The sequence below is a fragment of the Flavobacterium ammoniigenes genome (assembly GCF_020886055.1).
GTDB lineage: Bacteria > Bacteroidota > Bacteroidia > Flavobacteriales > Flavobacteriaceae > Flavobacterium > Flavobacterium ammoniigenes.
The window spans coordinates 1787812-1845482 of the sequence record NZ_AP025184.1; the positions used below are offsets into that span (position 1 = coordinate 1787812).

General features: G+C 33.8%; 48 protein-coding genes and 1 other RNA gene (2 of these 49 only partly in view). 18 read left to right on the forward strand and 31 right to left on the reverse strand.

The features are described 5' to 3' along the window. The 7 genes from LPC21_RS08250 to LPC21_RS08280 all read right to left on the reverse strand — a co-directional run. Nucleotides 1-3188 carry the 5' portion of a CusA/CzcA family heavy metal efflux RND transporter gene (locus LPC21_RS08250; RefSeq protein WP_229316692.1) on the reverse strand. It extends 1147 nt beyond the left edge of the window, so 3188 of the gene's 4335 nt are visible here — the first part of the coding sequence; its start codon is at nucleotides 3186-3188; its stop codon lies off the left edge, out of view. Between the two features lie 82 nt (nucleotides 3189-3270). Continuing rightward, nucleotides 3271-4659, reverse strand: a complete 1389-nt coding sequence (locus tag LPC21_RS08255) for a sensor histidine kinase (RefSeq protein ID WP_229316693.1) — start codon at nucleotides 4657-4659, stop codon at nucleotides 3271-3273. Nucleotides 4660-4662: 3 nt separating this feature from the next. Then, complete coding sequence (locus LPC21_RS08260) at nucleotides 4663-5325, reverse strand: response regulator transcription factor (protein WP_229316694.1); 663 nt, start codon at nucleotides 5323-5325, stop codon at nucleotides 4663-4665. A 20-nt stretch (nucleotides 5326-5345) separates the two neighbouring features. Further along, on the reverse strand, nucleotides 5346-6821 hold the full coding sequence (locus LPC21_RS08265) for a DUF3570 domain-containing protein (protein WP_229316695.1): 1476 nt from the start codon (nucleotides 6819-6821) through the stop codon (nucleotides 5346-5348). A gap of 14 nt (nucleotides 6822-6835) precedes the next feature. Further along, nucleotides 6836-7048, reverse strand: a complete 213-nt coding sequence (locus LPC21_RS08270) for a DUF4266 domain-containing protein (protein WP_229316696.1) — start codon at nucleotides 7046-7048, stop codon at nucleotides 6836-6838. A gap of 5 nt (nucleotides 7049-7053) precedes the next feature. Beyond that, on the reverse strand, nucleotides 7054-8037 hold the full coding sequence (locus tag LPC21_RS08275; protein WP_229316697.1) for an FAD:protein FMN transferase: 984 nt from the start codon (nucleotides 8035-8037) through the stop codon (nucleotides 7054-7056). Beyond that, on the reverse strand, nucleotides 8037-8471 hold the full coding sequence (locus LPC21_RS08280) for a thioredoxin family protein (protein ID WP_229316698.1): 435 nt from the start codon (nucleotides 8469-8471) through the stop codon (nucleotides 8037-8039). Before LPC21_RS08280 ends, LPC21_RS08275 begins: the two co-directional genes overlap by 1 nt. Before the next feature lie 196 nt (nucleotides 8472-8667). Here LPC21_RS08280 and LPC21_RS08285 point away from each other — a divergent pair, with 196 nt between their 5' ends. Beyond that, nucleotides 8668-10764 (forward strand): LTA synthase family protein, encoded by a 2097-nt coding sequence (locus LPC21_RS08285; RefSeq protein ID WP_229316699.1) that lies wholly within the window; start codon nucleotides 8668-8670, stop codon nucleotides 10762-10764. 47 nt (nucleotides 10765-10811) lie between these two features. Here LPC21_RS08285 and acs read toward each other — a convergent pair whose 3' ends face one another. From acs to LPC21_RS08320, 7 genes are all read right to left on the reverse strand, one after another. Beyond that, nucleotides 10812-12719: an acetate--CoA ligase gene (gene acs / locus LPC21_RS08290; protein ID WP_229316700.1), complete on the reverse strand. Its 1908-nt coding sequence runs from the start codon at nucleotides 12717-12719 to the stop codon at nucleotides 10812-10814. A 385-nt stretch (nucleotides 12720-13104) separates the two neighbouring features. Beyond that, nucleotides 13105-14577, reverse strand: a complete 1473-nt coding sequence (gene ilvC, locus LPC21_RS08295; RefSeq protein WP_229316701.1) for a ketol-acid reductoisomerase — start codon at nucleotides 14575-14577, stop codon at nucleotides 13105-13107. Nucleotides 14578-14591: 14 nt separating this feature from the next. Then, complete coding sequence (ilvN, locus tag LPC21_RS08300; protein ID WP_229316702.1) at nucleotides 14592-15116, reverse strand: acetolactate synthase small subunit; 525 nt, start codon at nucleotides 15114-15116, stop codon at nucleotides 14592-14594. A 4-nt stretch (nucleotides 15117-15120) separates the two neighbouring features. Next, nucleotides 15121-16806, reverse strand: a complete 1686-nt coding sequence (gene ilvB, locus LPC21_RS08305; protein ID WP_229316703.1) for a biosynthetic-type acetolactate synthase large subunit — start codon at nucleotides 16804-16806, stop codon at nucleotides 15121-15123. Between the two features lie 40 nt (nucleotides 16807-16846). Continuing rightward, on the reverse strand, nucleotides 16847-18520 hold the full coding sequence (gene ilvD, locus LPC21_RS08310) for a dihydroxy-acid dehydratase (RefSeq protein ID WP_229316704.1): 1674 nt from the start codon (nucleotides 18518-18520) through the stop codon (nucleotides 16847-16849). A 55-nt stretch (nucleotides 18521-18575) separates the two neighbouring features. Further along, nucleotides 18576-19691, reverse strand: a complete 1116-nt coding sequence (leuB, locus tag LPC21_RS08315; RefSeq protein ID WP_229316705.1) for a 3-isopropylmalate dehydrogenase — start codon at nucleotides 19689-19691, stop codon at nucleotides 18576-18578. An 18-nt stretch (nucleotides 19692-19709) separates the two neighbouring features. Then, entirely contained in the window at nucleotides 19710-20873 is a 1164-nt protein-coding gene (locus tag LPC21_RS08320; protein ID WP_229316706.1) for a 2-isopropylmalate synthase, read from the reverse strand. A 153-nt stretch (nucleotides 20874-21026) separates the two neighbouring features. Between LPC21_RS08320 and LPC21_RS08325 the strand changes: the two genes are divergently transcribed. From LPC21_RS08325 to LPC21_RS08350, 6 genes are all read left to right on the forward strand, one after another. Beyond that, nucleotides 21027-22571 (forward strand): hypothetical protein, encoded by a 1545-nt coding sequence (locus LPC21_RS08325; RefSeq protein ID WP_229316707.1) that lies wholly within the window; start codon nucleotides 21027-21029, stop codon nucleotides 22569-22571. An 82-nt stretch (nucleotides 22572-22653) separates the two neighbouring features. Beyond that, a complete protein-coding gene (locus LPC21_RS08330) occupies nucleotides 22654-23607 on the forward strand; it encodes an isopenicillin N synthase family dioxygenase (protein ID WP_229316708.1) in 954 nt (317 codons plus the stop codon). An 8-nt stretch (nucleotides 23608-23615) separates the two neighbouring features. Then, nucleotides 23616-23948, forward strand: a complete 333-nt coding sequence (locus tag LPC21_RS08335) for a translation initiation factor (protein ID WP_229316709.1) — start codon at nucleotides 23616-23618, stop codon at nucleotides 23946-23948. A 46-nt stretch (nucleotides 23949-23994) separates the two neighbouring features. Then, the gene (locus LPC21_RS08340) at nucleotides 23995-24861 is read left to right on the forward strand and encodes a nucleoside phosphorylase (protein WP_229316710.1); all 867 of its coding nucleotides are present in this window, start codon (nucleotides 23995-23997) and stop codon (nucleotides 24859-24861) included. Nucleotides 24862-24874: 13 nt separating this feature from the next. Continuing rightward, complete coding sequence (locus LPC21_RS08345; RefSeq protein WP_229316711.1) at nucleotides 24875-25408, forward strand: GNAT family N-acetyltransferase; 534 nt, start codon at nucleotides 24875-24877, stop codon at nucleotides 25406-25408. 45 nt (nucleotides 25409-25453) lie between these two features. Continuing rightward, entirely contained in the window at nucleotides 25454-26302 is an 849-nt protein-coding gene (locus tag LPC21_RS08350; RefSeq protein WP_229316712.1) for a substrate-binding domain-containing protein, read from the forward strand. Here the strand turns inward: LPC21_RS08350 and LPC21_RS08355 are convergent. From LPC21_RS08355 to LPC21_RS08375, 5 genes are all read right to left on the reverse strand, one after another. Next, nucleotides 26283-27425 (reverse strand): serine hydrolase, encoded by a 1143-nt coding sequence (locus LPC21_RS08355; RefSeq protein WP_229316713.1) that lies wholly within the window; start codon nucleotides 27423-27425, stop codon nucleotides 26283-26285. The genes LPC21_RS08350 and LPC21_RS08355 overlap by 20 nt on opposite strands. 184 nt (nucleotides 27426-27609) lie before the next feature. Further along, nucleotides 27610-29043 (reverse strand): TolC family protein, encoded by a 1434-nt coding sequence (locus tag LPC21_RS08360; protein WP_229316714.1) that lies wholly within the window; start codon nucleotides 29041-29043, stop codon nucleotides 27610-27612. Continuing rightward, the gene (locus LPC21_RS08365) at nucleotides 29036-32200 is read right to left on the reverse strand and encodes an efflux RND transporter permease subunit (RefSeq protein WP_229316715.1); all 3165 of its coding nucleotides are present in this window, start codon (nucleotides 32198-32200) and stop codon (nucleotides 29036-29038) included. Before LPC21_RS08365 ends, LPC21_RS08360 begins: the two co-directional genes overlap by 8 nt. A gap of 25 nt (nucleotides 32201-32225) precedes the next feature. Beyond that, complete coding sequence (locus tag LPC21_RS08370) at nucleotides 32226-33305, reverse strand: efflux RND transporter periplasmic adaptor subunit (RefSeq protein ID WP_229316716.1); 1080 nt, start codon at nucleotides 33303-33305, stop codon at nucleotides 32226-32228. A gap of 157 nt (nucleotides 33306-33462) precedes the next feature. Continuing rightward, nucleotides 33463-33849 carry a hypothetical protein gene (locus tag LPC21_RS08375; RefSeq protein ID WP_229316717.1) on the reverse strand — a complete coding sequence of 129 codons (387 nt, stop codon included), beginning with the start codon at nucleotides 33847-33849 and terminating at the stop codon, nucleotides 33463-33465. Between the two features lie 137 nt (nucleotides 33850-33986). Here LPC21_RS08375 and LPC21_RS08380 point away from each other — a divergent pair, with 137 nt between their 5' ends. Continuing rightward, nucleotides 33987-35774 (forward strand): ABC transporter ATP-binding protein, encoded by a 1788-nt coding sequence (locus LPC21_RS08380; protein ID WP_229316718.1) that lies wholly within the window; start codon nucleotides 33987-33989, stop codon nucleotides 35772-35774. 35 nt (nucleotides 35775-35809) lie between these two features. Here LPC21_RS08380 and LPC21_RS08385 read toward each other — a convergent pair whose 3' ends face one another. After that, a complete protein-coding gene (locus LPC21_RS08385; RefSeq protein ID WP_229316719.1) occupies nucleotides 35810-36979 on the reverse strand; it encodes a proline dehydrogenase family protein in 1170 nt (389 codons plus the stop codon). Between the two features lie 92 nt (nucleotides 36980-37071). On the opposite strand from LPC21_RS08385, the gene aroB reads away from it, so the two are divergent. The 4 genes from aroB (at nucleotide 37072) to LPC21_RS08405 (ending at nucleotide 41292) form a co-directional block, all read left to right on the forward strand. Continuing rightward, a complete protein-coding gene (gene aroB / locus LPC21_RS08390; RefSeq protein ID WP_229316720.1) occupies nucleotides 37072-38139 on the forward strand; it encodes a 3-dehydroquinate synthase in 1068 nt (355 codons plus the stop codon). Between the two features lie 293 nt (nucleotides 38140-38432). After that, nucleotides 38433-39830, forward strand: coding sequence for a type III PLP-dependent enzyme domain-containing protein (locus LPC21_RS08395; RefSeq protein ID WP_229316721.1), 1398 nt, complete (start codon nucleotides 38433-38435; stop codon nucleotides 39828-39830). Nucleotides 39831-39915: 85 nt separating this feature from the next. After that, complete coding sequence (locus LPC21_RS08400; protein WP_229316722.1) at nucleotides 39916-40887, forward strand: deoxyhypusine synthase family protein; 972 nt, start codon at nucleotides 39916-39918, stop codon at nucleotides 40885-40887. A 12-nt stretch (nucleotides 40888-40899) separates the two neighbouring features. Next, nucleotides 40900-41292, forward strand: a complete 393-nt coding sequence (locus tag LPC21_RS08405) for a DNA primase (RefSeq protein WP_229316723.1) — start codon at nucleotides 40900-40902, stop codon at nucleotides 41290-41292. Nucleotides 41293-41371: 79 nt separating this feature from the next. On the opposite strand, the gene LPC21_RS08410 is transcribed toward LPC21_RS08405, so the two are convergent. From LPC21_RS08410 to LPC21_RS08430, 5 genes are all read right to left on the reverse strand, one after another. Next, entirely contained in the window at nucleotides 41372-41887 is a 516-nt protein-coding gene (locus LPC21_RS08410) for a DinB family protein (protein ID WP_229316724.1), read from the reverse strand. A gap of 9 nt (nucleotides 41888-41896) precedes the next feature. Next, on the reverse strand, nucleotides 41897-44482 hold the full coding sequence (locus LPC21_RS08415; RefSeq protein ID WP_229316725.1) for a phosphoenolpyruvate carboxylase: 2586 nt from the start codon (nucleotides 44480-44482) through the stop codon (nucleotides 41897-41899). Nucleotides 44483-44582: 100 nt separating this feature from the next. After that, nucleotides 44583-45062, reverse strand: coding sequence for an Lrp/AsnC family transcriptional regulator (locus LPC21_RS08420; protein WP_072943262.1), 480 nt, complete (start codon nucleotides 45060-45062; stop codon nucleotides 44583-44585). An 80-nt stretch (nucleotides 45063-45142) separates the two neighbouring features. After that, nucleotides 45143-46297 carry a M14 family metallopeptidase gene (locus tag LPC21_RS08425; RefSeq protein WP_229316726.1) on the reverse strand — a complete coding sequence of 385 codons (1155 nt, stop codon included), beginning with the start codon at nucleotides 46295-46297 and terminating at the stop codon, nucleotides 45143-45145. 90 nt (nucleotides 46298-46387) lie between these two features. Further along, a complete protein-coding gene (locus LPC21_RS08430; protein ID WP_229316727.1) occupies nucleotides 46388-46948 on the reverse strand; it encodes a 1-acyl-sn-glycerol-3-phosphate acyltransferase in 561 nt (186 codons plus the stop codon). 64 nt (nucleotides 46949-47012) lie between these two features. Here LPC21_RS08430 and LPC21_RS08435 point away from each other — a divergent pair, with 64 nt between their 5' ends. After that, nucleotides 47013-47678: a spermidine synthase gene (locus LPC21_RS08435; RefSeq protein ID WP_229316728.1), complete on the forward strand. Its 666-nt coding sequence runs from the start codon at nucleotides 47013-47015 to the stop codon at nucleotides 47676-47678. 40 nt (nucleotides 47679-47718) lie between these two features. Continuing rightward, nucleotides 47719-48429, forward strand: coding sequence for a potassium channel family protein (locus LPC21_RS08440; RefSeq protein ID WP_229316729.1), 711 nt, complete (start codon nucleotides 47719-47721; stop codon nucleotides 48427-48429). Here the strand turns inward: LPC21_RS08440 and kdsB are convergent, their stop codons facing one another. Continuing rightward, the gene (gene kdsB / locus LPC21_RS08445; RefSeq protein WP_229316730.1) at nucleotides 48430-49155 is read right to left on the reverse strand and encodes a 3-deoxy-manno-octulosonate cytidylyltransferase; all 726 of its coding nucleotides are present in this window, start codon (nucleotides 49153-49155) and stop codon (nucleotides 48430-48432) included. It abuts the gene before it with no gap. Between the two features lie 73 nt (nucleotides 49156-49228). Continuing rightward, nucleotides 49229-50650: an ATP-dependent DNA helicase gene (locus LPC21_RS08450; RefSeq protein ID WP_229316731.1), complete on the reverse strand. Its 1422-nt coding sequence runs from the start codon at nucleotides 50648-50650 to the stop codon at nucleotides 49229-49231. Between the two features lie 142 nt (nucleotides 50651-50792). On the opposite strand from LPC21_RS08450, the gene LPC21_RS08455 reads away from it, so the two are divergent. Further along, nucleotides 50793-51605 carry a DUF3822 family protein gene (locus LPC21_RS08455; RefSeq protein WP_229316732.1) on the forward strand — a complete coding sequence of 271 codons (813 nt, stop codon included), beginning with the start codon at nucleotides 50793-50795 and terminating at the stop codon, nucleotides 51603-51605. Next, nucleotides 51602-52159, forward strand: a complete 558-nt coding sequence (locus LPC21_RS08460; protein WP_229316733.1) for an RsmD family RNA methyltransferase — start codon at nucleotides 51602-51604, stop codon at nucleotides 52157-52159. Before LPC21_RS08455 ends, LPC21_RS08460 begins: the two co-directional genes overlap by 4 nt. Before the next feature lie 14 nt (nucleotides 52160-52173). On the opposite strand, the gene rnpB is transcribed toward LPC21_RS08460, so the two are convergent. After that, nucleotides 52174-52489: RNase P RNA component class A (gene rnpB, locus LPC21_RS08465), an RNA gene on the reverse strand. Between the two features lie 175 nt (nucleotides 52490-52664). On the opposite strand from rnpB, the gene dnaX reads away from it, so the two are divergent. Both dnaX and LPC21_RS08475 read left to right on the forward strand, forming a co-directional pair. After that, entirely contained in the window at nucleotides 52665-53750 is a 1086-nt protein-coding gene (dnaX, locus tag LPC21_RS08470; protein WP_229316734.1) for a DNA polymerase III subunit gamma/tau, read from the forward strand. A gap of 74 nt (nucleotides 53751-53824) precedes the next feature. Beyond that, the gene (locus LPC21_RS08475) at nucleotides 53825-54430 is read left to right on the forward strand and encodes a DNA polymerase III subunit gamma/tau (RefSeq protein WP_229316735.1); all 606 of its coding nucleotides are present in this window, start codon (nucleotides 53825-53827) and stop codon (nucleotides 54428-54430) included. A gap of 8 nt (nucleotides 54431-54438) precedes the next feature. Here the strand turns inward: LPC21_RS08475 and LPC21_RS08480 are convergent, their stop codons facing one another. The 3 genes in view from LPC21_RS08480 to LPC21_RS08490 are tightly spaced (at most 39 nt apart) and all read right to left on the reverse strand, a layout consistent with a single transcriptional unit that may run on beyond the window. Further along, complete coding sequence (locus LPC21_RS08480; protein ID WP_229316736.1) at nucleotides 54439-55329, reverse strand: Ppx/GppA phosphatase family protein; 891 nt, start codon at nucleotides 55327-55329, stop codon at nucleotides 54439-54441. A 39-nt stretch (nucleotides 55330-55368) separates the two neighbouring features. Then, the gene (gene ppk1, locus LPC21_RS08485) at nucleotides 55369-57516 is read right to left on the reverse strand and encodes a polyphosphate kinase 1 (RefSeq protein WP_229316737.1); all 2148 of its coding nucleotides are present in this window, start codon (nucleotides 57514-57516) and stop codon (nucleotides 55369-55371) included. 5 nt (nucleotides 57517-57521) lie between these two features. Beyond that, nucleotides 57522-57671, reverse strand: partial view of a SixA phosphatase family protein gene (locus LPC21_RS08490; RefSeq protein ID WP_229316738.1) — the 3' portion only. 336 nt of this gene lie beyond the right edge of the window; only the last 150 of its 486 coding nucleotides appear in the window; its start codon lies beyond the right edge, outside the window; its stop codon occupies nucleotides 57522-57524.

Genomic DNA, 57671 nt, shown 5'->3' on the forward strand with positions numbered 1-57671 from the left:
GAACAACTCAACAAAAAGAAAAGCAGGTAAATCGATTTATTATGCATTTTAAAATGGGGTTTTTTTAATTCCTTTTTATCCAAAACTTTGAATAAAATTGGTAATACTATCATGGTTAGCACGGTCGCTGTAAACAACCCCCCAATAACTACCGTGGCTAAAGGACGTTGTACTTCGGCTCCAGCAGAAGAAGAAATAGCCATGGGTAAAAATCCTAGAGCTGCAGCGGCAGCAGTTAATAAAACCGGTCGCAAACGATCCGTGGTACCTTTTAGAATTAATTCATCGATGCTTTTTATGCCACTATGTTTGAGTTCTTTAAAATGTTCAATTAATACAATGCCGTTTAAAACAGCAATGCCAAAAAGTGCAATAAACCCAACTCCTGCCGAAATACTAAATGGCAATCCTCGCATCCATAAAAATAAGATTCCTCCAACTGCTGAAAGAGGTATCGCTGAATACACCATCAAAGCCTCTTTAACTGATCCGAAAGCAAAATACAATAAAATAAAGATTAAAAATAAGGCAATTGGTACTGCAATTAACAATCGGGCTTTGGCTGATTGTAAGTTTTCAAACTGACCTCCATATTTCACATAATAACCTGCTGGCAATTTAATTTTAGTAGCGACTATCTTCTGAATATCAGTTACAACACTTTGTAAATCTCGATTTCTTACATTTATACCAACAACAATTCTTCGATTCGTATTGTCTCTTGAAATTTTTGCAGGCCCTTGGGTGTAATCGATCGATGCTAATTCACTTAATGGGATTTGTTGCCCATTAGGTGTTGAAACGTACAGATTTTTCAGGTCATCAATATCTTTACGATTCATTTTATCCAAACGCACTACCATATCAAAACGTTTCTCACCTTCAAATACATTTCCTACCGTTTTACCGGCAAAACTCAAGGCAATCATATCGTTTAAGTCGGCAATATTTAATCCGTAGCGAGCAATTTTGGAACGATCATATTGTACAAACATCTGAGGCAAACCCTCGGTTTTTTCAATAATTATATCCGATGCACCAGCTACATTTTTAATTGCATTTTCAATTTCGTGAGCTTTTTGTGCCAAAATATTTAAGTCTTCACCAAATAACTTAATTGCCACATCCGAACGTGTTCCTGAAATTAATTCATTAAAACGCATTTCGATAGGTTGTGTAAATTCAATTTCCATATTAGGAATTTGCATTTCTATGGCTGATTTAATTTTATCGGCTAATTCATCTTTAGATTCGGCTGAAACCCAATCTGACTTTGGTTTGAGTTTAACAATAATATCGCTTTCCTCCATAGACATAGGATCGGTTGGTACCTCTGCGGCACCTATCCTACTCACTACTTGTGTAACTTCCGGAAAATTCTTCAAGATTATTTTTTCAATCTTGGTGGTGGTGGTAATTGTTTTTGTTAATGATGTTCCCGTTTTAAGTACAGGTTGAATTACAAAATCACCTTCATCTAAAGTAGGAATAAACTCGCCACCCATAGTAGTAAACAATACGATGGCAAAAACCAAAAGTCCAAAAGCACCATAAAATACTTTTTTGGTGTTAGCTAAAGACCAAGTAATTATAGGCAAATAAACCGAATTTAATTTTTGAATTAGTTTATGCGAAAAAGAATCCGAATTGTCTGCAGTGGGTTTTAAAAATAATGAAGACACCACGGGCACATAAGTAAAACAAAATAACATCGCGCCAAGCAAAGCAAAGCTAAAAGTCATTGCCATGGGTTTGAACATTTTTCCTTCTATGCCAGATAAAGACAATATTGGGATAAAAACGATCAATATAATCAATTGGCCAAAAACAGCCGAATTCATCATTTTAGAAGCACTTTTAAAAGTGATTTGGTCAATTTCTAGTTGTTGGTCCTCTTTGGGAAGTAAAGCTAAATGTGCCGATTTATGCGCAATTTGAAAGGCAATAAACTCAACTATAATTACGGCTCCGTCAATAATAATCCCAAAATCAATTGCACCTAAACTCATTAAATTGGCATCGATTCCAAAAATATTCATAAATGAAATCGCAAATAACAAACAAAGTGGGATAACTGAGGCTACTACTAGACCTGAACGCCAATTTCCTAATAATAATACCACTACAAAAATTACAATTAAACAACCAAGAATTAAGTTCTCTGCTACTGTAAATGTGGTTTTACCCACTAATTCACTTCGTTCTAGAAATCCATTAATATAGACTCCTTCAGGTAAGGTTTTTTGAATTTCGGCTACACGGTTTTTAACATCTGTAATCACTTGTTTTGAATTCCCTCCTTTAAGCATCATGACTTGTCCCAACACTTTCTCGCCTTCACCATTTCCTGTGATTGCTCCAAAACGGTTCGCATGTCCGAAACTAACTTGAGCAATATTTTTAATGTAAACGGGCATACCGTTGGTATTCTTTACAACAATATTTTCAATGTCTTCCAAGGACTTCACTTTTCCTTCGCCACGAATAAAATAACTTTGATTTACTTTTTCAATATAAGCGCCTCCAGCAATACTATTGTTTTTTTCTAAAGCCGTAAAAACATCCGTCATGCTGATATTAATCGCTTTTAAACTTGCTGGACTTATTGCAATTTCATATTGCTTCAAAAAGCCTCCCCAAGTATTGATTTCAACAACACCTTTGATTCCTGACAATTGACGTTTTACAACCCAATCTTGAATCGTTCGTAAATCGGTAACAGAATAATTGTTTTTGAATTCGGGTTGTACCTCTAAAGTATATTGATAAATTTCGCCTAAACCTGTAGTTATTGGTCCCATTTCTGGAGTGCCAAAACCTGCAGGAATTTTTTCAGAAGCTGATTTAATTTTTTCGGCTATTAATTGTCTTGGCAAATAGGTTCCTAAATCATCTTCAAATACAATAGTAACTACAGATAATCCAAATTTAGAAATCGAACGAATCTCTTTTACACTTGGCAAATTGGCCATTTCAATTTCTACAGGATAGGTAATAAATTGTTCAATATCCTGAGTAGAAAGATTTCGCGAGGTAGTAATGACTTGGACTTGATTGTTGGTAACATCAGGAACTGCTCCAATTGAAATTTGAAAAAGGGAATAGATGCCAAAACTAAATATACCTAGTGTTAACAGTATAATAATTAGTTTATTTTTTAAACTAAAAGCTATAATTTTTTCAAGCATAATCGACTTATATTGATAGAATTCAAAAGTAAGTTATAAATATAAGTCAAATCTTAAGAATTACTTAAGGCTTTATTAAGTATTACTTAGGTGACTGGGGGAAAAATAATTCAACTTTGGTACCTAATTGCTCAGAACTAGAGATATTGATACCAATATTCAGCAGTAAACAAAGACGTTGAACAATGGACAAGCCAACACCTATTCCTTTAATATCAGGGTGATTTAAAGCTTTAGAACGAAAAAAGGGTTGGAACACTTTTTCTAAATCTACTTTAGAAATACCAATTCCATTATCAACAATGGAACATATGATTTGTTGTTCTTTACTATACAAATGAACATTTATGGTACCGTTTGAATTAGAATACTTTAACGCATTTGAAATTAAATTGGTGAGAATTATTGACACAAAATGATGATCTGAAATACAATAAAATTCATCTTCAAATTCAGTCGAAATTATAATACCATTGGCTTCTATAAAAGTGGATTGTCTAGCTAAAGTGTCGAGAATTAGACCATTTAAGAAAACGGATTCTTTTTTTATAGTTTGCTTCTCATTCTCATATCTTGCCAATAATAATAATTGATCCACTAAATGATTCAACCGATCGACTTCTGACACACAAAAATTGATTTTATCTTCATATTCTTGGGTTCCCCTTGGTTTTCTAATTAATACTTCTAAAGTGCCTTTAATTACTGTTAGTGGAGTACGTAGTTCATGAGAAGCATCCGAAGTAAATTGTTTTTCGCGCTCAATAGCAGTCTCTAATCGATCTAATAAATTATTAATAGTTTTGGACAAAACATACAATTCATCTTTCGTTTTAGGTAACGGAATTCGGGACTTCAAATTGTCTTTAGTGATTATATTTGAAGTAGTAATTATCTCACTGATAGGTTGAATGCTACGACCGGTAATGAGTCGTGCGATCCCAAACAAAATAAGCAAAATTGTAGGATAAGCAATTAATAAAACCTCTAATAAGTCATTCAAAACCATAAAAGAATTTTCTAATGACATCGCAACCATAAGGTAACCAACAATTGTTTTATCTTGATATATTGGCAGCTGAATTTGACGCAAAGATTTTCCTTCTAATTGGTAATCAAACAAATGGCCGGAAGGAATTTTGGATTGAAATTGCAGATTCATTTTAAGATTAGGTGATTTTTCAACAACTCGTTTATTTTCGTCAACAAACTGAACAAAAACTGGATTTACATCAACCGTATTATGTTCTCTTTCCATCCATTCTTCTGCGTGAATAAGACGAAAATTATAATTACTTATAGAAATTTCAGTTAAGTGCTTCTGAGATTCTGATATAATATCATCATTAATATGGCTGTAAACATTATAACTTACACTGAAATAGATAACACAAAATACCACTGAAATTAATAAAGCAGTGGTAAATATGTACAATGAAGCTATTCTATTTTTAAATGAAAGTTGTTGCATACATTAATCATTTGCGATATAGCCCACACCTCGAATTGTTTTAATGTAGTCTTCTTCTTTTTTAAAATTTAATTTTTTTCGAATAGCATTCATAAATACATCAATAACTCCAGTATCATAATCAAAATGAATATCCCATACCTCTTCAATGATTTGTGATCGTGTACACACTTTGCCTTTATTTTTTATCAAATAGCGCAACAACTCAAATTCGCGATGCGTTAAAGTAACTGCCTCATGATTAATAGTAACTTGATGTTTAGATACATCCATTACTATTGGTCCTAAAGTTAACAGCTGTGCTTCTTGACTATTTCGAAAATGTATTTTGATGCGTTCTAATAATTCATCAAAGCTAAATGGTTTTTTGATATAATCATTTGCGCCTGCTCTCAATCCTTCAATAGTCTCAGTAACGGTATCTTTGGCAGTTAAAAAGAGTATTGGACAAGTTGTATTGTATAATCGGAAGGATTTACAAACTTCTAAACCAGTCAGTTTAGGTAACATCCAATCAAGCAAAATTAAGTCGAAACTTTCTTTTGAAAGTAATTGAATTGCTTGTTCGCCATCTGTTGCTGTTAGGATATCATATCCTTCTTCTTCTAATCCTTGTTGTAAGAATTGAAGTATCCCAGCTTCGTCTTCTACTATTAATATGCGCATTGATTCAATTCTAATTTTATTTATTGCATGATAAATTTGAAGGCTACTGTGGCAATACTGGCTTTAAGTCGGTCAGTACGATCGTATTGATGGAATCTAAAATCAATGTTTTTTAGCCCAAATTGCCATATTTTGGCTGATGCAAAAATATCAGTGTAATTGACTCCAAAACCTATTTGTTTGGTTTCAAAGGTAGCTAAATCTGGATCAGAAGTATAAAATTGTTCCGTTGAAAGATGCTTTTCGTAAGGAGCGTAATATTGAGACGCATTTTGGGTATAATACCTAAAGCTTGGGAATACTGTAAATTTATCTGAAAGCTTTACTGGTAATTCTATACTTGCAGTTTGTGCTCGAATATTCCAATCATCTGAATAATACCTGTAATACGTTCGTAAAACAAATCGTTCGTTGATATAATAATTCAATCGAACCCCAATTGGCAATTTAAATCGAGTATCAGGCAAACGCTCTATATCATCGGCTAATTTAAAAACACCGGTATTAGTGCTACTTTCATAATTGGCAATATATTGAGATTGGCCAATAAAAAAATTGGTTTTATCGGCAAAATAAATTCGGTGATAGGGTGTTGATAATAAACCTTGTTGTTGTAATACATCAAAGAAAACTGAAAGTTGAAGTCGTTGGGATAGAATTTGTGAAAACCCAAAAGAAGCCGAATACGAATTTCTGTTGGTCAAGCTTAAATCTGTGAATTTAGTTGGTAAATACTTTTCAGTTGCCATAATCCCATTTTCATTATAAACCGTAACTCCACTAAAATAACCTTGATTTAATAAATTAGTACCATATTTGGAATATTCATGGAGTTCCGTTGGATAAATCGGGCGCCATTGGTCTAAGTAGACATTAGCTTTTAGGTTGATTTCGGTATTTTTTTCATTGAATAAAGCAGCAATTCCTCCTCCAAAACCAAAAGAGGTATAATCGTACTCGTTTGAAAAAGAGACATCGGAATTCCATATAAAATTTCTAGAATCACTACTGTGACTATAATTAGCCATAACCGAAACCAATTGATCACTTTTAGAAGCGCCTGATGAAGCTTGCCATGGCGAACCGTAAGGTCCTGTTCCTGTTGATGATGAAGCTGCTTTTGTATTTACTCTTTTGTCATCATCTCCTCCTGAGGCACCAGAATAATTTGTGGTTCCTGAAGCACCAGACGAATTAAAAGGGTTTATATTACTAGAAGATGCTGATGAATAGGCTGATATACCAATATCTACGGTTAAAACATCGTCATCGTTCAACGGCATAGCTACAGTTATATTCGAAGCGGCGTCTACGAGTTTTTCAGATCCAATTCCACCAGAAACAGATGATTTTGAACCGTCTTGAACATAATAACTAGCTAAAAAATCTACTTCAGCACTCTCTAATACCCTCTTTTTGAAGGTAGGTTGTTTTGTACCTTGTGAATAAACACAAGATAAAAGAAACAAAAATAGAATGGTATTGTATTTTTTCATTGATAAAGTAATCATTAATTGCATCCACAGCCTCCACCCGACTTTCCTCCATTGGCACCAGCCGCGGCTTCTCTATACACTTGAAAAGTTGTTTCATATTTTTCAGCCGTTCGGGCAGCCAATTTCATATCAATATCATTGATTTTTTCTTTTTCATACTCTTTAACAACCGTACATGATTGAAATACAAACAAAATAAACAGAGACAAACAAGATTTCTTAATCATAATTTTTAGTTGTATTTTTTAACATCTATTCCTTTTGAAGAATGAATTTTTCCTTTATCATCAACAATGATACATTCAATTCCTTTTAATTGGTTTACTAAATCCAATCCTACTTCGACACCTAAAACAAAAATTCCAGTAGCCAAAGCATCCGCAATTTCAGTTTGCTTAGCAAATACCGAAACACTAACGACTCCTTGAGCTGGATAACCCGTTCTTGGATCAATAATATGTGAATACCGGATACCATTAAAGATAACGTATTTTTCGTAGCTACCTGAAGTTTCTACTGAACTATTTTCTAATGGAAACGTTGCAAATACTTTGTTTTTATTCATTGGATTTACAATACCAACCGTCCATGGTTTTTGATTGTTTTGTTTACCCCAAGCATTAATATCTCCAGATACATTTACAATTCCGGATACACAACCATTAGCAACTAATTTGTCTTTTACTTTGTCAGCAATATAGCCTTGTCCAATACCGCCAAGACCTAATTTCATTCCTTCTAGTTTTAAAAAAATAGATTGGTCTTTGGGGTTTAAAATGATATTTTTATACCCAATTTTAGCTACCGATTTTTTGATCGCTTCTTCGGTTGGCATCGTTTTCATACTCCCATCAAATTTCCAAATCTTATCCATAGAGGCATATGAAATATCAAAAGCACCTTCCGTAATTTCTGAAATCTTAATTGCTCGCGCTACCAATTCATATACTTCTGAATCTACTTTTACAGCTTGTATTCCGGCATTTTTATTTACCATTGAAATTGGGGTGGTTGGAATCCAATCCGAAATTTGATTTTCAATACGTTTGACTTCTGCTATTGCTAAATCAATAAAGAAATTGCCTTGGATAGAATCCTTAGCAACAACCGTAATTTCAAATGGACTGCCCAATAGGGAAACTTTCTTCTTGTATTCTGCTTGTGCGAAAGAAGAAAAGCTAACTACAATAAATATAAAGGATAGAAAATTTTTCATTATTTTTCGAATGAATGTATCAATTGAATGTATGCTGCTGCTGAAATATTTTTATAACCATCAACACCTAAAACAGTTCCTGTTTTATCTAATAAAAGCACTAATGGAAAATAACCTTCAGCATTGTATTGCGCCGCTAATTTTTTATTACTTTCAGTCAGAGCTGAATCCAATTGATTGACTTTCTTCTTTGGAAAGTCGGCTCTATAAATGACCCATTTGCTTTCAGATTCTTTTTTGAACTCTTCAGATTGCCAAACAGTTTTATCTAGTTTTATACAAGGTGCACACCAATCTGATCCTGAAAAAACCAATAGTATATTTTTATTTTCATTCATTGCTTGTGTTTTAGCTTCTTCAAAATTAGTTTTCCAATTTTGAGAATAACCCAAAAAGCTTGTAAATACCATTAAAAATGCTACTATATTTTTCATATTGAATGAGTTTCTATGTTTAAACTTATACAAAAATAACTGAAAATCAATCGTTTTATTTCAATTGAAATTGATTTTAAGGGAACCTTAAGATTAAATTTATTAAATATCATTTTTGAATATAGAATGTGTGATAGTTTTTATAGCAGTTCGTATTACTTTCAAATTGTTTATTTTTGCAAAAAATAAATTCAAAATGTCTTTACTAAAAAAACTATCTCCTTTCTATACACTTACTTTATTTTATTTAATTGTAAGCTTTTTTTTAAGAACCATATTATTATTTCATCCCATTACACAAGCGAGTTTTTCAGGGCTTGATCTATTCAAAATAGTTGTTTTTGGAGTCGTATCTGATAGTTTGGTATTTATCGTATTGAGTAGTTTTTTGTGGTTGTACTTAGTATTTATTTCCAATTCAAAATACCTACAACCAACGGGATATTTACTGTTTGGAACATTGGTAAGTTTGTTTTTGTATGTGGCATTTGGGAATACAATTTTAAATGAATATGGAGGCGCTTTACCTGAAATAGGAATGGCATTCATTGGATTAAAAACACTACTATTTGGTTTATTATTATTTCTTCCAAAATACCGTCAAACTATTCGTTTTTGGTTATTTTCATTTGTGATTTTTCTATACGTAACTTTAATACTTCAAAATGCAATTAGTGAATTTTTCTTTTGGAATGAATTTGGTGTAAAATACAATTTTATCGCTGTGAACTATTTGGTGTATACCAATGAAGTAATTGGTAATATAATGCAGTCCTATCCTGTAATACCCATTTTCACTGCCCTTTTTATTTTATCAGGCACTATTACCTATTTCATTGTAAAACACTCTAAAAATTACTTAGAATCGATCCCAACTTTTGTAGAAAAAATTAAAATTTCAGGATTGTATTTAGTTCTTTTAGGCTTTTCATTAGTGACCGTTCCATTTTTAGCTGCCAAAGAAAATTCTCAAAACATCTTTACTAATGAATTGCAATCCAATGGAATTTATAAATTCTATTTGGCTTTCATACATAGTGAATTGGATTACTTTAAATTTTACAAAACGATTCCAAGTAATGAAGCCTATGCTATTTTGAAAGAGCAAATACCAGGTATATCAAGTGAATCAACTTCGCGATTTATTAATGGAAAAGGACAAGAAACTCATAAAAATGTTGTACTGATTACAATTGAAAGCTACAGCGCTGATTTTATGAAAGCCTATGGTAACGAAAACAATATTACCCCGTTTTTGGATGAATTGGCCACCCAAAGTTTACAATTCACCAATTTGTACGCCGTGGGCAATCGAACCGTTCGTGGTCTCGAAGCTGTAACGCTTTGCTTTCCTCCAACAGCCGGAGAAAGTGTCGTAAAACGAAAAGACAATAAAAACAAATTTTCTACTGGAAATGTTTTCAAACAAAAAGGATATAATGTAAACTACTTGTATGGTGGTGATGCCTTTTTTGATAATATGGAAGATTTTTTCTCTGGAAATGGTTATGGTATAATTGATAAGAAATCATTGAATCCGAGTGAAATTACTTTTTCCAATGTTTGGGGGGTATGTGATGAAGATATGGCAAATAAAGCAATCCAAGTTATGAATGCCGAAGCAAAAACAGGAAAGCCATTCTTTAATCATTGGATGACTGTAAGTAACCATCGACCATTTACGTATCCGAACAATAAAATTGACATTCCGGGTGATGCGAAATCAAGAGATGGCGGAGTAAAATATACCGACTATGCATTGAAGCAATTCTTTGATATGGCAAAAAAACAAGCTTGGTTCAACAACACTGTTTTTGTGATTATTGCGGATCATTGTGCTTCTAGTGCAGGTAAAACAGAATTACCTTTGGACAAATATAGAATTCCGGCTATGGTATATAGTCCAGGATTTATTGCACCTCAAAAGTACAACCAATTAATGTCCCAAATTGATGTAATGCCCACACTAATGGGCTTATTGAATTTTAGCTATGAAAGTAAGTTTTACGGACAAGATGTATTGGAATCTGATTACAAGCCAAGAGCATTGATTGCTACCTATCAGGATTTAGGTTTGATAAAAGACAATGTTTTGACGATTATATCGCCAAAACAACAGGTCAAACAATTCCAATTGAGCTTGAAACCAAACCAAAAAATGGCTCCTGAATTTCAACTTTATTATGACCAGGTATTATTGAAAAAAGAAAGAACCGACTTAGTCAATGAAACAGTTTCGTATTATCAAACGGCCTCCGACTTATTGAAGAAAAAGAAGTACCAAAACAAATAAAAAAAGGAGCCATAATGGCTCCTTTTATATTGTAAGTTGATTTGAAATTATAGCTTACCAACTTTAATTTCTTCAATAACTTCAGGATTTAATAAAGTAGTTGTATCTCCAAAATTAGAGAAGTCGCCTTCTGCAATTTTACGCAAGATTCTACGCATGATTTTTCCGGAACGAGTTTTAGGTAAACCGGATACGAATTGAATTTTATCTAATTTCGCGATAGGCCCAATATGGTCTGAAATATGTTGGTTGATTTCTTTGCTCAAATTATCTCTATCTCGGTACTCCCCTGTTTCTTTTAAAATTACATAACCGTACAATGCATTCCCTTTGATATCATGAGGAAAACCAACAATCGCCGATTCAGCTACGGCTGGATGCTCGTTGATGGCGTCTTCAATTGGCGCAGTTCCTAAATTATGTCCAGATACAATAACCACATCATCAACACGACCCGTAATTCTATAATAACCTACTTCGTCACGTAAAGCTCCATCACCGGTAAAATATTTACCTGGGAAAGCACTAAAATAAGTGTCTTTATAACGTTGGTGGTCTCCCCAAATAGTTCTGGCTATTCCAGGCCAAGGAAATTTGATACACAAACTACCTACCACTTGATTACCTTCAATTTCGTTGCGTTTATCATCCATTAGTACGGGTTGTATTCCCGGTAATGGTAGCGTAGCATAAGTCGGTTTAGTTGGGGTTACAAAAGCAATTGGAGAAATTAAAATACCTCCTGTTTCGGTTTGCCACCAAGTATCAACGACGGGACATTTTTTGCCACCTACGTGGTCATTGTACCAATGCCATGCTTCTTCATTAATAGGTTCTCCTACAGATCCAATTACTTTTAACGATTTGAATGGGAATTTTTGTACATAGTCTAAACTCTCTTTAGCCAATGCACGAATGGCTGTTGGCGCAGTATAAAATTGTGTGACTTTGTGTTTTTCGATCACTTCCCAAAAACGACTGAAGTCGGGATAAGAAGGAATTCCTTCAAAAATAACTGTTGTGGCTCCGTTTAATAAAGGTCCGTACAGAATATAAGAATGACCCGTAATCCAACCTATATCAGCAGTACACCAAAAAATATCATTCTCTTCGTAGTTAAAAACATTTTTAAAAGTATAGGCGGTATATACCATATAACCTGCTGTAGTGTGCACCATTCCTTTTGGTTTTCCTGTAGAACCTGAAGTATACAAAATAAACAAAGGATCTTCTGCATCCATTATTTCAGCAACATTATTGGTCAACGCTGCATCCAAAAGAGGTTGCAACCATTGGTCGCGTCCTTCTTTCATATTGATAGTAGTATTTGTTCTTTTGGCCACTAATACTGAGTTAACAGTAGGACAATTGACCAATGCATCGTCAATAATACCTTTTAAATCAATGGTTTTATTGCCACGGAATCCACCATCCGATGTGATCACCATTTTGCATTCAGAATCATTAATTCTCGAAGCAACTGCTGAGGCAGAAAATCCTGCAAAAACAACGGAATGAATGGCACCAATTCTGGCACACGCTAAAACTGAAACTGCTAATTCAGGTATCATTGGAAGATAAATACAAACTCGATCGCCTTTTTTAATGCCTTGTTCTCTCAACACATTGGCCATTTTTCCAACACGTTCATAGAGTTCATTGTAAGTGATATGCAGTGCAGATTCGTCTGGATTATTCGGTTCAAAAATAATCGCTGTTTTTTCTCCCCTTTTAGCCAAATGACGATCGATACAATTCTTAACAATATTAACTTTGGCTTCAGTAAACCATTTAATATCGGCATTCTCCATATCAAAGTCAACCACTTTATCCCATTGTTGGTACCAAGTAAAGTTTTCTTCTGCTATTTTTCCCCAAAATTTTCTTGGTTCGCGAATGGATTTATTATAATGTTTAAAGTATTGTTCGAAATTGTCAATTTTGTAGTAACTCATAACTCCTTTATTTTTTATAAAAGTATTAAATCTATTGGAATGAATAAAATATTTAAATTGATTAATTGGGCATACTATTTTAACATTATGCAATATTTATTAGATTATTTAACAATATGGTTAATTATTGATTTATTTATAAATTTGATACAAAACTAAAAAAGCGAGATAGAATAAACTATCTCGCTTTTTACGAACAAAATTTAACAACAATTAATTGTTTGTATTTTATAGGAATTACATCACTTCACTTTCTATTGAGAGTGAAGTGATTGTAATTGGCATAACTTTATATCTATTAGTCTCAAAAATGTAACTAATTCAAAATTTGGGATTTATGATGACATAATGCTAATTACTTTAATTAGTGTAATTCCTTGTCTTACTATACAATTTTCTTCATAGCCGTCATCGATTCTCTCAACCAAGCTCCCACTTCTTCTACTGGATGGTTACGAATGATGCTGTTCACTTCGATTAATTCTTTATTATCAACTCCATTGCTTCCGTTGTTAAATGGACGACCCACTAAATTAGAAGGCGCATTTTTAACATAGTCTGCAATTAACGGTTTACATGCGTGATCAAATAAGTAACAACCATACTCTGCTGTATCAGAAATTACTCGGTTCATTTCAAATAATTTCTTTCTTGCAATGGTATTGGCAATAAGTGGTGTTTCGTGTAATGATTCGTAATATGCTGATTCTTCAATGATTCCAGAGTCAGTCATCGCTTCAAAAGCTAATTCCACACCCGCTTTAACCATGGCCACCATTAATACTCCATTGTCATAATACTCTTGTTCCGAGATTTCGACATCACCAGCTGGTGTTTTTTCAAAATTTGTTTCTCCAGTTGCTGCTCTCCAAGCCAATAAATTTTTATCATCATTTGCCCAGTCTTCCATCATGGTTTTAGAGAAGTGCCCTGAAATAATATCATCCATATGTTTTTGGAACAACGGACGCATAATCTCTTTCAATTCTTCAGCTACATTGAAAGCGGCAATTTTAGCAGGATTTGATAAACGGTCCATCATATTAGTGATACCACCATGTTTCAATCCTTCAGTAATGGTTTCCCATCCGTATTGAATTAATTTAGAAGCATATCCAGCATCTACTCCTTCAGCTACCATTTTGTCAAAACACAAGATAGAACCTGTTTGCAATAAACCACAAAGGATAGTTTGTTCTCCCATTAAATCAGATTTTACTTCAGCAACGAATGAAGAACGCAATACACCTGCTCTATGTCCACCTGTTGCTACTGCATAGGCTTTGGCTTGAGCCAAACCTACTCCATTTGGATCATTTTCTGGGTGAACTGCGATTAAGGTTGGAACACCAAATCCTCTTTTGTATTCTTCACGAACTTCAGAACCCGGACATTTTGGAGCACACATAATAACGGTTAAGTCTTTACGAATTTGCATTCCTTCTTCTACGATATTAAAACCGTGAGAATACGCTAAAGTAGCGCCTTTTTTCATCAAAGGCATGATCGCATTCACTACTGCAGTATGTTGCTTATCTGGAGTAAGGTTACATACTAAATCAGCTGTTGGGATTAATTCTTCATAGGTTCCCACTTTGAAACCATTATCAGCAGCATTTTTATAAGAAGCTCTTTTTTCTGCAATAGCTTCAGCACGTAAAGCATAAGAAATATCTAAACCTGAATCTCTCATGTTTAAACCTTGGTTCAAACCTTGAGCTCCACATCCTACGATTACTACTTTTTTACCAGCTAATGCTTGAGTTCCTTCTGCGAATTCAGATTGATCCATGAATTCACAAACTCCTAATTGTTCTAATTGTAATCTTAGTGGTAATGAATTGAAATAATTTGCCATTTTTTCTATTTAATTTATGATTGTAATTCTTCTAATAAACTGGTAATTTCCATTTTTTCTTTGGAAACCGAAATTCTTCCTGAACGCACAAATTGCATAATTCCGAAAGGTTTTAATTTTGCATGTAACTCATCAATTTCCGAACGACGTCCTGTTTTTGAGATTACAAAAAAGTCTCTGGAAACAGTTACTATTTCAGAGTGACTTTCTTTGATGATATTTTGAATTTGTCTTTCGTCAAACAACAAACTCGAATTGATTTTGAAAATAGCACTTTCCAAGAAAATGGTTTCTTCATCAATATGATAAAATGCTTTGATTACCTCGATTTGTTTTTCGATTTGACCAACAATATTTTTAACCCATTTTTCAGTAGTATCCACAACAATTACAAAACGAGAAACATTTTCGATTTCTGATTCGGATACATTTAAACTTAAAATATTGATATGGCGTTTCAAGAATATCACAGATATTCTATTCAGTAAGCCTACGTTGTTTTCTGAATATACAGAAATGGTGAATGTTTTATTTTCCATAGTATTAACTTAATCGGATATCAGAAACTGAAGCTCCTGTTGGAATCATTGGGAATACATTATTCTCTTTTTCTACTAAAACTTCTAGGAAATACGATTCCTTTGAAGCCATCATTTCAGCAACTGCTGCATCCAAATCTTCTCGTTTTGTTACTTTCTTTGCTTTGATGTAATACCCTTCGGCAATAGCAATAAAATTCGGATTGATCATTTCGGTAGAAGCATAACGTTTGTCAAAAAACAGTTGTTGCCATTGGCGCACCATTCCTAAAAACTCGTTATTCAATACTACAATCTTCACAGGAACTTGCGTTTGAAAAATAGTACCTAATTCTTGGATAGTCATTTGAAAACCACCATCACCAATTATAGCAACTACTTCACGATCAGGACGACCCATTTTGGCTCCAATAGCTGCAGGCAATGCAAATCCCATAGTTCCTAATCCTCCAGAAGTAATATTACTTTTAGTCGAATTGAATTTGGAATAACGACAGGTAAACATTTGGTGTTGCCCCACGTCCGAAACCATAATTGCATCTCCTTTCGAGTGCTTGTTAATCATTTCAATGGTTTCTCCCATTGAGATGCCTTCTTTCTTCGGTTGTAATTCGTCATTAATAACCGCTTCTAATTCGATATTGTATTTTTCTTTAAATTCGTTGTGCCAAGATTCGTGCGTCTTAGAATCTACCATAGAAAGTATAGCAGCTAAAGTTTCTTTTACATCTCCTAAAACAGCTACATCCGCTTTCACGTTTTTATCTACTTCGGCAGGATCAATTTCAAAATGAATGACTTTGGCTTGTTTCGCATAAGTAGCTAAATTACCCGTAACACGGTCGTCAAAACGCATTCCTAAAGCAATTAAAACATCACATTCATTAGTCAATACATTAGGACCATAATTTCCATGCATACCTACCATACCCACATTTAAGGGATGAACTGTTGGCATTGCCGAAAGACCTAAAACAGTCCATGCAGCAGGAATTCCAGTTTTTTCTACAAATGCTTTTAATTCGGCTTCCGCTTCGCCAAGAATAATTCCTTGACCAAAAACAATCATCGGTTTTTTGGCTCTATTAATGATTTCAGCAGCCGCTTTAACTTGATCCATTTTCATGGTTGGCTTTGGAACATAACTACGAATGCTAGTACATTTTTTATAACTAAAATCCAATTCGTCAAACTGTGCATTCTTAGTAATATCAATTAAAACGGGACCTGGACGACCTGATTTAGCGATGTAAAAAGCCTTCGCCATGATTTCTGGAATCTCGTGTGCTTCTGTAATTTGGTAATTCCATTTGGTTACAGGAGTCGAAATACTAATAATGTCTGTTTCTTGAAAGGCATCCGATCCTAACAAATGTTTTCCTACTTGGCCTGTAATACAAACCATTGGTGTCGAATCTATTTGCGCATCGGCAATTCCAGTTACTAAATTGGTAGCTCCTGGGCCTGAAGTAGCGATGGCTACTCCAACTTTTCCAGTTGCTCTGGCAAAACCTTGAGCAGCATGCGTTGCACCTTGCTCATGACGAACTAAAACATGATGTAATTCGTCTTTGAATTTATATAATTCGTCATAAACTGGCATAATCGCTCCCCCTGGGTAACCATAAACCAAGTTTACTCCTTCTTCTAATAAGCATCTAATAACAGCTTCTGCACCTGATATTCTCATTTTTTTACTCTATTTGATTATTTAAATAGCTCAGAATAATTTATTTATCTGTAACACAACCTGTTGCCGCACTTGAAACTGCTCTTGCATATTTTAGTAAAACTCCTTGTGTCACTTTCAATGGTGGTTGTACCCAATTGGCTCTTCGTATAGCCATTTCTTCATCAGAAATTTTGACGTTGATGGTGTTTTTAACTGCATCTATTGTAATGACATCTCCATTTTCAATTAAAGCAATAGCACCTCCTTCGTAAGCTTCTGGCGTTACATGCCCTACAACAAAACCGTGCGAACCTCCTGAGAAACGTCCGTCTGTAATCAAAGCAACTGTACTACCTAAACCAGCTCCCATAATTGCCGATGTTGGTTTCAACATTTCTGACATTCCTGGGCCTCCTTTAGGACCACAGTACCGAATAACTACAACATTTCCGGGTTTCACTTCTCCAGCTCTAACTCCAGTTATGGCTAGTTGCTCATTTTCGTAAACAATTGCTGTACCTTCAAAAAACTCTCCTTCTTTACCACTAATTTTGGCAACACATCCCTCAGTCGCGATGTTACCATAGAGAATTTGAATGTTTCCTGTAGCTTTCAATGCATTAGTAACCTCGTGAATAACATCTTGTCCGTCTTTCAAACTTGGAACTGAAGCTAAATTTTCAGCTATTGTTTTTCCGGTTACTGTTAAACAATCACCGTGTAAAAATCCTTCTTGTAATAAATACTTCATAACTGCAGGCACACCTCCTACTTCGTGTAAGTCTTCCATTAAGTATTTACCACTTGGTTTCAAATCAGCCAATAATGGAGTTCTATCACTAATGTCTTGGAAATCTTTTAAAGTCAATTCAATTCCTACCGAATGTGCAATAGCAATTATATGCATCACTGCATTGGTAGAGCCACCTAAAACAGCAACCATCGTTATGGCATTTTCAAATGCCTTACGGGTCATAATATCTCTTGGCTTGATGTCTTTCTCTAATAAAAGTTTAATTGCTTTACCCGCATCCACACACTCTTGTTTCTTTTCTGGACTTAATGCTGGATTTGAAGAACTATATGGTAAACTCATCCCTAAGGCTTCAATTGCCGATGACATCGTATTAGCAGTATACATTCCACCACAAGCACCTGCTCCTGGACATGCATTTTGAATTACACCTTTGAAATCTTCCGGTGTAATGGTGTTGTTGAATTTTTTTCCTAAAGCTTCAAAAGCTGAAACGATATTCAACGATTCACCTTTCCATTTTCCAGAATGAATAGAACCGCCATAGACCATAATTGAAGGGCGATTTAGTCTACCCATAGCCATTACTGATCCTGGCATGTTTTTATCACAACCGGGAACTGCAATCATGGCATCATACCATTGAGCTCCCATTACTGCTTCAATTGAATCTGCAATAATATCTCTAGATACCAAAGAATAACGCATTCCATCATTACCATTTGAAATACCATCACTTACACCAATAGTATTAAAAATTAAACCTACTAAATCCGCTTTCCAAACACCCGCTTTGATATCCTTTGCTAAATCATTTAAGTGCATGTTACAAGTATTTCCATCATAACCCATACTCACAATTCCTACCTGCGCTTTTTTAAGATCTTCTTCAGTTAATCCAATTCCGTACAACATGGCTTGAGAAGCAGGTTGTGTTTCGTCTTGCGTGATTGTCTTACTGTATTTATTTAATTCCATTGTTGTTATTCTTATTATTTTGAAGTTCAATAATTAACTTCTGTTTTATTTATTTTTATACTATTGTTGATTGACCGAGTTGAACGAAGTCTTTTTTGAAATACAGATCTCCTTCGTTTAAAATGTAGTTCACCACAAAGTCTCCTACTTCGTTGGTTCCAAATTGCGAGTCTACTTTCAAATCCACAGTGACGACATTACTAACAATTGCTTTTTCAACCGCTGCAATCACTTTTTTGGATTCTGTATCCAAACCAAAATGATCTAATAACAAGGCTACAGAAAGTATGGAAGCAATCGGATTGGCTATATTTTTTCCTTTGGCTTCGGTATAACAGCCGTGTATTGGTTCAAATAACGAATGCTTTTCTCCTATAGAAGCGGATGACATTAACCCAATAGAACCTGAAATCACACTAGCTTCATCGGATAAAATATCACCAAATAAATTATCAGTTAACAGCACATCAAATTGTCTTGGATTGACAATAATTTGCATTGAAGCATTGTCAACATACATGCATTCTAAAGTAACATCTGGGTATTCGGTAGCGATTTTAGTTACTACTTTACGCCATAATCTTGAAGTTTCTAATACATTGGCTTTATCTACCAAAGTCACTTTTTTACGGCGATTTTGTGCTTCTTTAAAAGCCAAATGGGTAATTTTTATAATTTCTTCTTCATTGTATTCACACAAATCAGAAGCATAAGTTCCCGCTTCATTAGTATTCTTTTCTCCAAAATACAGTCCGCCATTGAGTTCTCGATACACCACAAAATCAGTACCCTGAAGCACTTCTTTTTTAATTGGCGATGAATTCATCAACTTAGGATAGGCTTTGATCGGTCTGATATTGGCAAACAAACCCAATTCTTTACGAAGTTGAAGCAAACCTTGTTCCGGGCGTACTTTGGCCTCTGGATTGTTATCGTATTTCGGATCACCAATAGCACCAAACAAAATAGAATCGGTATTTCTACATAAATTCAAGGTCTGTTCAGGAAGTGGTTTTCCCGTTTTTTCGATGGCAATAGCACCAATATAAGCATCTTCAAAAACAAATTCGTGATTGTACACCACGCCAATAGCATGCAAAGCTTTCTTAGCTTGCAAGGTTACCTCTGGACCAATTCCGTCTCCTGAAAGTACTGCTATTTTTAAATTCATTGTATACGTTTTTAGAAATTAGGCCTGTAAACATTTACTGGCTTCAACTATTTGGTGAATATCTTCATCAAGTACTTCTTTCTTAATATCGGCAAATTTCAAGAACTCAACATATACGATATCCAATTGCACTTTGGTCAATTCATAGCCCACTTTTTTTGCACGGTAAGCCAAGGCAGCTCTACCACTTCTAGCAGTTAGAATAATAGAAGATTCATTCACTCCTACGTCCAAAGGATCAATAATTTCGTAAGTCGCTCTATTTTTAATTACACCGTCTTGGTGAATTCCAGAACTGTGTGCAAAAGCATTAGCACCCACAATTGCTTTATTAGGTTGCACCATCATTCCCATGCTGTCAGAAACCAATCGGCTCATTTCGTTCAATTGTTTTGAATTGACATCTGTATATAAATTCAAATAAGGATGTTGTTTGAACACCATTACCACTTCTTCTAAAGCAGTATTACCAGCTCTTTCACCAATACCATTAATCGTACATTCTATTTGACGAGCACCGTTAATAGCACCAGCGATCGAATTGGCGGTAGCCATTCCTAAATCATTGTGACAGTGACAAGAAATCGTCACATTGTCAATTCCTTTTACGTTTTCTTTTAGGTATTTAATTTTAGCTCCGTACTCATCAGGTAAACAATATCCCGTTGTGTCAGGGATATTAAGAACGGTAGCGCCGGATTTAATTACTTCTTCGCAAACTTGCGCTAAGAACGCATTGTCTGTTCTACCCGCATCTTCTGCATAGAATTCTACATCTTCCACATAGGTTTTAGCATGGGCAACAGCTGCTTTGGCTCGGGCAATAATATCTTCTTTAGTAGTATTTAATTTATGTACAATGTGTGATTCAGAAGTACCAATTCCTGTATGAATACGAGGTCTTTTGGCGTATTGTAATGCTTGTGCGGCTACATCAATGTCATTTTTAACAGCACGAGTTAAACCACAAACTGTGGCATTTTTTACAATTTTACTGATTTCAGAAACAGATAAAAAATCTCCTGGACTTGAAACAGGAAATCCTGCTTCGATAATATCAACACCCATTTCGTCTAAACGACTAGCAATAATAAGCTTTTGAGCAGTATCTAACTTACATCCTGGGACCTGTTCGCCATCTCTTAAAGTGGTGTCAAAAATTTGAACTTTATCTTTATTCATTTTCGTTTATTTAATGTAATTTCACATCTTGAAACAAAATTAGATTTTAATAGTTTGTATCAAAAATCATTTTACTTAAATATACTGCTTATAAAGCCCATAATTACTATATAAGCAATTGATTGTCAATATTTTAAATCTTTATATTTTACAATGGCTAACCATCAAAAAGATTTCTTATTTGTATTAATAAAATCGCTTTCAAAATCAGAGAAACGCCAATTCAAGATTTTCGCAAGCCGTTTGGAGACCAGTTCCAATACAAAATTCATCGAATTGTTCAATATTTTGGACAAATCCGAAGTCTATGATGAGAAACTTATTTTGAAAAGTGGCAGTATCAAAAAAGTACAATTATCCAATTTAAAATCCTATTTATACAAACAAATTTTGGTGAGTATTCGATTGAATATTCCAAGCCAAAATATGCGTTACCAATTGCGTGAACAGATTGATTTTGCTACAATTCTGTACAACAAAGGCTTGTACAAACAGAGTTTAAAAATCTTGGATAAAACCAAACAGCAAGCGCTTGAAAACGACGAAAAACACATGGCGTATGAAATTGTGGAATTCGAAAAACTAATCGAATCACAATACATTACCCGAAGTATTCAAGGTCGTGCGGATGAATTGGCTGTTCAAGCCAAAGAGTTAAACTATCGCAACACTATTTCAAGTAAATTATCCAATTTATCACTGCAATTATATGGCATCATGCTTAAAACAGGTTATGTCAAAAGCGATGATGAGTACCAACATATTGACGATTATTTCAACAAACATATTGCGAAATTTGATGAAGATAAATTCGGTTTCAGAGAGAAATATTGGTACTATAATGCCAACCTTTGGCGTAGTTTCTTAGTGCAAGACTTTTTATCTTGTTACAAATTTGCGCACAAATGGGTGACTCTTTTTTATGATAATCCGAGTATGATATACCTTAATCCCGTGTTTTTCTTGAAGGGTAATCATTATTTATTAGAATCCTTGTTCATGTTGAAATACAAGTCTAATTTCAAAAAGTACTTGGTACAACTTGAAGAAACCATTCACGACCCAAAATTCCCAGTAAATGATAATATCGCGTCATTGTCGTTTTTGTATTTATACAATAACAAATTAAATTATCACATTCTTGAAGGGAGTTTTGCCGAAAGTGAATACTTGATTCCCGAAGTTTTATACAAAATGAATCAGCACAGTGAACATTTAGACGAACATCACGAAATGTTGTTTTATTATAAAATTGCCTGCATTTATTTTGGAAACGAAAAATACACCGATTCGGTATTCTATTTGGAAAAAATCATCAACAATAAAAATCTGACCATGCGCGAAGATTTGATGTGCTTTGCTCGCCTCTTGTATTTGATTTTACATTACGAATTAGGGAATGATTATTACTTAGAGAATCAATTGAAGAGCACCTATAAATTTCTATTGAAAATGAATGACTTAAATGAAGTTCAAAAAGAAATTATTCGCTTCCTGAAAAATCTGAATTCGATCTATCCTGGAGATATTAAAAAAGAGTTTATTACAATGAAAGAACGCTTTATTGAATTAGAAAAAAACACCTACGAAAAACGCGCTTTCTTATATCTTGATATCATTTCTTGGTTGGAAAGTAAAATTGAAAATAGAAAAATTGGAGACATTATTCGTGAAAAAGCCCAATTGAGTAACCGCTAATTAGCACTCTTTATACAATTAAAAATATTACTTACATTTGTTTTTAGCGTTTTCGCTTAAAATGATATTTAATACATACCCTATGCAAAACATTCCTAGTGTTGACTTGCGTGATTTCCTGTCGGAAGACCCGACACGTAAACAAAAATTTGTAAATGAAATCGGAAGAGCCTACGAAGATATTGGCTTTGTAGCATTAAAAGGACATTTTTTAAATGACCAATTAGTTGAAAATTTATACCGTGAAGTGCGCAACTTCTTTTCGTTGCCTTTGGACACTAAAGCTAAATATGAAATTCCTGGAATTGGCGGACAACGTGGCTATGTATCCTTCGGAAAAGAACATGCTAAAGGACGATCTGCTGGCGATTTAAAAGAGTTTTGGCATTTTGGTCAGTTTGTGAGTAAAGACTCCAAATATGCTGCCGAATATCCTAAAAACGTAACTGTTAACGAATTAGCTGAATTTAATTTGACTGGTAAAGAAGCCTATCAAATGCTGGAGAAAACAGGTGTTTATGTTTTAAGAGCTTTGGCTATTCACATTGGTTTAGACGAATTCTATTTTGATAATTTTATCAAAGAGGGGAACAGTATTTTACGTCCAATCCACTACCCTCCTATTACTGACGAACCTAAAGATGGCGCCGTTCGTGCAGCCGCTCATGGGGACATCAACTTAATTACTCTTTTGATGGGTGCTCAAGGAAAAGGCTTGCAAGTCCAAAATCACAATGGCGATTGGATTGACGCAATGGCGCAGCCAGATGAATTAATGATTAATGTAGGCGATATGTTATCCCGACATACCAACAATAAACTAAAATCAACCATTCATCAAGTAGTAAATCCGCCCAGAGAATTATGGGGAACTTCACGATATTCTATTCCTTTTTTCATGCATCCGGTGAGTGATATGCCACTGAATTGTTTGGAAGAATGTATCGATGATGAACATCCAAAACAGTTTGAAGACATTACTGCTGGCGACTACTTGAACGAACGATTAGTCGAGTTGGGATTAGTTAAAAAATAATTGAAACAATGGATTTACAAGATCAGTTAAAAAACCTATTTCCTGACCACCAAATTTCAAATGAACCCGAAGTGGTTACTGAAAACGATCACGAATTATATGTACAAGTGGAACCTATGATTTGCAAATTCGAAAAGCGCAAAGGAAAACCAACTACTATTATTGCTGGATATGAAGGTGCTGACGAAGATTTTAAGATTTTAGCTAAAGAAATCAAAAGTAAACTTGCAGTTGGTGGAACATTCAAGGATGGTGAGATTATCATTCAAGGGGATTATCGCGATCGCATTATGAAAATGCTTCAAGACAAAGGTTTTAAAACCAAACGTGTAGGCGGATAAGAAAGTATACAGTGAACAGTTAGTAGTGTTCAGTTAAAAAACAATCATGATACAATCATCAGAATTGATATTAAATCCAGATGGAAGTGTGTATCACTTGAATCTGAAACCTGAAAATATTGCCACCGATATTATTTTTGTTGGCGATCCAGATCGTGTGGAAAAAATCACACAATTCTTTGACAGCATTGAATTTTCAATTCAGAAAAGAGAGTTTAAAACCCAAACCGGAATCTATAAAGGCAAACGGTTGACGGTGCTTTCTACAGGAATTGGTCCCGATAATATTGACATTGTCCTGAACGAATTAGACGCCCTAGTCAATATTGATTTAACAACGCGACAACCGAAAGAGAATTTGACCTCCTTAAATATAATTCGCATTGGAACTTCAGGAGCAATTCAAGCCGATATTCCAATTGATAGTTTTGTGATGTCTCAATACGGAATTGGACTGGACAATATGTTGCGCTCGTACATCGTAGATGAAGTTACACATCCTGGAATTGAGGATGCATTTATAACACAAACCCAATGGGAAATTCGCAAAGGCAGACCTTATGCTATTGCTTGCTCTGAAACTTTAGCTATAAGAATGGTAAGCGACCGAATGTACAAAGGAATTACCTGTACTATCGGAGGTTTTTACGGACCCCAAGGTCGTGTATTACGTTTGCCTATTCAAGATGTTCAGCTGAATTCAAAAATGGATCATTTCCAATTTAACGGTAACCGAATTACCAATCTCGAAATGGAAACGACAGCTATTTATGGTCTTTCGGCCTTATTAGGTCATAATGCCTTATCCTTGAATGCGATTATTGCCAATAGAGCGACGGGGACTTTTAGCGAAGATCCTACCAAAGCAGTGGATGAATTGATTGCTTATACTTTAGAAAAATTGGTTGAGTAAATCAATAAATGATATGAATTTAATTATAGAAACAGAACGCCTATTACTCCGTCCTTTTGAAATTTCAGATGCTGAATCACTATTTGAAATGGACAAAAACCCAAACACACATCATTATTTATCGAAAAAACCTGTAGAAAATATTGACGAAGTATATGCCTATATCGAAATGGTTCAAAAACAATATACTGAAAATGGAATTGGTCGATTTTCCACCATTTTAAAAGAAACAGGCGAGTTAATCGGTTGGTCAGGTATAAAATTCGTAAATGATCATGTAGAAAACGGAAATACAAATTTTTACGATTATGGTTACCGTTTAAATGAAAAGTTTTGGAACAAAGGGTATGCATCCGAAGCAACGAAAGCTTGGTTTGAATATGGATTCAATGTAATGAAAATTAAAGAAATGAATGCATATACTCATGCAGAAAATGGTGCTTCTAATCATATTTTAGAAAAAAACGGAATGCAGCTTAAGGAAGTATACATAGCTGAAGATGATATTAATTGGAAATGGTGGCAAATGATTAATCCAACTATTTAAAAAAATGTGATAGTACTTTAGGGTATTTATATCAATATATAAAAAATGATACAAATAAAAATTGTTGGTGTTCCTGAACATTTCAATTTGCCTTGGCACCTGTGTATTGAAAATGGCGAATTTGAAAAAGAAAACATCGATTTGCAATGGACTGATGTACCAGAAGGAACAGGTAAAATGTGCCAAATGCTTCGCGATGGAACTGCTGATATTGCGGTGATTTTAACCGAAGGCATCATCAAAGATATTGTAAACGGAAATCCATCTAAGATAGTACAAGTGTATGTAGAATCGCCATTAATATGGGGAATTCACGTAGCTGCGCATTCAACATTCCAGAACCTTGCTGATTTAGAAAATACCAAAGCAGCCATTTCACGACTGGGATCAGGCTCCCAATTAATGGCCTTTGTCAATGCTAAAAACCAAGGTTGGGAAACTAGCAAATTACAATTTGAAATAGTCAACACGCTCGATGGTGGTGTGACCGCCTTAACCGAAGGAAGAGCTGATTATTTTATGTGGGAGCGTTTTATGACAAAACCACTTGTCGACAAAGGTATTTTTAGACGTCTAGCTGACTGCCCTACTCCTTGGCCCTGTTTTGTCATTGCGGTGCGCGAAGACGTATTGGCTACACAACCCGAGACCATTAAAAGAGTTCTTGAAATTATTAATGCCAAAACCCAAAACTTCAAAGGCATTCCAAACATTGTAAATCTGTTAGCTACTATCTATAATCAAAAAACAGAAGATATAGAAGAATGGTTATCCCTAACCGAATGGTCTCAAGAAAAAATAGATTTAGATTTACTTGAAAGCATTCAAAAGCAATTGTTAGAATTAAATATCATTGATTCCAATTGCGATTCGATTATTTGGACTTCGAAATAGTATACAATTGTCTTCCAAGTTCTGCCAAAAATGGAATTCCAATTTCATCGTATTCATAAATGCCATCATTGAATATTTTATTCTTGTTGACTAACAAGGTAGCCGTTACCATAAATTCAACTCCATTTTTCTCATCATTGATGTAAGCACAATCAGTTAGCGTTCCATAGGCTTGACCTATTTTATTATATATTTTAATAGAGGAATTAATGGTATCGGTTGTGTCGCCAAAAATGAAAAATTTGCAATAACTATCATAAAATTCTTTAGCATCAAAACCTTGTTCTCTTGGAAGTTGATACATAGAAGATAATATAAACTGACGGTCAGTTTCATTTAAATTAAATCGCTCGTTCAATTTAAACTCTTGAGGGAACAAAAGGCGTTTGAGTGTAGAATGTAATGTTTCTAATGGGTAATAATTTTTGGCAGAAAAATCAAAAGCTCCCTTTACTATACTATCATTTTCTAAATAACCAATCCCTTTTTTGGTGGAATTGAGATGTAATGCTTTTACATTTTTACCCTTCAAAGAAGGAAGTTCTGCAATTAAATTATCATTTTTATATAATAAAATTGAGGAAGTTATTTTATTACTTGAATTCGTTGAGGATAAACGGTGATTTAAAGAAAATGGAACCAGTCCTTTTTCTTTCATTTTAGAATTTATATAATCAAATCCAGTAAATTCGATCAAATTATTAGCTGCATCATTATCACTTAATGCAAAAAGTTTTGAAATTTCTTTTTGAAAATGCAATGAACTCCTTTTTTCATCGAACCTAAAATGAATACTATCTGTAGTTAGATTCATTGAATTTAATTTTTCAACAGCCAGAAGTGCAATTGGCAATTTGACTGTACTTGCCGGATAAAAATAATTCTTAGAATTGACATTATACTGATAGTCTTGAAAAGAAATTTTTCCATCCTTGTCTCTATTGATTTGCGTGTAGATAATTTGTAGCTCATGTTCACGAGCATTATCCATGACAACTTGAATTTTTGGATTTTGGGATTCTAGGACTAAATTCAGAGGATTGCTTTTCAATGCGTTGTTAGATATCACACAACTAGAACATAAAAATGGAATGGAAAAAAAGATATATTTAATGTTTAACATCTAATACTATTTGCAAATTAAATTATACAAGTTTGATTTAGTCTTTTTAGTTTAACAAACTTAATGAATTATATGTATAATAATATATACATCAAGCATACATAAATAATGAATTCATACTAATTTCATTTAATTAAAAAACTCCATCATCACTGATGGAGTTTTAAATTTTGAAACAATTTTCTTATTTCCAACCACCGCCTAAGTTTCTGTAAACAAATACCGAGGCGTTAATTAGCTCTTTTTGGGTTTCCACCAATTCTAATTTGGATTCCAAAGCATCACGTTGTGTCATCAATACTTCAAAATAATCAACTCTTGCTGATTTGAACAAATCATTGGAAACCAAAATTGATCGGTTTAAAGCATCCACTTGTTGGGTTTTTAAATTGAAACTCTGTTGTAAGTTTTCAATTTTTGACAATTGAGTTGCTACTTCTAAGTAGGCATTTAAAACAGTTCTTTCATAATTGTACAAGGCTTGCAACTGACGAGCATTGGCACTTTTGAATTCGGCTTTAATTGCATTTCTATTGATCAAAGGAGCAGCCACATCTCCAACAAGAGAATACAATAATGATTCGGGAGTTTTGAATAAATAGGACGATTTGAATGCATTGAATCCAACAGAAGCCGAAATATCCAATGAAGGATAAAACTCAGCTCTTGCTACTTTTACATCTAATTTAGCCGCTTCTAATTGCAACTCGGCTTGTTTTATATCAGAACGATTCGCTAACAATTGCGACGGGATTCCCGCTTTTAATTGCGAAGGTAAGGCACTAACTAAACTCGTTTTATCTCTCTTGATTTCCTGTGGATAACGTGCCAATAAAAAATTGATTTTATTTTCCGTTTCTTTAATTTTTTGGAGAATATCAAATTCCATACTTCTAGAAGTCAATACTTCAGCTTCAAATTTCTTAACTGCTAATTCGGTAGCTCGAGCTGCTTCTTTCTGGATTTTTACAATTTCCAAAGCATTTTGTTGAATGGCTATACTTTGCTTAACTATCTCCAATTGGTTGTCGTAAGCCAACAACTCATAATAGGAAGTTGCTATTTCAGCAACCAAATTAGTAATCACAAAGTTCTTTCCTTCAACAGTAGCCAAATATCGGCTAATGGCGGCTTTCTTACTATTGCGCAATTTCTTCCAGATATCCACTTCCCAATGGGCATAAGCGGCTAATTTGTAATCTTGCAAGGCTTCAGGAAATTCATGACCAGGAGTAATTTCGGTAGAGGCATCACCAGCTCCTTGACTGGTATAACGACCTACTTTATCTACACCTGTACCAGCTCCGATCCCTATTGAAGGTAGCAAAGCTCCTTTGCGCACTCGAATATCATTTTTAGCAATTTCTATTTCTTGTAAAGTGATAGCCAACTCTTGATTGTTCTGTAAGGCCACATCAATTAAATCCGTGAGATTTTTGTCCTTAAAAAAATTATGCCATTGTACAGTAGCTATAGTTGCTGTATCCTTACTAGAAGTAAATACTTCTGGAAGTACAGCAGATGATGCTGCTAACTTAAGATCTGGTGCTTTACAGCCAATCATCGCTAGGCATAAACCTAGCGAGATAAAATACTTATTTACTTTATTATTAAACATTATGATTCATTTCTTCGGTTAATGGATTTTCTTCTTCATTTTTAACAAATTTGGTTTTCTCTGAAATGGTACCAAAAATGTAATACAAACCAGGAATAATTACTACCCCACAGATTGTCCCTATGAGCATTCCTCCTGCGGCTGCAGATCCTAAGGTTCTATTTCCGATTTTACCTGGATCAGAAGCTAATACTAATGGAATTAATCCCGCAATGAAAGCAAATGAAGTCATCAAAATTGGTCGGAAACGAACTTTTGCACCTTCTATTGCAGCATTTAGAATCGATGCTCCTTGACTGTGTTTATGAGCCGCAAATTCAACAATTAAAACCGCATTTTTACCTAAAAGACCTATAAGCATCACAAATGCTACTTGAGCATATATATTGTTTGCCAAACCAAATAATTTTAGAAATAGGAAAGCACCAAAAATACCTGCAGGCAATGATAAAATTATTACAAATGGTAAAATAAAGCTCTCATATTGCGCGGCTAAAACTAAATAGACAAAACCAAGACAAATTAAGAATATATACAAGGCTTCATTACCACGGGCCACTTCATCTGCAGATATACCAGCCCAATCAATTCCGAAACCTCGAGGTAAGGTTTCTTCAGCCACTTGTTTAACTATTTCAATGGCAGTTCCACTACTATACCCAATAGCTGGAGCTCCACTAATTTCAGCAGCATTATACATATTATGTCTTGTGATTTCTGATAAGCCATACACTTTTTTCATCGTCATAAATGCAGAAAAAGGCACCATTTCATCACGGTCATTTTTTACGTATAATTTTAATATATCTTCTGGTAACGCTCTGTATTCCGGAGCTGCCTGAACGATAACTTTATATTGTCTATCGTATTTAATGAAATTTGTCTCATAGTTACTTCCCACAAGAGTTGAAAGTGTATTCATGGCATTCTCAATAGTTACGCCTTTTTGCTGTGCAAGATCATTATCGATATCCAAAATATATTGTGGAAAACTGGCACTATAAAAGGTAAATACAGAAGTAAGTTCTGGACGTTTCTTTAAAGCCGCTACAAATTCTTTACTTACAGTTTCCATTTTTTTATAATCACCAGAACCGGACTTATCCAATAATCGCAATTCAAATCCACCTGCTGCCCCATAACCCGGAACTGCTGGAGGTTGGAAAAATTCAATTGTTGCCCCAGGAATATTTTTAGTTTCTTCTTCAAGTTCTTTAATAATTTCCTCCACATTTAATTCGCGCTCGTGCCAATCTTTCAAATTAATCAAACAAGTTCCGGTATTGGCTCCAGTTCCCTCAGTTAATATTTCATATCCTGCAAGTGCCGAAACGGATTGCACACCCTCTATTTTCTCTGCTACTTTTTGCAGTTTTTCAGCAACCTCGTTAGTTCTTTCTAATGATGATCCTGGAGGAGTTTGAATAATAGCATAGAACATACCTTGATCTTCTCCTGGAATGAATCCAGATGGCAAACTATTATTTATAAAAAATATTCCTGTACAAAACACCAATAATACCCCTAATGATATAGTTCTTCTATTGATAAATAAGGTTAATATTTTGATATAACCAGAAGTTAAAGTATTGAATCGATGATTAAATCCATCTAAAAATCGGTTCACTATATTTTTTGGTCGGGTTCGTCCGTGATTATTTTTCAACATTATAGCACATAAGGCAGGCGTTAAAGTCAATGCAACAATTCCCGAAAGAATAATGGCTGTTGCCATTGTGATTGAAAATTGACGATAAAAAATACCAACTGGTCCAGACATAAATGCTACCGGAATAAAAACCGCAGCCATCAAGAAGGTAATCGCAATAATAGCACCGCCTATTTCAGACATTGCTTTTTTGGTAGCCTTTCTTGCAGAAAGATGTTCTTCTTCCATCTTGGCATGTACCGCCTCAATTACCACAATAGCATCATCAACAACAACTCCAATAGCTAATACTAATGCAAATAGCGTTATTAAGTTAATCGTGATACCAAATAATTGCATAAACGCAAATGTTCCGATTAAAGACACGGGAACTGCAATAGCAGGAATCAAGGTAGAACGCCAGTCCCCTAAAAATAAAAATACTACTAAACCTACTAAAATGAATGCTTCAATTAAGGTATGAATTACTTTATCAATAGAAGCATCTAAAAATTTGGATACATCATAACTGATTTCATAATCCATTCCTTTAGGAAAAGATTTTTTTAATTCCTCTAATTTAGCTTTGACATCTTTGATAACTTGACTCGCATTACTTCCGTAGGACTGTTTTATTGAAATCGCTGCGGAAGGCTTTCCGTCTATACTCGAATAGATATCATACATTGAACTTCCAAACTCAACATCAGCTACATCTTTTAGTCGAAGTAACTCCCCATTAGGATTGGATCTAACCACTATATTGCCATAACCTTCCTTGGTAGTGTATCTTCCTTTGTATTTCAATACATATTCAAAAGCTTGAGATCTTTTTCCTGAACTTTCTCCAGTTTTACCTGGCGATGCTTCTAAACTCTGATTACTCAATGCTTCCATAATTTCATCTGACGATATTTTATAAGCTAACATTCGGTCTGGTTTTAACCAAATACGCATAGCATAATCTCGATTTCCAATGATATCTGCAAATCCAACACCGTTAACACGTTTTAAATCAGAAAGGATATTGATATCGGCATAATTGTACAAGAATTTTTGATCAGTACCTTTGTCTTTACTGAATAAATTAATATACAACAACATGTTAGGCTCTTCACGGGTAATTTTTAAACCTTCACGTACTACTAAAGGAGGAAGTTTATTAATCACCGAAGCCACCCTATTTTGAATGTTAATAGCTGCTTGATTGGGATCTGTTCCCAAATTAAATACCACTTGTATGGAAGCTTCTCCGTCATTTCCTGCATCAGAAGTAATGTATTTCATCCCTGGTACTCCATTAATCGCTCTTTCAAGAGGAATAACAACTGCTTTAACCATTAACTCGCCATTGGCGCCAGGATAAGCTGCAGTTATATTTACTTTAGGAGGCGATATGGAGGGAAATTGTGTTACTGGCAAACCAGTAATTGCCAATACTCCCAAAAAGATAATAACAAGAGATATTACTATTGACAGTACTGGCCTTTGTATAAATTTATTAAACATTGATTTATGATTTATAGGATTAAATTTATTCTGCTTTTAATCTCAAATGTGAAATGACATCGAGGGGTTTTTTGTAGATAAAGCTAATTTTATCATCGTCATTTACTTTCTGGACACCTTCAAGCAAAATTTTGTCAGTTTCATTAATACCGCTTTTTATAACATATAGATCGGGTAATTCTCCTGTAATTTTGATTTCTTTTGAAGAGACAATATTGTTTTTATTGACAACAAAAACATATTTTTTATCTTGAATTTCATACACCGCCTTTTGAGGTATAATCAAAGTATTATTGACAGGTACTGTCATTAATACTTTTCCTGTTTGACCATTTTTCAATAATTTGCTATCATTTGGAAAACTCGCTCTAAATGCGATGTTACCTGTTTCATTATCAAATTCACTTTCAATAACTTCTACTTTTCCTTTGTATTGAAAAATTTCATTATTGGCTAAACGCAAACGAATAGTTTTACTACCACGTCCACTTTTATTGGTTTGATAATCTAAATACTCCGGTTCAGAAACATTAAAATAAGCAAACATTTTACTGTTGTCTGAAAGACTAGTTAATAATTCTCCTTCCTCAATCAAACTACCAAGTTTATTAGGAATTCGATCTATAGTTCCTGAAAATGGAGCTCGAATCTCCGTAAAAGAAAGGTGTAACTTTGCCAACGCAACTTCGGCTTTTGCCATCTCTAATTTTGCTTGTGCCAAAGCTTGTTCATTTCTTGAAACTACATTTTTGTCAGCCAATGTTTTAGCGTTTTGCAATTCAATTTCTGCCGATTTAGCTTCGGCTTTTGCTTTTAGCAATTCGGCTTCATACACTTTAGGCATAATTCTAAACAATATCTGTCCTGCTTGAACAAATTGTCCCTCGTCTACATAGATATTTTGTAGAAAGCCTTTTTCTTGAGCTCTAAGTTCAATATTTCTAATGGATCGAATTTGTGTTACAAACTCTTTGGTAAAAGAAGTATCCATTCGCACAGGGTTTGTAACTGCGAATTTTTCATCGGCTTCTTTTTTTTCTTTTTTTGGAGTACAACTACTAAGTAACAAAAGGGCAATGCCCGTGAATAAAGATATTCTCTTCATGGTATAAAATAATAAATTAAAGGATTGAATAATAAAAATTGTAGATTCCTAAAATATAAATACAATGCCATTTAGAAGAAATTATCTCATATAACAATACAATGAAATAACTCTAAAAAATAAAGTTTAACTATTTAAGAATCTAACTTTGAAGTTTTCAGATTCTAAAAACGTTGTTTTTAAGGTATAAAGGGGAAGTTAATAAACTTAAGGAAGTATTGGTAGGATTGTAATTATTATCTAAATAGGATACAAAAACTGTATCAAGATTCAATTGACAATTGGACTTCCAATATTTATTTAAAATTAATGTAGTAGCAGTATCTAGATTATCATCATTATGATAGTCTTCTTCTAATTCAATGTCCGTAAATTCAATTACAATGAATGAATACTCTTTTGTTTTAAAAAATTGTGTTTGATTTAGTTTGCTATTACAATTCTCAGTTATAGACGATTGAATATTCTGAGCACAATAAGCGTAATCATTTCCTAAACCAAAAAGGAAAAAATAAAAAGATAGTATGTAAAAAATTGTTTTCATTGGCCCACAAAAATAATCAAAAAAGATATGTTACAGTTGTTTTTATATTTTTTATAACATATTAAAAACTTTATTTACATCGTAGTTATTTGTTTTGAAAAAGGAGAGTATTACATTTGGAACTTATTAAAAAGACAATGGCTCGATTCAAAGAAAACGATTTACCCAAATCAAAAATTACCTTAAGCGCCCTTCAAAAAGCAACATTAATTTTTCAATATTCTGGCAAGCACCGTTGGAAGTTTTATGTTGGACTCGTTTTCTTGCTTTTTACCGGCGGAACCGCATTGGCTTTCCCCAAATTAATGGGACTACTAGTTGATTGTGTCAAAAATAAAGACCTTGGGCAAGCCAATTTTATTGCACTAAGTTTAGTGGGTATTTTATTTATGCAATCTATTTTTTCGTTTTTTAGATTGTCATTGTTTGTCAATTTTACCGAGAATACTTTGGCCAATCTTCGTTTGGCTTTGTACAGTAATTTGGTCAAACTTCCCATGTCATTCTTTTCTCAAAAGCGTGTTGGCGAATTAAATAGTCGTATTAGCTCTGACATTACACAAATACAAGACACCTTAACATCTACTATTGCAGAGTTTTTAAGACAATTCATTCTAATTATTGGAGGTATTGCATTACTAGCGACCGAAAGTTTCAAACTGACTTTATTAATGCTTTCTGTTGTTCCTTTAGTGGCTGTCGCGGCAGTAATCTTTGGTCGTTTTATCAGAGGATATTCTAAACGTGTTCAAGATAAAGTAGCCGAAAGTCAAGTGATTGTAGAAGAGACGATGCAAGGTATTAGTATTGTAAAAGCTTTTGCCAACGAATGGTATGAAATAGCGAGATATAAAACACAAATCAATGAAGTGATCAAAATTGCCATTAAAGGTGGAAAATACCGCGGCTACTTTGCTTCGTTCATTATCTTTTGCCTTTTTGGTGCTATCGTGGCAGTGGTTTGGTATGGTGTACAATTGAGTATTGCTGGCGAAATGAGTGTGGGCCAATTGATCTCGTTTGTTTTGTATTCCACTTTTGTTGGAGCCTCTTTTGGAGGTATTGCCGAATTGTATGCACAAATCCAAAAAGCGATTGGCGCTACAGAACGTGTTTTTGAATTACTAGATGAAACTCCCGAAAAAATTGAAGGTACAACTGCGCATGAAGCCATTGAAAAAATCAAAGGAAATGTGAGTTTCAAAAATGTAGCCTTTCAATATCCTTCAAGAAAAGAAATGAAAGTGTTAAAAGATGTCAGTTTCACTGCTGAATTTGGGCAAAAAATAGCCATTGTAGGTCCAAGTGGTGCGGGAAAATCAACTATTGCTTCGCTTTTATTACGCTTTTATTCCATTGCAGAAGGAAGCATTGAAATTGATAATAAGAACATTTACGATTACGATTTGGAACAACTACGTGGCAATATGAGTATCGTACCACAAGATGTCATTTTGTTTGGTGGGACCATTCGTGAGAATATTGCCTACGGAAAACCTAATGCAACCGAAGACGAAATTTTGGCTGCTGCCCAACAAGCCAATGCTTACAATTTTATTGAAAGCTTCCCTGAAAAACTAGATACAATAGTAGGAGAACGAGGCGTTAAATTATCTGGCGGACAACGACAACGCATAGCCATTGCAAGAGCTTTATTGAAAAATCCAAGTATTTTAATATTAGACGAAGCAACTTCATCATTGGATAGCGAAAGTGAAAAACTAGTGCAAGAAGCGCTAGAAATTTTAATGGAAGGAAGAACAAGTATCATCATTGCACATCGTTTATCTACCATTCGATCCGCCGATCAAATCTTGGTATTAGACCAAGGAGTCATAGCTGAGCAAGGAACCCATCAAGAATTAATTGAAGTTGAAAATGGGATTTATAAAAATTTAAGCACCCTCCAGTTTAGTAATTCATAAAAAAAAACGCCATTCTTTTGAATGGCGTTTTTTAATTATAAAGCTTTACGACGGTTTCGTTCTGCTTTTAACATGGACAGTTCTCTACTCGTTTGTCCAGCTACCGAAGTATTTTCTTCTGCACGACGAATCAAATAAGGCATCACATCTTTAACAGGTCCGAACGGTAAATATTTAGCTACATTGTACCTGTTGGCAGCCAAATTATAACTGATATTATCACTCATACCGTATAATTGTCCAAACCAAATGCGTTCGTCGTTCGTTTTAATCTCTCTTTCGTTCATTAAATTCATTAAAGTATAGGAACTATGCTCATTATGCGTTCCTGCAAAAATAGCCATGGTTTCAATATGTTCTAACATATATTTAACAGCGGCATCATAGTTGGTATCTGTTGCTTCTTTGGAAGAACAAATGGGAGTTGGGTATCCTTTTGCTTCTGCTCTGGCATTTTCCTTTTCCATATAGGCACCCCGAACTAATTTCATCCCGATAAAAAATCCTTCTTCTTTTGCTTTTTCATGCAGTCGTTTTAAATAATCCAAACGATCCCAACGGTACATTTGTAAGGTGTTAAAAACAATGGCTTTTTCTTTGTTGTATTTCTGCATCATTTGGGTAACCAAATCATCTGCAGCATCTTGCATCCAACTTTCTTCAGCATCAATTAATAAAGCGACATCTTTAAATTGAGCTGTTTTACAAACCAAATCAAATCGATCTACTACTCGATCCCACTCTTCTTTTTCTGAATCAGTTAAAGTTGCTTTTGCACCTACTTTTTCATATAAATCCAATCGTCCTAAACCAGTAGGTTTAAAAACAGCAAAAGGAATAGCTTGGCGTTCTTTGGCAAATTCAATCGTTTTTAAAGTCATGGACAAAGCGGCGTCAAATTGGGATTCTTCTTCTTTACCTTCAACAGAATAATCCAATACAGAGGAAACTCCTTTAGTGTACATTTTATCTACAACAGAAAGACAATCGTTCTCATTAACACCGCCACAAAAATGGTCAAAAACAGTGGCTCTTATTAATCCATCAACTGGTAAATGTGCCTTTATTGCAAAATTTGTAACTGCCGTTCCAATGCGAACAAGCGGTTCATTATCAATCATTTTGAATAAAAAATAAGCCCTATCTAATTCCGTATCGCTTTTTAAGGCAAACGCAATTTGTGTATTATTGAATATATTTTCCATTAAATGTTATATTTTTTTACAAATATAGAGAGAGTTTTCAATACTATTAATCAAAAAATCCCTTATTTTGCGTTCTCAATAAATTCTGAATAATGCAGACGATTCAAGCTAACAATTATCCCGTTCATTTCAATGAAAAAGGCTATGAAGCCTTAAATTCTCATTTGAAAACTACCAAGTATTCCAATGTATTTATTATCACAGATAGTAATACCAACGAGTATTGTTTGCATAAATTTTTACCTTACCTAGAAACCGATCTTACCATTGAGATTATCGAATTTGAAGCAGGTGAGATCAACAAAAATATAGATACCTGCATCGAAGTTTGGAAAGTATTAACCGATTTAGGAGCCGATAGAAAAAGTTTAGTTATTAATTTAGGTGGCGGCGTGGTGACTGATCTAGGGGGTTTTGTTGCTTCTACTTTTAAACGAGGAGTTGATTTTATCAATATTCCAACTACGCTTCTTTCTATGGTAGATGCTTCTGTAGGAGGAAAAACTGGAGTTGATTTAGGAAATCTAAAAAACCAAATTGGTGTGATTAACGTTCCCACAATGGTTTTGATCGATACTCAATATCTTGAAACTGTTCCTCAAAATGAATTGCGCTCCGGCTTAGCTGAAATGCTGAAACACGGATTGATATTTGACAAAAACTATTGGGAACAATTTTTAGACATTAGTACTATTGATTTTTCTGATTTAGACCTTTTAATTCATCGTTCAGTTGTGATCAAAAACGAGATTGTAATGCAGGATCCAACCGAGAAAAATATTCGAAAAGCCTTAAATTTCGGACATACATTAGGTCACGCCATAGAAAGTTATTTTTTAGAAAACGAAAATAAAACCACCCTGCTTCATGGTGAAGCCATTGCTATAGGAATGATCTTAGAAAGTTTTATTTCTTGGCAAAAAAAATTGATTTCTGAAATTGAATACCGTCAGATTAAATTAGCCATCAATGCTATTTACGATGCTGTACAAATAGATAAAAATGACCTTCAACCCATAATGGATTTATTAATCCATGACAAGAAAAATGAATTTGGGACTATTCAGTTTGCTTTAATTGATGGAATTGGGTCCATTAAAATTAATCAATTAGTTGAAAATGAATTGATTCTTAGTGCTTTTGAGGACTATAAATCTTAAACATTAATTTACTTAAAAGGATTGCATTTCGTATGTATATTTTTTTACATTTGCCTCAATGAAAAAGAATCAAAATACAATGTACTTTAAACTGAATAACTGTTCAGCTGACCGCACTTTAGTAAGAATGTGGAAACGCTTAATTGGTATTAAAGGAAGTTTTATTTTTGACATTTTCCAATACTTAAAAGCCGATAACGAAAAGCTCCAAATTGTGTACGCTAATATTCGAGTTTGAATTTTAGTTTAATTATTTTTTAAACCATTATTTAATCTAAAATTAGAACAACTCAATGAACACAAAATATTTCGACTTAATCAACCAAACGTATTACTTTCCTCAAGAAGAATTTACTTTAAACAAAGACCATCTTCAGTTTCACAATATTGATTTGATGAAATTAGTGGAACAATACGGAACTCCACTAAAATTTACCTACTTACCTCAAATTTCCAATAACATTAACAAAGCCAAATCTTGGTTTCGTAAGTCTATGGAAAAAAACAAATATGAGGCAAAATATTACTATTGTTATTGTACTAAAAGTTCTCATTTTGAATATATTATGAATGAGGCATTCAAAAATAACATTCACATTGAAACCTCTTCTGCGTTTGACATTAACATTGTGGAGAACCTTTTGGAAAACGGAAAAATTAACAAAAGCACCTATGTGATTTGTAACGGTTTTAAAAGAGATGAATACGTTTCTAATATTGCTCGTTTAGTAAATACAGGTCACAAGAATACCATTCCAATCATTGACAACTTTGAAGAATTAGATTTACTTCAAGCGCAAATCAAAGGGAAATTCAAAATTGGAATTCGTATTGCTGCTGAGGAAGAACCTAAATTTGAGTTTTACACTTCTCGTTTAGGAATTGGATACAAAAATATAGTTCCATTCTACAAAAAAGAGATCAAAGAAAATAAAAAATTGGAACTGAAAATGTTGCACTTTTTTATCAATACGGGTATCAATGATAATGCCTACTATTGGAATGAATTAGTGAAATGTATCAAAGTGTATGTTGCCTTGAAAAAGGAATGTCCTACGCTTGACGGATTGAATATTGGTGGTGGTTTTCCTATCAAAAATTCATTGACTTTTGAATACGATTACCAATACATGATTGACGAAATTATCAATCAAATCAAAATTGCTTGCGACGAGGCTGAAGTAGCTGTACCCAATATCTTCACTGAATTTGGTTCTTTCACAGTAGGTGAAAGCGGTGGAGCAATTTATCAAATTTTGTATCAAAAACAACAAAATGACAGAGAGAAATGGAACATGATTGATTCCTCTTTCATTACTACTCTACCCGATACTTGGGCCATCAACAAGCGTTTTATTATGCTAGCGGTTAACCGTTGGAATGATACGTATGAAAGAGTTTTATTAGGTGGTTTAACCTGCGATAGCGATGATTATTACAATTCTGAGCAAAACATGAACGCCATCTATTTACCAAAATACAATAAAGAAAAACCATTGTATATCGGTTTCTTCAATACAGGTGCTTACCAAGAAACGATTGGAGGTTACGGTGGCCTACATCACTGTTTAATTCCGCAACCCAAACACATCTTGATTGATCGTGATGAAAATGGAATTTTGGCTACCGAAGTGTATTCAGAGCAACAAACTTCAGACGATGTATTAAAAATATTAGGTTATAAAAAATAATTAAATAATCCCAAATTAATCTTTCAAGGAATACAATTTAATTCTATTTTCGTAAATGTATTTCCGATTAATAAAATAATAAACCATGAGTAAAGGACCAATTAGTCAATTTATTGAAAAACATTATTTGCATTTCAATTCGGCATCTTTAGTGGATGCAGCAAAAGCTTATGAACAACAATTGGCCAATGGTGCCAAAATGATGGTAAGTATGGCAGGTGCTATGAGTACCGCTGAAATCGGAAAGATTTTTGCAGAAATCATTCGTCAAGACAAAGTGCAAATTATTTCATGTACAGGAGCTAATCTTGAAGAAGATATCATGAACCTAGTAGCACACTCCCATTACGAAAGAGTGCCCAACTACCGTGATTTAACACCACAAGACGAATGGGATTTGTTGGAAAGAGGATTAAATCGTGTGACTGATACTTGTATTCCTGAGCACGAAGCGTTCCGTCGTTTACAAAAACACATTTATAAAATCTGGAAGGATGCAGACGATAAAGGAGAACGTTATTTTCCACATGAATTCATGTATAAAATGTTACTTTCTGGTGTTCTTGAAGAATACTATGAAATTGACTTAAAAGACAGCTGGATGTATGCCGCAGCAGAAAAAAACTTGCCTATTATTGTTCCAGGTTGGGAAGATAGCACTATGGGTAATATTTTTGCTTCGTATGTAATCAAAGGCGATTTGAAAGCTTCGACTATGAAATCAGGTATTGAATACATGACTTACTTAGCTGATTGGTATCCAAAAAACAGTGCCAACGGAATTGGATTTTTCCAAATTGGTGGAGGTATTGCAGGAGATTTTCCAATTTGTGTAGTGCCAATGTTGTACCAAGATATGGAAATGCATGACATTCCATTTTGGAGTTATTTTTGCCAAATTTCAGATTCTACAACGAGTTATGGTTCCTACTCTGGTGCTGTACCAAACGAGAAAATTACTTGGGGTAAATTAGATATAAAAACCCCAAAATTTATAATTGAATCCGATGCTACCATTGTAGCTCCATTAATTTTTGCTTATTTATTAGACTTATAGAATAGACCCTGTATGAAAAGAATAATTGTTGACTACGCTAAACTTACCAACGAAATTTTAAACTTATTAGTTGAAAAATTTCCTGATGGTTATGATGATTCAGACATTATCCGTTTTAAAAATGCAAAAAACGAATTAGTTGAGGCTGTTGAAGTGCGAACGGATGATACCATTTATTTAGTAAAAGTAAGTACCAAACTATCAGATCGAATTGAAAACTACGATGAAGATGATGAAATTCTTAATGTAGCCGTAGAACCTATCAAAGAACTTGAACTAGACGAAGATGAAAGTGATGAAGAAGCCGAAGATGATAACTTAGACAAACCTGATAGCGATCCTGAAGATGGTGATGAAGATGACATCGAAGTTGATGATATTGCTGATGATGAAGATGAAGACTAAGAGTAATTATTAATTCATATGAAACATAAAAAAGGCTAACTATTTGCAGTTAGCCTTTTTTAATATACCGATTTTAGTACTATAAATAGCGTTCTTCAAACACTTTTTGATGGTACTTTTGATGACCAATTAAAATAAAGCCAATAGCTCGCACAGAAATTGAATGCTCAGATGCAATTCCTACTTGCAGAAGTTGTTCGTTAGAAAAGCTTTTAAAAAGTAACAAATTCGAATGACGAACAGCTGAAAATTCTGTTAACAAATCTTGAAGACCTCTTGTTTGAGCCACTGTATTATTGGCAAAATCATTTTCGTCAAAACCAGGTAAAGGAGTTTGGTCATTTCTTGAAATTCGTAATGCTCGGTATGCAAAAATTCGTTCCGTATCAATAATGTGTTGGATAATTTCTTTAATCGTCCACTTTCCTTCAGCGTAACGATAATCAAACTTATCCATCGGAAGATTTTGCACAAATCGAATAAAATCATGCAAACTAATCTCTAATTCCTCAAGTAAATTTACTTTTCCTGCTGCATTAATATAAGTAGCATTAAACACTGAATATTCATTATCGTGTAACTGACTTGTTTTCATACTAAGATTTTAAGCGGAGTTTCTACTTGCATTGGTGTTTCCAAAAAGTGAACGAGTTACAATTTTTTCATACACCTTAATCAGCTTCTCATCTGGATTTTTTTCTTTCAATAATTCATTGATTCGAGTCAATCCATATTGTTGTATTGTCAATAAAGGCAATACTATACGTTCTCTAATTGCAATCGAAGCTTTACCATCTGGATAGTTCTCCATGAGTTCTTGATGCCCTGCTATTTTTAACAATAATCTTTTGGTTTCTAAAAATTCATTGTAGATAATTTTCCAAAAATCACCATACTCTGGATCTTTACTCATATAAGCTGTCAATGGAAAAAATGATTTTGCCAACGACATCATACTGTTCTCTAATAAAGTTTTAAAGAACAAAGAATCGTCATATAAATTTTGAACTTTATCCCATTGATTGGTATCTTCAAAATGTTTTAATGCAGTACCTACCCCAAAAAAACCCGGTACATTTTGTTTTAACTGACTCCATGATCCAACAAATGGAATGGCACGTAAATCGGCAAAATCTAAAGTTTCTGATTTACTTCTTTTAGAAGGACGACTTCCAATGTTCGTTTTAGCATAATACTTCAACGTACTCATTTTTTCTAAGTACGGAATGAATTTTGGATGGTTTTTAAAATTTAAATATTTTTCATATCCTAATGATGCTAATTGATCCAAAATGGCTTTTTCATCTACTGTCAATTCATTTCTTCCTTTGGCAAAAACCTGATTTGTAACACCTGCACTCAATAAATTTTCCAAATTATAACGACAAGAATCTAAAGTCCCAAAATTAGAACTGATGGTTTGCCCTTGAACAGTAACTTGAATTTCATTGTTTTCAATCTTTGGCCCTAAAGACGCATAGAATTTGTGCGTTTTTCCACCACCTCTCGCTGGCGGACCACCTCTACCATCAAAGAAAATAGCTTTAATTCCATATTTTCTTGAAATTTCAGTAAGCGATTCTTTGGCTTTATAGATACTCCAATTGGCCATTAAATAGCCTCCATCTTTAGTTCCGTCAGAGAAACCTAACATGATCGTTTGTTTGTTGTTTCTTTCTTGCAAATGCTTAGCATAAGCCGGATTAGTATATAACTTCTCCATTATCTGATGCGCATTTTGTAAATCGTCAACTGATTCAAATAACGGAATAATATCAACTGTTGGTGCTGACCAATTACATAATTTGAAAAGTGCAAATGTTTCCATTACGTTCAAAGCACTTTCATTGTTACTTATAATATAACGGTTAGAACCAAATTCACCATTATTCTGTTGAATTGTTTTAATGGATTGAATGGATCCTAAAGTAGAATTGGTCATTTCATTTTCAAATGAAGCTGGATCTAAATCACCCGATACATTTGACAAAATGTCGAATTTTTCTATTTCTGAAAGTTCAAAATAATTAGCAGGAAATACAGCTGAATCCGATTTTAAATAATGATTCACTACGTCTTTAAAAACGGCATCATGTATTTTACTATTCTGGCGAATATCAAGCGTTGCAAAGTGAAATCCGAATAAATTGACTTTAATTAATAAGGCATCTAACTGATCTACATAAAGCGATTGATGTTGTTCAACGATGATCAATCGTATTTTTTTAAGTTGGGTTTTAAATTCATCCAGCGTTATAAAAATTTCTCCTTTGGAATAAAAAACTGAACGATATAATTTTTGTTCTAATTCTGAAACTAAAGTATCAACTCCTGAAAATGTCAACTTACGTTTCAAATTTCTCATTTCAATATAGTAACATTTCAATATTGAAGTTCGCAAACGATCAGCTACCTTAAGAGTAATATCTGTAGTAACAAAAGGATTTCCATCTCGATCACCTCCAGGCCAAAAACCTAATTTAATTAGCGGATTATTGATTGAATTTCCATTAAACAAGTTTTTTTCTAGATAATGAACCATTTCTCCCGCGGTTTCGTAAAAAACATTTTCGAGATACCAAATTAAGCTTACTGCTTCATCGTACGGATTGGGTTTCTCATTTTGAATAAAAGGTGTTTTACCCAATTGCGCTAACAACTGTTTAATTCCTAATAAATTATTTTTGCGAATCGCATCGGTTAAATCGTTAATAATTCCCAACACTGCACCCGGATAAAATTGGGTTGGATGTGCTGTTAATACCGTTCTAACATTAAAGTTTTCTAAAAATTCCGTTAATTCGGCTTGATTGTTATTGTTGTCTGCTTTTTCTTTTATATCACGTAATGAACCTCTACCTTCCATATTATTAACCTCCGGAAAAGCAGCATCCTCAATCGCATCAAAAAGCACAATTTGACGTTCAATATATTGAATAAATCGGAACATTAAATCTATCTTATCCGATTCAGAATCTGTAGGTAAATATTTCTTGGTAAAAAAATCTACAATCTCTACTGGAGTTTCTAGTTTTTTAAATCCCGTATCACAAACATCTGTAAATAAAGGAAGTAGAACTCCCGTGTTATCGATAGAATCAAAAGGCAAAGTAATAAATACACTATTATAAATATGGTATTTAGAGAGTACATCTTGATTAAAACGTTCTAATTTAGGAAGCGTATACATAAATTATTAAGGTAAAGTTAGTTGTTGTTGTTATAGAAATTAGCATAAAAAAACCCCAAGAAAATACTTGAGGTTATATACTTATATATAGCGTCAAGTATTACATATTTTTAAAAATCGTATGCATCAAGCGCTTCTTATCATTAATACTTTCTTCCAATGAAATCATAGTTTCTGTTCTGTAAACACCATCTATATCGTCAATCATAAAGATTACATCTTTAGCGTGCTTGGTATCTTTTGCTCTAATTTTACAGAAAATATTAAATTTACCTGTAGTTACAGAAGCTACTGTTACAAAAGGAATTTCATTAATTCGTTCCAAAACAAACTTAGTTTGAGAAGTATTATTTAGAAAAACTCCCACATAAGCTATAAATGAATATCCCAATTTATCATAATCAAGAACAAGAGAAGATCCCATTATAATTCCTGCATCCTCCATTTTCTTAACTCTAACATGAACCGTTCCTGCAGAAATTAATAATTTTTTTGCAATATCCGTAAATGGAACTCTAGTATTGTCAATCAACATATCTAAAATTTGGTGATCTACTTCATCTAAACGAAACTTACTCATAATTTTCTCAATTAATATTATTAATTAGCTAAAAACAAAGTTTAAAATTATACATTAAATTCAAATAAAAGATAATAAAATTATTTTTTTATCAATCCATTAACGAATTCAATGGTATTATTTAAATAAAAATTGGCTTTTAGATCTAATTCAGGAATATTGTCATAATCATCAGTATAAAGGGCTCCTTGAGCATCATACTCCAAATGACCGAAACGATTTTCTAAATCATCAATTTGATTAATATAAGCGTTAAACCAAATTTGACCGTCAATCAATTCTTCTTTGTATTGTGCTGCAAAATTGATGATTTTTTCGTTACCATCATAATTAATCTTGACATTTTTATACAAAAAATCACAAAAAACTGGATTATTTTGTGAAATATTCAAATAATCTTCGATTCTATTGATAACTATATCGTTTTCGCTAATTGTTGAAAAAGCCGAAACTAAAGAAATAAAAACATATTTTCTGGTTTGCTCTCTTTCATAATCGTTTGGATAATGTCCAGCCTCAAATAAAATAGTTGGAACTCCTAAATACTGAAACGTATCCCCAATACAATTAATATTAAACGAATCATCAAAACGACCCACTTGTCCCGGAATATATTTTTGTAATACTTGATTAATTCCTGCAATTACATTGATAGCTTTTAGTCTAGAGTCATTAATTTCGCGTTCCTCATTATAAGAAGGGGCTAAAAAAGACATAGTTGCTGGCTTAGCCGACATGTCGACCCCAAAAATTGTTCGTTGATCATGAAGATTAAAACAATAATCCGGTTTGAATCGCTCGAAAGTATTTCGTAAAATTTTGCTTTCCGGTTGAGTTAAATCTTGGGAATCCCGGTTCAAATCAACTCCATTAGCATTTGCACGAGTATACAATGTAGCCCCATCCGGATTCAATATTGGAATACAACAAAAAGTAAAATTGTTTAACAATTGTTTTGCAAAATCTGTATCGCCGTGTAATAAATTCAAAAAATCAAAAAGTCCTTTAGTGGTCGTGCTTTCGTTACCATGCATTTGTGACCAAAGAAAAATTCGCGTAGCTCCATGACCTATTTGGTATTCGTATATTGACTTACCTAAAACCGATTTGCCAATTTCCTGTAATTGATTAGTAGTATTTAATCGATTTAAAATTGGCTCGATATGATCTAAAGTGATGTATCTCCCTTGAATCGATTGTTCTTTATTTTGAACAAATAAGGCTTCAAAATTCATAATTTGTTATTTGATTTTACAAAAGTAAACATCTTTGCTTTTGCTAAGTTAGTTATGTAAAAAGTAAGGTATTAAATTCAATAATCACTATTACGATTCAAGAGCACGATATCCGTACTCAGGTATTTTCCCTTTTACACCTACAAAATGTTGATTTAAAAGTTGTAAATCGGTTGCTAAATCTCCAGAGGGTTGTAATGGCTGACCAAAACGCACCTCTTTTTTCCCAAAATCGAAGGCCACAGGAATTATCGGTACATTGGCTTTCAAAGCAATATAATAAAATCCTGTCTTCAATTCCGACACATATTTTCGGGTTCCCTCAGGAGCTACAGCTAATCGAAATGTTTCCTTTTTATGAAAAATTGCCGCAATTGAATCTACTTTATTCAAACCACCGGTGCGATCCAAAGCTTCTCCTCCCATATAGTTGAAATAATAACTAAAAGGAAAAAGAAACAATTCTTTTTTGGCTACAAAATTCATTTCCAAACCTAAAATTCCACGCGTAAATATGCCTAAATAAAAATCATGCGCACTAGTATGTGGCATCACCATCATGACACATTTTTTAATTTCTGGATTGATGGTACCAACAATCTTCCATCCCATCATTTTAAAAAAAATCCACTTGTAAAATAGCTTTTTCATTCTTTCATTTATATTATGCAAATAAAAACAATTAAAATCTTATTTTTGAATAAATCCATAGATTATGATTCGGAAACTATTGAGTTATCTCATTCCAATAACGATATACAAAAATAAATCAAGTTGGAGTAAATCAATTGAGGTTACTTGGGCTAACGGCGAATTAGTGCTGGATTCCGAAAATACCAATTACTCTTATGGAAGTTTACAACGTATTTTACGATTAGGTTTAAAAAAAATTGGCTTTCGCCAAATCAAAGCAATGAACAAAATTTTAGTTTTGGGCGTTGCAGGCGGAAGCGTAATCAAGACTTTAGTGGATGAAGTTTCATTTAAAGGCGCCATTACGGGTGTCGAAATTGATCCTGACATCATTAAAGTGGCTAACTCCTATTTTAAATTGAATCAAATCCCCAACTTAACTATCGTAATTACTGATGCATTTGAATTTGTTTTACAAGCCAATGAAAAATACGACTTAATCATCGTTAATATTTTTCAAGATACCAAAATGCCTAATTTTTTATTTGAAAATTTCTTTACGCAAAAACTTTGTTTCTTACTTCAAAAAAAAGGCTTTATCTTATTCAATACTATGGTGTTAACTGAAAAAGATAATTTAAGAAACAAAAAATATGTTGAGGAATTTTATCAGCCAGATTTCAAATTAGCTACCATACCACGAGTTGAAATTCACAATGAATTAATTTTAATTGAAAAGATCAAATAGCTAATATTGTATTCGCTTGTAGATATATTATATACTATCAATGAGAAAAACAGTCAAAAAATTATTTTTAGGCAAATCGTCTAATGGCGAACAAGCTGAATTTAATCCAATCCAAAAACGAATTCAAAACATAAAATCCATTTGGAATAATGAACATCAAGATGACAACGGAATAGAAAAAATATTCCGATTACTTCTTTCATCCTCTCAGCTCCTATTCCCAGGTATTTATATCAAATATTTTTCAAGAAAAAAAGGAATTGAGTACCAAGATTTAGCCATTGATACCTACATATTACTCAAGGTTGCTTTTCCAATAGTTATTTTGATAAACCAATGGCACACTATCTATTGGGTCGTTGCACTAATGACCTATTTATTTCTAGAAACCATTTTTTATATTCCAACTTTGATCTTCGCTTCTGATTTATTTTCAAGACCAAGATCCTACAGAAGATCCATGTTATTACTGTTCTTTAATTATTTAGAAATTGTGTTGGCTTATGCTGTTTTTTACTCCTGTGGCAACTACTTAAATAAACCTTTTACGCATTGGTTTGACGCCGTTTACTTCAGTATCATAACCTCTTCATCTATCGGATATGGGGATTATTATCCCGCCGAAACTTTAGGTAAATTTTTAGTAAGCACGCAAGCCTTACTCTTTTTATTTTTTATTGTGCTTTTTTTGAATTTTTTCTCAACCAAAGTAAAAACCAAGGGGTATTTTGATCACGAAAACAAGGAATAATTATAGCATTTTTTTAGCTTTTTCTAAATCTTCGGGAGTGTCAATTCCTATTCCAACATGCGTAGTCTCCACCATTTTGATGCGTTTACCAAACTCTAAATAGCGTAATTGTTCCAATTTTTCTGAAGCTTCTAAGGATTGCATTGGTAAGCTATAAAAATCCAACAACGCTTGTTTTCTAAATGCATAAATGCCAATATGTTGAAAATAGCGCACTCCAACATTTTGCTCTCTTGGATACGGAATTACGGAACGGGAAAAATACAAGGCAAATCCATTTTGATCTACCACTACTTTGACATTGTTTGGATTTTTAATATCATCTTCGTTAGTAATTTCTCGCATAACAGATGCTAAATCAACTTGTTTAGTCAAGTCGTTTTTAAAAACTTCAATTGCTTTCTGCAACGGATCAGCGTCTATAAAAGGCTCATCACCTTGCACGTTAACCACAATATCAACTTCTAAATGCTCAATTGCTTCAGCAATTCGATCACTTCCTGACTCGTGTTCTTTGACACTTTTTATTGCCTTACCTCCATTGGAAACAATCTCTTCGAAAATTATATCAGAATCCGTAACAACAAAAACATCATCGAATAGCTGAGTGGCCATGGCAGCTTCATAAGTTCTTCGTATTACTGTTTTTCCACCCAAATCCTGCATCAATTTAGCTGGAAATCGTGTAGAAGCGTATCGTGCGGGTATAACTGCTATTATTTTCATTTCTAGTTGTAATAAATTTGTAGTATCAAACGAGATACAAATTTAAATTAATTTTCGAGTTATATCTTTTTGATTAGTCAATAAAACTTTCGTCCTTAAAACCAATCAAATACAATTTGTTTTTGGCACGCGTCATAGCGGTATACAACCAACGGATATAGTCACTGTTGATTCCGTCAGGTAAATAGGGTTGTTCAATAAAAACGGTGTTCCACTGCCCTCCTTGCGATTTATGACAGGTTATAGCGTAGGAGAATTTCACCTGCAACGCATTAAAATACTCGTTGTTTTTAACCTTTTGAAATTGCTTGAATTTGGTTTCACCTTCATAATCCTTAAGCACTTCTTGGTACAATCGATTGGATTCCTCATAGGTTAGTGATGGTGATTCACTTTTAATAGTGTCCAATAATAACACCGTTTCAAAAGGCTTTTGATCGGGATAATCGACCATTCGGATCTTTACTTTGGCAAACTTAAAACTGTACAATTCTTGGATACCAAAAATTTCCAATACTTCAATAATATCGCCATTGGCGATAAAACCAGCTTCGTCTGAATCTTTTAGCCAAAAATAATTGTTCTTGACCACCATTAAAAAATCGCCCGTTGAGAGTTCGCTTTCACGATCTAATATTCGGGTTCGAATTTGTTCGTTATACTGATTTGCTCGTTTGTTAGAGCGAACAATAAAGGCAGTGTCTTCAATACTGTAATTACTATAGGCCGATTGGATTGCATCTTGAATATCATAGCCATCGGTCAACCGAACTATATCTTTGAATCTTTTGACGTCAAATTGAAATTCATCTATAAAACTGTCTTTTAACAACTCCCGCAGTTCAGTGGCATTAAACAAAATCCCAGAACTTTCTTCCTGGCGCATTACCTCGTCTAATTCTATAGATTCAATTTCTTTATCGTAATGCACTGCTAAAGTATGGGTGTCCAATGCTGGACTTATGTCCAAATTCACTGGCGGTAGCTGAGCAGTATCGCCCAAAAGAATCATTTTGCAGTTGGTTCCGGAATACACATACGAAATCAAATCGTCTAATAATGATCCGTTTTCGTACAATTTTGAATCCGAATTAGCATCCGAAATCATCGAAGCTTCATCGACTATGAAAATGGTGTTTTTATGTTTATTGGGTTGCAACGTAAACGATACGCCTCCGCCAGAAGATTTCTTAGGAAAATAGATTTTTTTATGAATCGTAAAAGCAGGTTTGTTGGAATAATTGGCAATTACCTTAGCCGCACGACCTGTTGGCGCTAGCAAAACATATTTTTTATTGATCTCAATTAAATTGTTGACAATGGTAGAAATCACCGTTGTTTTTCCTGTTCCAGCATATCCTTTCAAAACAAAAATGGTTTTGTTTTCCATTTCAGTTAGGAATATAGCAATCTTTTGAAAAAAGATATCCTGTTTGTAAGTTGGTTCAAACGGGAATTTTTTCTTCAAAATGCTATAAAACAAGGAGGAATTCATCTGATTTAATTTGGTTGCAAAGTAAGCAATTGCTATGACAAAAATCAACTTATATAGATCAGATGATTGATTTTTGTCTATGATTTTTGATATTGCTATTTACATTGTTATTCGTATGTTTGCAGTGTTGAAATAAAAGATCATGAATTCTAATATCACCGAAAAGAAATATAAAAAACTATCCATTCAAGTTGACTTGAACGGTCTTTCTTTTTGTTGTTTTGATACACTAAACGATACTATTATTTCTTTTAACGAGGTTCGTTTTGATAGTTTTCATAAAGCCACTAAAACCGAAGAATTGTTTGCAGATGCTTTTAGTGATTATCCAGAATTAAAAGAATCCTATGATGAAATTTTAGTTATTCATAATAGTAATCTTGCCACTTTTGTCCCTGAACCTTTATTTGACGAAAACTTCTTAGGAAGCTATTTACAATACAACACCAAGGTATTTGAAACTGATTTTTTTGCTTTTGACGAAATCGCTAATTGCCAAATGAATACGGTTTACATTCCGTATGTGAATATCAATAATTTTTTTATTGATCAATTTGGCACTTTTGATTACAAACATGCTACTACTATTTTAGTTTCTAAATTATTGATTGGATCTAAAAATAACCCAGAGAAAAAAGTAGTTGTTCATATCAATTCGGGACACTTTGAGATTATTGTAGTTCAAAACCAAAAACTATTGTTTTTCAACTCTTTTGAATATACTACGCCAGAAGATTTCTTGTATTACATTTTGTTTACAGCGGAACAATTGGATTTAAATCCAGAAGAATTCACTTTGGAATTGATAGGAAAAATTGATACCGAAAGTGAGTACTACCAATTGGCATACCGATACATCCGTAATATTACTTTACTTGACGTTAGCGAATTACAAGCTAAAAATACTTTCTCTGAAGCGGACAATAGAACCCATTTTATACTTTTTAATTCATGAGAATTATTTCAGGTAAATACAAAGGCCGACGTATATTTCCCCCAAAAAACCTTCCTGTTCGCCCCACAACCGATATGAGTAAAGAAGCTTTATTCAATGTATTGAATAATCATTTTAGCTTTGAAGGACTTAAAGTTTTAGACTTATTTTCGGGTACTGGAAACATTAGTTTTGAATTTGCTTCACGAGGTAGTTCGCCAATAACTTCTGTTGATGGTGATTTTGGTTGTGTGAAATTTATCAAACAAATTGCTGCTGAATTTGATTTTAATATCGCTGCTACCAAAAGTGATGTGTTTGCTTTTCTTGAAAAAAACAAAACAACCTACGATATCATTTTTGCAGATCCTCCTTACGGATTGGACCAAAAAACATTTGAAAAAGTAGTAACTCTAGTTTTTGACAGAGGACTTTTGGAAGAAGACGGTATGTTGATTATTGAACATTCCAAATACACTAAGATGGAACATTTACCTCATTTTTCTTTTCAAAAAAGTTATGGAGGTTCATTCTTTAGTTTCTTCGAAATGGTTAGTTCTGAGGACGAAGAATAGTTTTCCTCAAAAATAAAAAAAGCAGACCTATAAGCCGGATTCTGTCTCCGTAAACGGAGCCTTATCATTTATCTAGATCTTGCATTACTGCAAGACTCAAGCTACCTACCCTTCAACAACGGACGAGAAGCCCTTAAATGCTGATATACTTGGTATTTCACCGCATAGAGTTTACCTGGTTTCACTACAGCATTACCTGTACCTGCTTTCTGTTGCACTTGTCCTAATCCGATTACTCGAACCGGCGGGTGTTACCCGCTATGCTTCTCTGTGGTGTCCGGACTTTCCTCCCTCCTAATTAATCAGGACGGCGATAAGGCGGTCTGCGGGGCAAATTTACAACATAATTTATGGGAATTCATAATTGATTGAAAAGTAGTCTCAAGAATAGCAAATCGGCATTCCAATTTTGTTAGTAAATTGGGGATAAGTCGTTCTGTTTTGAAGATGGAGCTATTGCATTTTGAGAATTCATATCCTATATTTGCTATCTAATACCTATTCAATGGAACAATTTGTAGTATCGGCGCGCAAATACCGTCCGCAGACATTTAAAGATGTTGTGGGACAAAAAGCCATTACTAATACTTTGTTGAATGCCATTGAAAACAACCACTTGGCCTCTGCCCTATTATTTACTGGACCTCGTGGAGTTGGTAAAACTACTTGTGCTCGAATTTTGGCTCGAAAAATCAATCAACCAGGTTACGACGATCCGAATGAAGATTTTGCTTTCAATGTTTTTGAATTGGATGCAGCTTCCAATAACTCGGTAGATGATATTCGAAACTTGATTGACCAAGTGCGTATACCTCCCCAAACAGGGCAATACAAAGTATACATCATTGATGAGGTACATATGCTTTCTTCGGCCGCTTTTAATGCTTTTTTGAAAACATTAGAAGAACCACCAAAACATGCCATTTTCATTTTGGCAACGACCGAAAAACATAAAATTATTCCAACGATTTTATCACGTTGTCAAATATTTGATTTCAAAAGAATCACCGTTAAAGATGCTAAAGAACATCTTGCCGATGTTGCCACTAGTCAAGGTGTGCAATTTGAGGACGATGCTTTGCATATCATTGCCCAAAAAGCAGATGGCGCCATGCGTGATGCTTTATCGATTTTTGACCGTGTCGTTTCGTTTTGCGGGAACAATTTAACCCGTCAAGCAGTTACTGAGAACTTGAATGTGTTGGATTATGAAACCTACATCAATGTAACCGAATTGATTTTGGAAAATAAAATCCCAGAATTATTAGTTGCATTTAATGAAATTTTATCCAAAGGATTTGATGCACATCATTTTGTTTCAGGATTAGCCTCTCATTTCAGAGATCTATTGGTTTCTAAAAATCCGGCAACACTATCTTTATTAGAAGTTGGCGAACAAGCGCAGCAAATGTTCGGTGTGCAAGCACAAAAATGCGATGCTAATTTCTTATTGAAGGGAATTGAAATTGCTAATGATTGTGATCTAAAATACAAAGTCAGTCAAAATCAACGACTCTTAGTTGAACTTTGCTTGATGCAATTGGCCTCCATCACTTTCGATGGAGAAAAAAAAAAGTTGAGCCATTTATAATTCCGCCCACTTACTTTAAAAATTCTGGTTATTCAATAGTTGAAGTTATCAAAAGTGTTGCTACCACCGAAAAGGTGGACGAAACAATTTCTACAGCACAAGTAATCCATTCTCCAGAAATTGTAGAAACTGCTACTGAGGTAGTTCTTGAAACACATACAACTATCGTTGAACCAATTGTAGAAGTGCCAAAGCCTAGTATTTCAAACGAAACCGAGGCGAAAGTTTCAGCACTCTCTTTATCGAGTATTCGAGCTAAAAAAGCTTTAGAGGAAAACTCCAAAACGTTTGTAAAAGAAACTGTTCATTTACCTACAGAACCATTCACGGAAACTGAAATGTTATTACAATGGAATAAATATGCACAGCGTTTGGGCGACAAGGGGTACAAAATTATGGAATCCTTATTGCTAATCAATGATCCTGTTTTAGATGGAACCCATATCACTATTGAATTACCTAATGAAGGATCCAAATTGGATTTTGAAAGTGAAAAATTAGGATTGTTGGGATACTTAAAAGGGCATTTACACAACCACGATATTACAATTCAAGTAATTGTAAATGAAAGCTTTGAAAGCAAACGCAGCTTTAATGATCAAGATCGTTACAACCGTTTGCACCAAATCAATCCGAATATTGAATTGTTAAAGTCAACATTTGGATTAGATATAACATAAATAATTAGTTAGATATTTCCGTAGTACATGGCTTTCACAATTCCGTCAGCCAAACCAATTTTAGGAACATATATATTTCTGGCACCACTCCATTTCATCGCATTCAAATAAATTCGAGTAGCAGGAATAATAACATCGGCACGATCTGAATTCAATCCTAATTCTGCAATACGTTGTTCGTAAGTTAATGAATTCAAGAAGGCATATTGCGAATTCATATAAATATACGACAGTGGTTTGTCTTGAGATTTTCCAGACATTTTAAACAATTTATTGATATTTCCTCCGGAACCAATAAGTGTTACTTCTTCAAAATCGGCTGTATTGGTACGAATCCATTTTTCAATTTCATCCCAAACCACTTCATGAACCATATCGTTCAATAAACGAACGGTCCCTGCTTTAAAAGAGCGAGAGACAATCATCTTACCATCTGAAAACAACGTAAACTCGGTACTACCACCACCAACATCCACAAAAAGATAGGTTTTGTCCGTTTTGATCAAGCTGTGTAAATCACTAGAGGCAATGATTGCCGCCTCTTTTTTACCATCAATAATTTCAATTTTTATTCCGGTTTTCTTTTTAATGATTTCTGTAACCTCTTTTCCATTATAAGCTTCACGCATTGCCGAGGTAGCAAATGCTTTATAATGCTCTACTTTGTGGACTTTCATTAATAGATTGAAAGCTTTCATTGCATCGCACATTCTATCGATATTCTCTTCAGAAATTTCACCAACCGTAAAAGCATCTTGTCCCAAACGAATAGGAACGCGAACTAGGGAACTTTTATTAAATTGGGTGTCTTTGCCATCTTGTTCAACAATATTGGCAATAAGCAATCGCATGGCATTGGAACCAATATCAATAGCGGCGTATTTTTTTATATTTAGCATTAAATCAAATCTAGGTAAAATTAGTTCAAGTAAGAGAAATTAGTTTGACTCCCCCTCAGCTAACATATTTTTATAATAATTATAAGTTTCCAATTGTGCTCTGAAGACAGGTTTATTGCCTCGTTGTCGGTATTTGTTATCCAATAAATGCGAATGCAATCTTGCTTTTACATTTCCTTGCCAACCTAAATCGAAATTGTCAATCAATTCTCTTTTAATATCTTCATCATAAATTGGACAGGTTACTTCTACCCTTCCGTCCAAATTACGAGTCATCAAATCGGCGGAAGAAATAAAAACTTCTGGATCGCCAGCATTACCAAAAATATATATTCGGGAATGTTCCAAATAATTATCTACAATACTTATCGCTTCAATATTTTCGCTCATTCCAGGAATCCCAGGAATTAAAGAACAAATCCCTCTTACTTCTAATTTAATATTCACTCCAGCATTACTCGCTTCATACAATTTGTCTATCATTTCAATATCAGACAAACTATTCATTTTTAATTTCATATAGGTAGTCCTACCTTCTTTAGCATGAGCAATTTCTCTATTAATGAGCTTATTAAATTTATTCCGAGTGAAATGCGGAGAGGTAATAATATGCTGATAATTGTAAATACGATAATTGATTTCAAAAAATTCAAATACTTTAGAAACGTCTTTTAGTATTTTTTGATGAGCTGTAAACAAGGTGACATCGGTATAGACCTTTGCAGTAGATTCATTAAAATTCCCTGTAGAAATAATACCATAACGATGAATTTTATTGCCTTCTTGACGTTCAATCACGCAAATCTTTGAGTGCACTTTTAAACCTTTTACCCCAAAAATAAGCTCAATACCTTCCATTTGCATTTGTTCAGAGTAAAAGATATTACTCGCTTCATCAAAACGGGCTTGCAATTCAATTTGAACAGTTACTTTTTTTCCGTTTTTAGCGGCATTAATTAATGAACTAATTATTTGAGAATTTTTAGCTAATCGATATAAGGTAATTTTGATAGAAGTCACTGCTGGATCTAATGCAGCTTCTCTCAAAAATTTAATCACATAGGAATAGGATTGATAAGGTGCGCTCACCAAATAATCCTTGGCTGCAATTTTCTTCATTATATTTTCATCCAAACTCAAGCCTGGTAAAGGCAAAGGCGGATTGGTTTTATATAATAAGTCAAATCTTCCCAAGTTTGGAAAATCCATATAATCCCTTCTATTATGGTATTTCCCTCCAGGAATGATACTATCGGTAGCATCAATTTTCATATTAGTTAAGAAAAAATCTAGGGTATCTTTGTCAATGTTTTGATCGTATATAAATCGAACTGGTTCACCAATTCTTCGATCTTTAACACTCGATGCAATTTTTTCTAGCATACTTTTACTCAAGTCGCTATCGATATCCAACTGTGCATCTCGTGTGATTTTAATCATGTGCGCATCGACACTTTCATAATCAAAAATGTCAAAAATTTTATTGAGATTCAAACGAAGAACGTCGTCAAGCATAATAACATATTGCTTTTCTCCTTCTGGGGGTAAAACCACAAAACGGTTGATTGTTTTTGGTATTTCAATTACCGCATAAAGTGTCTCTTTGTTGCTTTTATTTTTGATTTCCTTCGGACTTCTTTTTAATAAAGAACGTAAATTGAAAGTTTTCTTTTCTATTTCATCAGCCAAACCATTAATCACTAATTTAACAGCTAAATAACCCGAAGTGTCTTTTAAAACCGGGAAATGATCCAAATCATTCAGGATGATAGTAACCAATTCTGGACTCACCTTTTGTACGAAAAAATCTTTTAAATACAATTCTTGAGCTGGGGTTACATCATTTTCATCAATGGTAAAGATGTTTTCTTTTTCTAAGCGAGCCTCAATATCATTCAATATTTCCAAACTCTCAGCTTGTTGATCAATTACAATCTCGGTAATATCATGTAATAACTGACTGGATGAGATTCCGTTAAAGTATTTTTCACCCGAAATTCCAGTTAATGTCAATCGTCGAATAGCAGCAAAACGAACTCTAAAAAATTCATCTAAATTATTGGAAAAAATTCCCAAAAATCGCATTCGATCCAATAAGGGAACCGTCACATCTCCTGCTTCTTGTAAAACTCTAGCATTAAAAGCCAACCAGCTTTTTTCTCTATCAATATATTTTTGTTGCAACACGTAAATTATTTTAAATCTTTAGGAAAAATAGTTTTTAATATTCGCCCATTTTTAATGGAACTCCATTGGTCTTGTTCAAATTGAAGGGATACAAAACCAGAAGTAGGAACATTAGGCAGGACGTAATCTCCAAATTTATTAACAAAATTTGTAAT

Coding starts and splice junctions, on each gene's coding strand:
- LPC21_RS08255 (WP_229316693.1), bottom strand. CDS start 4,659: ATGCAACAACTTTCATTTAAAAATAGAATAGCTTCATTGTACATATTT.
- LPC21_RS08260 (WP_229316694.1), bottom strand. CDS start 5,325: ATGCGCATATTAATAGTAGAAGACGAAGCTGGGATACTTCAATTCTTA.
- LPC21_RS08265 (WP_229316695.1), bottom strand. CDS start 6,821: ATGAAAAAATACAATACCATTCTATTTTTGTTTCTTTTATCTTGTGTT.
- LPC21_RS08270 (WP_229316696.1), bottom strand. CDS start 7,048: ATGATTAAGAAATCTTGTTTGTCTCTGTTTATTTTGTTTGTATTTCAA.
- LPC21_RS08275 (WP_229316697.1), bottom strand. CDS start 8,037: ATGAAAAATTTTCTATCCTTTATATTTATTGTAGTTAGCTTTTCTTCT.
- LPC21_RS08280 (WP_229316698.1), bottom strand. CDS start 8,471: ATGAAAAATATAGTAGCATTTTTAATGGTATTTACAAGCTTTTTGGGT.
- LPC21_RS08285 (WP_229316699.1), top strand. CDS start 8,668: ATGTCTTTACTAAAAAAACTATCTCCTTTCTATACACTTACTTTATTT.
- acs (WP_229316700.1), bottom strand. CDS start 12,719: ATGAGTTACTACAAAATTGACAATTTCGAACAATACTTTAAACATTAT.
- ilvC (WP_229316701.1), bottom strand. CDS start 14,577: ATGGCAAATTATTTCAATTCATTACCACTAAGATTACAATTAGAACAA.
- ilvN (WP_229316702.1), bottom strand. CDS start 15,116: ATGGAAAATAAAACATTCACCATTTCTGTATATTCAGAAAACAACGTA.
- ilvB (WP_229316703.1), bottom strand. CDS start 16,806: ATGAGAATATCAGGTGCAGAAGCTGTTATTAGATGCTTATTAGAAGAA.
- ilvD (WP_229316704.1), bottom strand. CDS start 18,520: ATGGAATTAAATAAATACAGTAAGACAATCACGCAAGACGAAACACAA.
- leuB (WP_229316705.1), bottom strand. CDS start 19,691: ATGAATTTAAAAATAGCAGTACTTTCAGGAGACGGAATTGGTCCAGAG.
- LPC21_RS08320 (WP_229316706.1), bottom strand. CDS start 20,873: ATGAATAAAGATAAAGTTCAAATTTTTGACACCACTTTAAGAGATGGC.
- LPC21_RS08325 (WP_229316707.1), top strand. CDS start 21,027: ATGGCTAACCATCAAAAAGATTTCTTATTTGTATTAATAAAATCGCTT.
- LPC21_RS08330 (WP_229316708.1), top strand. CDS start 22,654: ATGCAAAACATTCCTAGTGTTGACTTGCGTGATTTCCTGTCGGAAGAC.
- LPC21_RS08335 (WP_229316709.1), top strand. CDS start 23,616: ATGGATTTACAAGATCAGTTAAAAAACCTATTTCCTGACCACCAAATT.
- LPC21_RS08340 (WP_229316710.1), top strand. CDS start 23,995: ATGATACAATCATCAGAATTGATATTAAATCCAGATGGAAGTGTGTAT.
- LPC21_RS08345 (WP_229316711.1), top strand. CDS start 24,875: ATGAATTTAATTATAGAAACAGAACGCCTATTACTCCGTCCTTTTGAA.
- LPC21_RS08350 (WP_229316712.1), top strand. CDS start 25,454: ATGATACAAATAAAAATTGTTGGTGTTCCTGAACATTTCAATTTGCCT.
- LPC21_RS08355 (WP_229316713.1), bottom strand. CDS start 27,425: ATGTTAAACATTAAATATATCTTTTTTTCCATTCCATTTTTATGTTCT.
- LPC21_RS08360 (WP_229316714.1), bottom strand. CDS start 29,043: ATGTTTAATAATAAAGTAAATAAGTATTTTATCTCGCTAGGTTTATGC.
- LPC21_RS08365 (WP_229316715.1), bottom strand. CDS start 32,200: ATGTTTAATAAATTTATACAAAGGCCAGTACTGTCAATAGTAATATCT.
- LPC21_RS08370 (WP_229316716.1), bottom strand. CDS start 33,305: ATGAAGAGAATATCTTTATTCACGGGCATTGCCCTTTTGTTACTTAGT.
- LPC21_RS08375 (WP_229316717.1), bottom strand. CDS start 33,849: ATGAAAACAATTTTTTACATACTATCTTTTTATTTTTTCCTTTTTGGT.
- LPC21_RS08380 (WP_229316718.1), top strand. CDS start 33,987: ATGGCTCGATTCAAAGAAAACGATTTACCCAAATCAAAAATTACCTTA.
- LPC21_RS08385 (WP_229316719.1), bottom strand. CDS start 36,979: ATGGAAAATATATTCAATAATACACAAATTGCGTTTGCCTTAAAAAGC.
- aroB (WP_229316720.1), top strand. CDS start 37,072: ATGCAGACGATTCAAGCTAACAATTATCCCGTTCATTTCAATGAAAAA.
- LPC21_RS08395 (WP_229316721.1), top strand. CDS start 38,433: ATGAACACAAAATATTTCGACTTAATCAACCAAACGTATTACTTTCCT.
- LPC21_RS08400 (WP_229316722.1), top strand. CDS start 39,916: ATGAGTAAAGGACCAATTAGTCAATTTATTGAAAAACATTATTTGCAT.
- LPC21_RS08405 (WP_229316723.1), top strand. CDS start 40,900: ATGAAAAGAATAATTGTTGACTACGCTAAACTTACCAACGAAATTTTA.
- LPC21_RS08410 (WP_229316724.1), bottom strand. CDS start 41,887: ATGAAAACAAGTCAGTTACACGATAATGAATATTCAGTGTTTAATGCT.
- LPC21_RS08415 (WP_229316725.1), bottom strand. CDS start 44,482: ATGTATACGCTTCCTAAATTAGAACGTTTTAATCAAGATGTACTCTCT.
- LPC21_RS08420 (WP_072943262.1), bottom strand. CDS start 45,062: ATGAGTAAGTTTCGTTTAGATGAAGTAGATCACCAAATTTTAGATATG.
- LPC21_RS08425 (WP_229316726.1), bottom strand. CDS start 46,297: ATGAATTTTGAAGCCTTATTTGTTCAAAATAAAGAACAATCGATTCAA.
- LPC21_RS08430 (WP_229316727.1), bottom strand. CDS start 46,948: ATGAAAAAGCTATTTTACAAGTGGATTTTTTTTAAAATGATGGGATGG.
- LPC21_RS08435 (WP_229316728.1), top strand. CDS start 47,013: ATGATTCGGAAACTATTGAGTTATCTCATTCCAATAACGATATACAAA.
- LPC21_RS08440 (WP_229316729.1), top strand. CDS start 47,719: ATGAGAAAAACAGTCAAAAAATTATTTTTAGGCAAATCGTCTAATGGC.
- kdsB (WP_229316730.1), bottom strand. CDS start 49,155: ATGAAAATAATAGCAGTTATACCCGCACGATACGCTTCTACACGATTT.
- LPC21_RS08450 (WP_229316731.1), bottom strand. CDS start 50,650: ATGAATTCCTCCTTGTTTTATAGCATTTTGAAGAAAAAATTCCCGTTT.
- LPC21_RS08455 (WP_229316732.1), top strand. CDS start 50,793: ATGAATTCTAATATCACCGAAAAGAAATATAAAAAACTATCCATTCAA.
- LPC21_RS08460 (WP_229316733.1), top strand. CDS start 51,602: ATGAGAATTATTTCAGGTAAATACAAAGGCCGACGTATATTTCCCCCA.
- dnaX (WP_229316734.1), top strand. CDS start 52,665: ATGGAACAATTTGTAGTATCGGCGCGCAAATACCGTCCGCAGACATTT.
- LPC21_RS08480 (WP_229316736.1), bottom strand. CDS start 55,329: ATGCTAAATATAAAAAAATACGCCGCTATTGATATTGGTTCCAATGCC.